60 protein-coding genes and 1 riboswitch (2 of these 61 cut by a window edge) are annotated in these 54,332 nt (G+C 64.6%); of the genes, 28 read left to right on the top strand and 32 right to left on the bottom strand.

The window, feature by feature from the left end:
- Positions 1-138: the final stretch of a polyhydroxyalkanoate synthesis repressor PhaR gene (gene phaR, locus MB818_RS08420; RefSeq protein WP_234138099.1), read on the top strand. It extends 420 nt beyond the left edge of the window; only the last 138 of its 558 coding nucleotides appear in the window; the start codon falls outside the window, past its left edge; its stop codon occupies positions 136-138.
- A gap of 12 nt (positions 139-150) precedes the next feature.
- Here phaR and MB818_RS08415 read toward each other — a convergent pair whose 3' ends face one another.
- The 12 genes from MB818_RS08415 to MB818_RS08360 form a co-directional block, all read right to left on the bottom strand.
- Complete coding sequence (locus tag MB818_RS08415; RefSeq protein ID WP_238904779.1) at positions 151-1,365, bottom strand: DegT/DnrJ/EryC1/StrS family aminotransferase; 1,215 nt, start codon at positions 1,363-1,365, stop codon at positions 151-153.
- A 151-nt stretch (positions 1,366-1,516) separates the two neighbouring features.
- Positions 1,517-2,875: a glutamine synthetase family protein gene (locus tag MB818_RS08410; protein ID WP_234162983.1), complete on the bottom strand. Its 1,359-nt coding sequence runs from the start codon at positions 2,873-2,875 to the stop codon at positions 1,517-1,519.
- Between the two features lies 1 nt (position 2,876).
- Positions 2,877-3,557 (bottom strand): type 1 glutamine amidotransferase, encoded by a 681-nt coding sequence (locus MB818_RS08405; RefSeq protein ID WP_234219068.1) that lies wholly within the window; start codon positions 3,555-3,557, stop codon positions 2,877-2,879.
- Between the two features lie 61 nt (positions 3,558-3,618).
- Positions 3,619-4,959: a glutamine synthetase family protein gene (locus MB818_RS08400; RefSeq protein WP_234137781.1), complete on the bottom strand. Its 1,341-nt coding sequence runs from the start codon at positions 4,957-4,959 to the stop codon at positions 3,619-3,621.
- A gap of 201 nt (positions 4,960-5,160) precedes the next feature.
- On the bottom strand, positions 5,161-5,970 hold the full coding sequence (locus tag MB818_RS08395) for an ABC transporter permease (protein WP_234137782.1): 810 nt from the start codon (positions 5,968-5,970) through the stop codon (positions 5,161-5,163).
- Positions 5,967-6,854: an ABC transporter permease gene (locus MB818_RS08390; RefSeq protein ID WP_234216265.1), complete on the bottom strand. Its 888-nt coding sequence runs from the start codon at positions 6,852-6,854 to the stop codon at positions 5,967-5,969. The genes MB818_RS08395 and MB818_RS08390 overlap by 4 nt, the downstream gene beginning before the upstream one ends.
- 84 nt (positions 6,855-6,938) lie before the next feature.
- A complete protein-coding gene (locus MB818_RS08385) occupies positions 6,939-7,661 on the bottom strand; it encodes a transporter substrate-binding domain-containing protein (protein WP_234184122.1) in 723 nt (240 codons plus the stop codon).
- Between the two features lie 31 nt (positions 7,662-7,692).
- Positions 7,693-8,469, bottom strand: a complete 777-nt coding sequence (locus MB818_RS08380; protein ID WP_234137785.1) for an ABC transporter ATP-binding protein — start codon at positions 8,467-8,469, stop codon at positions 7,693-7,695.
- A gap of 109 nt (positions 8,470-8,578) precedes the next feature.
- Positions 8,579-9,331 (bottom strand): phosphate/phosphite/phosphonate ABC transporter substrate-binding protein, encoded by a 753-nt coding sequence (locus MB818_RS08375; RefSeq protein WP_234137786.1) that lies wholly within the window; start codon positions 9,329-9,331, stop codon positions 8,579-8,581.
- Positions 9,328-9,765 (bottom strand): tellurite resistance TerB family protein, encoded by a 438-nt coding sequence (locus tag MB818_RS08370; protein ID WP_234137787.1) that lies wholly within the window; start codon positions 9,763-9,765, stop codon positions 9,328-9,330. The genes MB818_RS08375 and MB818_RS08370 overlap by 4 nt, the downstream gene beginning before the upstream one ends.
- A gap of 39 nt (positions 9,766-9,804) precedes the next feature.
- A complete protein-coding gene (locus MB818_RS08365) occupies positions 9,805-10,248 on the bottom strand; it encodes a tellurite resistance TerB family protein (RefSeq protein ID WP_234162981.1) in 444 nt (147 codons plus the stop codon).
- Positions 10,249-10,290: 42 nt separating this feature from the next.
- Positions 10,291-10,584: a DUF1330 domain-containing protein gene (locus MB818_RS08360; protein WP_234137789.1), complete on the bottom strand. Its 294-nt coding sequence runs from the start codon at positions 10,582-10,584 to the stop codon at positions 10,291-10,293.
- 96 nt (positions 10,585-10,680) lie between these two features.
- On the opposite strand from MB818_RS08360, the gene MB818_RS08355 reads away from it, so the two are divergent.
- Positions 10,681-11,721, top strand: coding sequence for a dipeptidase (locus tag MB818_RS08355; protein WP_234216263.1), 1,041 nt, complete (start codon positions 10,681-10,683; stop codon positions 11,719-11,721).
- Between the two features lie 192 nt (positions 11,722-11,913).
- Here the strand turns inward: MB818_RS08355 and pyrG are convergent, their stop codons facing one another.
- Together pyrG and secG are read right to left on the bottom strand one after the other, a co-directional pair.
- Entirely contained in the window at positions 11,914-13,557 is a 1,644-nt protein-coding gene (pyrG, locus tag MB818_RS08350; protein ID WP_238904778.1) for a CTP synthase, read from the bottom strand.
- A gap of 162 nt (positions 13,558-13,719) precedes the next feature.
- On the bottom strand, positions 13,720-14,085 hold the full coding sequence (secG, locus tag MB818_RS08345; RefSeq protein ID WP_238904777.1) for a preprotein translocase subunit SecG: 366 nt from the start codon (positions 14,083-14,085) through the stop codon (positions 13,720-13,722).
- Positions 14,086-14,235: 150 nt separating this feature from the next.
- Here secG and nthA point away from each other — a divergent pair, with 150 nt between their 5' ends.
- The 3 genes from nthA to MB818_RS08330 are packed head-to-tail and all read left to right on the top strand — an operon-like array spanning position 14,236 to position 15,850.
- On the top strand, positions 14,236-14,850 hold the full coding sequence (gene nthA / locus MB818_RS08340) for a nitrile hydratase subunit alpha (protein WP_238904775.1): 615 nt from the start codon (positions 14,236-14,238) through the stop codon (positions 14,848-14,850).
- Positions 14,847-15,521, top strand: coding sequence for a nitrile hydratase subunit beta (nthB, locus tag MB818_RS08335; RefSeq protein WP_238904774.1), 675 nt, complete (start codon positions 14,847-14,849; stop codon positions 15,519-15,521). The genes nthA and nthB overlap by 4 nt, the downstream gene beginning before the upstream one ends.
- The gene (locus MB818_RS08330; RefSeq protein WP_238904773.1) at positions 15,518-15,850 is read left to right on the top strand and encodes a nitrile hydratase accessory protein; all 333 of its coding nucleotides are present in this window, start codon (positions 15,518-15,520) and stop codon (positions 15,848-15,850) included. Before nthB ends, MB818_RS08330 begins: the two co-directional genes overlap by 4 nt.
- Here MB818_RS08330 and MB818_RS08325 read toward each other — a convergent pair whose 3' ends face one another.
- Both MB818_RS08325 and MB818_RS08320 read right to left on the bottom strand, forming a co-directional pair.
- Entirely contained in the window at positions 15,851-16,084 is a 234-nt protein-coding gene (locus MB818_RS08325; protein ID WP_234137796.1) for a DUF2842 domain-containing protein, read from the bottom strand.
- Positions 16,084-17,379 carry an adenylosuccinate synthase gene (locus MB818_RS08320; RefSeq protein WP_234137797.1) on the bottom strand — a complete coding sequence of 432 codons (1,296 nt, stop codon included), beginning with the start codon at positions 17,377-17,379 and terminating at the stop codon, positions 16,084-16,086. The genes MB818_RS08325 and MB818_RS08320 overlap by 1 nt, the downstream gene beginning before the upstream one ends.
- Positions 17,380-17,535: 156 nt before the next feature.
- On the opposite strand from MB818_RS08320, the gene MB818_RS08315 reads away from it, so the two are divergent.
- A complete protein-coding gene (locus MB818_RS08315) occupies positions 17,536-17,931 on the top strand; it encodes a DUF6524 family protein (protein ID WP_234137798.1) in 396 nt (131 codons plus the stop codon).
- Between the two features lie 74 nt (positions 17,932-18,005).
- Here MB818_RS08315 and MB818_RS08310 read toward each other — a convergent pair whose 3' ends face one another.
- Positions 18,006-19,934 carry a hypothetical protein gene (locus tag MB818_RS08310; protein ID WP_439653280.1) on the bottom strand — a complete coding sequence of 643 codons (1,929 nt, stop codon included), beginning with the start codon at positions 19,932-19,934 and terminating at the stop codon, positions 18,006-18,008.
- Positions 19,935-20,073: 139 nt separating this feature from the next.
- On the opposite strand from MB818_RS08310, the gene MB818_RS08305 reads away from it, so the two are divergent.
- Positions 20,074-20,766, top strand: coding sequence for a thiamine diphosphokinase (locus MB818_RS08305; RefSeq protein WP_234137800.1), 693 nt, complete (start codon positions 20,074-20,076; stop codon positions 20,764-20,766).
- On the opposite strand, the gene MB818_RS08300 is transcribed toward MB818_RS08305, so the two are convergent.
- The 5 genes from MB818_RS08300 to MB818_RS08280 all read right to left on the bottom strand — a co-directional run bounded on the left by MB818_RS08300 (position 20,711) and on the right by MB818_RS08280 (position 25,222).
- Complete coding sequence (locus MB818_RS08300) at positions 20,711-21,625, bottom strand: DMT family transporter (RefSeq protein ID WP_234166940.1); 915 nt, start codon at positions 21,623-21,625, stop codon at positions 20,711-20,713. The genes MB818_RS08305 and MB818_RS08300 overlap by 56 nt on opposite strands.
- 135 nt (positions 21,626-21,760) lie before the next feature.
- Positions 21,761-23,134, bottom strand: a complete 1,374-nt coding sequence (locus MB818_RS08295; RefSeq protein ID WP_234166939.1) for an L-serine ammonia-lyase — start codon at positions 23,132-23,134, stop codon at positions 21,761-21,763.
- A 1-nt stretch (position 23,135) separates the two neighbouring features.
- The gene (locus MB818_RS08290; RefSeq protein WP_238904768.1) at positions 23,136-23,837 is read right to left on the bottom strand and encodes a glutathione S-transferase family protein; all 702 of its coding nucleotides are present in this window, start codon (positions 23,835-23,837) and stop codon (positions 23,136-23,138) included.
- 82 nt (positions 23,838-23,919) lie between these two features.
- The gene (locus tag MB818_RS08285) at positions 23,920-24,696 is read right to left on the bottom strand and encodes a methyltransferase domain-containing protein (RefSeq protein ID WP_238904765.1); all 777 of its coding nucleotides are present in this window, start codon (positions 24,694-24,696) and stop codon (positions 23,920-23,922) included.
- An 88-nt stretch (positions 24,697-24,784) separates the two neighbouring features.
- A complete protein-coding gene (locus MB818_RS08280) occupies positions 24,785-25,222 on the bottom strand; it encodes a hypothetical protein (RefSeq protein WP_234184103.1) in 438 nt (145 codons plus the stop codon).
- Between the two features lie 75 nt (positions 25,223-25,297).
- Here MB818_RS08280 and MB818_RS08275 point away from each other — a divergent pair, with 75 nt between their 5' ends.
- From MB818_RS08275 to MB818_RS08240, 8 genes are all read left to right on the top strand, one after another.
- Entirely contained in the window at positions 25,298-25,729 is a 432-nt protein-coding gene (locus tag MB818_RS08275; RefSeq protein ID WP_238904762.1) for a MarR family winged helix-turn-helix transcriptional regulator, read from the top strand.
- Between the two features lie 92 nt (positions 25,730-25,821).
- Positions 25,822-26,610: a ribose-5-phosphate isomerase RpiA gene (gene rpiA, locus MB818_RS08270; RefSeq protein ID WP_234137807.1), complete on the top strand. Its 789-nt coding sequence runs from the start codon at positions 25,822-25,824 to the stop codon at positions 26,608-26,610.
- A gap of 141 nt (positions 26,611-26,751) precedes the next feature.
- The gene (gene gor, locus MB818_RS08265; RefSeq protein ID WP_238904759.1) at positions 26,752-28,110 is read left to right on the top strand and encodes a glutathione-disulfide reductase; all 1,359 of its coding nucleotides are present in this window, start codon (positions 26,752-26,754) and stop codon (positions 28,108-28,110) included.
- A 74-nt stretch (positions 28,111-28,184) separates the two neighbouring features.
- Positions 28,185-29,336 carry an FtsH protease activity modulator HflK gene (hflK, locus tag MB818_RS08260; RefSeq protein WP_234162976.1) on the top strand — a complete coding sequence of 384 codons (1,152 nt, stop codon included), beginning with the start codon at positions 28,185-28,187 and terminating at the stop codon, positions 29,334-29,336.
- Positions 29,336-30,211 carry a protease modulator HflC gene (gene hflC / locus MB818_RS08255; RefSeq protein WP_234137810.1) on the top strand — a complete coding sequence of 292 codons (876 nt, stop codon included), beginning with the start codon at positions 29,336-29,338 and terminating at the stop codon, positions 30,209-30,211. The genes hflK and hflC overlap by 1 nt, the downstream gene beginning before the upstream one ends.
- A 337-nt stretch (positions 30,212-30,548) precedes the next feature.
- The gene (locus MB818_RS08250) at positions 30,549-30,746 is read left to right on the top strand and encodes a DUF2065 family protein (RefSeq protein ID WP_255700005.1); all 198 of its coding nucleotides are present in this window, start codon (positions 30,549-30,551) and stop codon (positions 30,744-30,746) included.
- Positions 30,747-30,939: 193 nt separating this feature from the next.
- Positions 30,940-32,397, top strand: coding sequence for a Do family serine endopeptidase (locus tag MB818_RS08245; RefSeq protein WP_238904758.1), 1,458 nt, complete (start codon positions 30,940-30,942; stop codon positions 32,395-32,397).
- Positions 32,398-32,464: 67 nt separating this feature from the next.
- Positions 32,465-32,833, top strand: coding sequence for a nuclear transport factor 2 family protein (locus MB818_RS08240; RefSeq protein ID WP_234144836.1), 369 nt, complete (start codon positions 32,465-32,467; stop codon positions 32,831-32,833).
- 210 nt (positions 32,834-33,043) lie between these two features.
- On the opposite strand, the gene MB818_RS08235 is transcribed toward MB818_RS08240, so the two are convergent.
- The 5 genes from MB818_RS08235 to MB818_RS08215 form a co-directional block, all read right to left on the bottom strand.
- Positions 33,044-33,712, bottom strand: coding sequence for a Crp/Fnr family transcriptional regulator (locus MB818_RS08235; RefSeq protein ID WP_234137813.1), 669 nt, complete (start codon positions 33,710-33,712; stop codon positions 33,044-33,046).
- A gap of 76 nt (positions 33,713-33,788) precedes the next feature.
- Complete coding sequence (locus tag MB818_RS08230) at positions 33,789-34,400, bottom strand: inner membrane-spanning protein YciB (protein ID WP_234167784.1); 612 nt, start codon at positions 34,398-34,400, stop codon at positions 33,789-33,791.
- 19 nt (positions 34,401-34,419) lie between these two features.
- The gene (locus MB818_RS08225) at positions 34,420-35,322 is read right to left on the bottom strand and encodes an EamA family transporter (protein ID WP_234166931.1); all 903 of its coding nucleotides are present in this window, start codon (positions 35,320-35,322) and stop codon (positions 34,420-34,422) included.
- A 94-nt stretch (positions 35,323-35,416) separates the two neighbouring features.
- Positions 35,417-36,592, bottom strand: a complete 1,176-nt coding sequence (ftsY, locus tag MB818_RS08220) for a signal recognition particle-docking protein FtsY (RefSeq protein WP_238904756.1) — start codon at positions 36,590-36,592, stop codon at positions 35,417-35,419.
- 61 nt (positions 36,593-36,653) lie between these two features.
- On the bottom strand, positions 36,654-37,292 hold the full coding sequence (locus MB818_RS08215; protein WP_238904753.1) for a lysoplasmalogenase family protein: 639 nt from the start codon (positions 37,290-37,292) through the stop codon (positions 36,654-36,656).
- A 112-nt stretch (positions 37,293-37,404) separates the two neighbouring features.
- Here MB818_RS08215 and MB818_RS08210 point away from each other — a divergent pair, with 112 nt between their 5' ends.
- Positions 37,405-38,403 (top strand): alkane 1-monooxygenase, encoded by a 999-nt coding sequence (locus tag MB818_RS08210; RefSeq protein WP_238904751.1) that lies wholly within the window; start codon positions 37,405-37,407, stop codon positions 38,401-38,403.
- 36 nt (positions 38,404-38,439) lie between these two features.
- Entirely contained in the window at positions 38,440-38,829 is a 390-nt protein-coding gene (locus tag MB818_RS08205; RefSeq protein ID WP_439653282.1) for a hypothetical protein, read from the top strand.
- A gap of 72 nt (positions 38,830-38,901) precedes the next feature.
- On the opposite strand, the gene MB818_RS08200 is transcribed toward MB818_RS08205, so the two are convergent.
- Positions 38,902-39,543, bottom strand: coding sequence for a glutathione S-transferase family protein (locus tag MB818_RS08200; protein ID WP_238904748.1), 642 nt, complete (start codon positions 39,541-39,543; stop codon positions 38,902-38,904).
- The gene (gene xseA, locus MB818_RS08195; RefSeq protein ID WP_238904745.1) at positions 39,543-41,030 is read right to left on the bottom strand and encodes an exodeoxyribonuclease VII large subunit; all 1,488 of its coding nucleotides are present in this window, start codon (positions 41,028-41,030) and stop codon (positions 39,543-39,545) included. Before xseA ends, MB818_RS08200 begins: the two co-directional genes overlap by 1 nt.
- A gap of 87 nt (positions 41,031-41,117) precedes the next feature.
- Here xseA and purD point away from each other — a divergent pair, with 87 nt between their 5' ends.
- Entirely contained in the window at positions 41,118-42,380 is a 1,263-nt protein-coding gene (gene purD, locus MB818_RS08190) for a phosphoribosylamine--glycine ligase (protein ID WP_238904743.1), read from the top strand.
- A 156-nt stretch (positions 42,381-42,536) separates the two neighbouring features.
- Positions 42,537-43,151, top strand: coding sequence for a LuxR C-terminal-related transcriptional regulator (locus MB818_RS08185; protein ID WP_234137822.1), 615 nt, complete (start codon positions 42,537-42,539; stop codon positions 43,149-43,151).
- A 7-nt stretch (positions 43,152-43,158) separates the two neighbouring features.
- On the opposite strand, the gene MB818_RS08180 is transcribed toward MB818_RS08185, so the two are convergent.
- Together MB818_RS08180 and MB818_RS08175 are read right to left on the bottom strand one after the other, a co-directional pair.
- Positions 43,159-43,968, bottom strand: a complete 810-nt coding sequence (locus tag MB818_RS08180; protein ID WP_238904740.1) for an FG-GAP repeat domain-containing protein — start codon at positions 43,966-43,968, stop codon at positions 43,159-43,161.
- A 122-nt stretch (positions 43,969-44,090) separates the two neighbouring features.
- Positions 44,091-44,414, bottom strand: a complete 324-nt coding sequence (locus MB818_RS08175) for a 2Fe-2S iron-sulfur cluster-binding protein (protein ID WP_011047086.1) — start codon at positions 44,412-44,414, stop codon at positions 44,091-44,093.
- Between the two features lie 184 nt (positions 44,415-44,598).
- Between MB818_RS08175 and MB818_RS08170 the strand changes: the two genes are divergently transcribed.
- The 5 genes from MB818_RS08170 (at position 44,599) to MB818_RS08150 (ending at position 50,010) form a co-directional block, all read left to right on the top strand.
- Positions 44,599-45,126: a peptidoglycan-binding domain-containing protein gene (locus tag MB818_RS08170; RefSeq protein WP_234137824.1), complete on the top strand. Its 528-nt coding sequence runs from the start codon at positions 44,599-44,601 to the stop codon at positions 45,124-45,126.
- Between the two features lie 167 nt (positions 45,127-45,293).
- Positions 45,294-45,371: riboswitch (SAM riboswitch) on the top strand.
- 67 nt (positions 45,372-45,438) lie between these two features.
- Entirely contained in the window at positions 45,439-46,629 is a 1,191-nt protein-coding gene (gene metZ / locus MB818_RS08165; RefSeq protein ID WP_234137825.1) for an O-succinylhomoserine sulfhydrylase, read from the top strand.
- Positions 46,630-46,805: 176 nt separating this feature from the next.
- On the top strand, positions 46,806-47,909 hold the full coding sequence (gene folE2 / locus MB818_RS08160) for a GTP cyclohydrolase FolE2 (protein WP_234137826.1): 1,104 nt from the start codon (positions 46,806-46,808) through the stop codon (positions 47,907-47,909).
- 179 nt (positions 47,910-48,088) lie between these two features.
- Positions 48,089-48,511 carry a hypothetical protein gene (locus MB818_RS08155; protein ID WP_234216241.1) on the top strand — a complete coding sequence of 141 codons (423 nt, stop codon included), beginning with the start codon at positions 48,089-48,091 and terminating at the stop codon, positions 48,509-48,511.
- Positions 48,512-48,561: 50 nt separating this feature from the next.
- Positions 48,562-50,010, top strand: a complete 1,449-nt coding sequence (locus tag MB818_RS08150; RefSeq protein ID WP_238904738.1) for a TrkH family potassium uptake protein — start codon at positions 48,562-48,564, stop codon at positions 50,008-50,010.
- A 100-nt stretch (positions 50,011-50,110) separates the two neighbouring features.
- On the opposite strand, the gene MB818_RS08145 is transcribed toward MB818_RS08150, so the two are convergent.
- Complete coding sequence (locus MB818_RS08145) at positions 50,111-51,862, bottom strand: trypsin-like peptidase domain-containing protein (RefSeq protein ID WP_234137829.1); 1,752 nt, start codon at positions 51,860-51,862, stop codon at positions 50,111-50,113.
- A 211-nt stretch (positions 51,863-52,073) separates the two neighbouring features.
- On the opposite strand from MB818_RS08145, the gene MB818_RS08140 reads away from it, so the two are divergent.
- The 4 genes in view from MB818_RS08140 to gltS are tightly spaced (at most 32 nt apart) and all read left to right on the top strand, a layout consistent with a single transcriptional unit that may run on beyond the window.
- Positions 52,074-53,009 carry a glycine--tRNA ligase subunit alpha gene (locus MB818_RS08140; RefSeq protein WP_234137830.1) on the top strand — a complete coding sequence of 312 codons (936 nt, stop codon included), beginning with the start codon at positions 52,074-52,076 and terminating at the stop codon, positions 53,007-53,009.
- Positions 53,010-53,034: 25 nt separating this feature from the next.
- On the top strand, positions 53,035-53,721 hold the full coding sequence (locus MB818_RS08135; RefSeq protein WP_234137831.1) for an FkbM family methyltransferase: 687 nt from the start codon (positions 53,035-53,037) through the stop codon (positions 53,719-53,721).
- Between the two features lie 32 nt (positions 53,722-53,753).
- Entirely contained in the window at positions 53,754-54,278 is a 525-nt protein-coding gene (locus MB818_RS08130; protein ID WP_238904736.1) for a DUF6446 family protein, read from the top strand.
- A gap of 18 nt (positions 54,279-54,296) precedes the next feature.
- A protein-coding gene (gene gltS / locus MB818_RS08125) for a sodium/glutamate symporter (protein WP_234162968.1) crosses the window boundary here: on the top strand, positions 54,297-54,332 show its beginning. It continues 1,176 nt past the right edge of the window; the window shows 36 of its 1,212 coding nt (coding positions 1-36); it begins with the start codon at positions 54,297-54,299; its stop codon lies beyond the right edge, outside the window.

Below are 54,332 nucleotides of genomic sequence, written 5' to 3'. Positions count from 1 at the left end.
ATGACCGGCGGCCTGGGCAACACTTGGAGCGGACCCGGTAAGGAGGGAGAGGGCGACAAGAGTGAACAGGGCGAGGACCTGGACGACATTAAAAAACAGCTTGCCGAGTTGCAACGCAAACTGTCCAAGCTCAGCTAAGCGCGGCGCGCCTTAGGTTCCATAGGCGCGCGCAGGGCCGGTTACCTCTGCCATCGCGGCCAGCAGGATATCGGCCACCACATCCAGTTCGGCGCGGCTTAGCCGCACCGGCAGTCGTACGTCGCAGGCGCGCATCAGCATGGCGCGGGTCTGCGGCAGATCGGGCACCTCTCCCAGAAACTGCCAGTTCCAGAAGGCGCGGGCATTGTCCTCGCTTAGGCCAAAGACCTGCACCTTGACCCCGCGTCGCTCGGCGGCGGCGGCAAAGGCGCGGGTTTCGGCCTCGTCCAGCCCGATCAGGTTGAACTGGATCGAATCCGGGGCGCGCCGTTCCGGAGCAAGCGGGGCGGGGACGTCGATGAAGGGCGAGGTGTTGAGGCGGTCCGCTACATAGTCGTGGTTGGTCAACCCGTCGCGCACCCGGCGGGCCAGTTCGGGGATTTGCGGGCGGATCACCGCGGCACTCAGGTTCGACATGCGCAGATTGTAAAGCGGCAGCATGTTCTGCCAGTGGGCAAAGGCCTCGGCCAGTTCGGGCGAGTTCTGCCCCTCGGGCCCTTTGTGCTTCTTCCAGTTATGCTCATACGCGCCCGACATGATCACCGCGCGCGCCACCAGATCGGCGTCGTCGGTCACCAGGATGCCGCCTTCGCCCGCGTTGATCATCTTGTAGGACTGGAACGAGAAACAGCCGACCCGGCCGATGGTGCCGATATTGCGCCCGTGCCAGGTGGTGCCCAGCGAATGCGCCGCGTCCTCGACCACCGGTATTCCACGCGCATCGCAGAGCGCCATGATCGCGTCCATGTCCGAAGTATGACCGCGCATATGGCTGATGATCACCGCCTGCACGCCGTCCAGCTTGGCTTCGAAATCTGCCATGTCGATCCGGTAATTGGCGCCGACCTCGCACAGGACCGGCACGCAATCGGCATGTACGACCGACGAGGGCACGGCGGCAAAGGTGAAGCCCGGGATCAGCACCCGCGCATCGCGCGGCAGGCCCAAGGCCTTGAGCGACAGGAACAGCGCCGCCGAGCAGGACGACACTGCCAGCGCGTATTTCGACCCAAGCAGCGCGGCGAACTCCGCCTCGAGCAGGGCCACCGGCGCATCCTGCGGTGCGGTATAGCGGAACAGGTCACCCGATTGCATCAGCGCGTCGATGGCCTCGCGCGCGGCGGCGGGGATGGGTTCGGCGTCGTGAACGTTGGGCGGCAGTGTCATATTTGAGATTCCCGAATTCAATCTTTGAGAATTGTAAAACAGTTGCGTAACAGAACCAAGACCAACTTGAACGGCCATTCAGGATTGCAGACAGGAAAAAGGCGGGAAAGGGTGACCTTTCCCGCCAGTCAAGGAGAACGGTTTTGACCGCTCAGACGTTCATCAGCAGGTGTTCGCGTTCCCAGGGTGAAATCACCTGCAGGAACTCGTTGTATTCGGCGCGTTTGACGATGCTGTAGACGCGGGCGAATTCGGGGCCCAACACCTGGTGCAGGGCCTTGGCCTCGTCGAACATGTCCAGCGCGTCGCCCATCACCTGCGGGATATCGCCCTCGCCGTCATAGGCATCGCCCCGGAACTGCTTGCGCGGGCGCGCCTCTTCCATCAGGCCCAGATAGCCGCAGGCCAGCGAGACCGCGATGCCCAGATAGGGGTTGCAATCCATGCCCGCGAGCCGGTTCTCGATCCGCCGCGACGAGGGGCCGGAGAGCGGCACGCGAATGCCAGTGGTGCGGTTGTCGCGGCCCCATTCCAGGTTGATGGGCGCGGCATGGTCCTTCACGTAGCGGCGATAGGAATTCACATAGGGTGCCATCACCGCCAGACCCGAGGGCAGGTGGTTCTGCAAACCCGCGATGAAGTGATAGAAGGCGTCGGTTTCGCCCCCCTGCGGGCCCGAGAAGATGTTCTCGCCGGTTTCCATATCGACGATCGAATGGTGGATATGCATGGCGCTGCCCGGCTCGTTCTCGATCGGCTTGGCCATGAAAGTGGCGAAACAATTGTGGCGCAGCGCCGCCTCGCGGATCAGCCGCTTGAAATAGAACACCTCGTCGGCCAGCCGCACCGGGCTGCCGTGACGCAGGTTGATTTCCAGCTGGCCGGCGCCGCCTTCCTGGGTGATGCCGTCGATCTCGAAGCCCTGAGCCTCGGCAAAGTCATAGATGTCGTCGATCACCGGGCCGAATTCGTCGACCGCGGTCATCGAATAGGCCTGCCGCGCGGCGGCGGGACGGCCCGAGCGGCCCATCATCGGCTCGATCTCCTTGGCCGGGTCCAGGTTGCGGGCCACCAGATAGAATTCCATCTCGGGGGCTACGACCGGTTTCCAGCCCTGCGCATGATAGAGCGAGACCACATGTCTCAGCACGTTGCGCGGGCTGAACGGGATCGGGTCGCCGTCGCGGTCATAGGCGTCGTGGATCACCTGAAGCGTCCAGTCGCCGGTCCAGGGCGCGGCGGTCGCGGTCGAGTAATCGGGGCGCAGGATCATGTCCCGCTCGATAAAGCCCTCGTCTCCGGCGGCATCGCCCCAGTCACCTGTGATGGTCTGGTAAAAGATGCTGTCGGGCAGGTGGAAATAGTCCTGCCGCGCAAATTTGCTTGCCGGAACCGCCTTGCCGCGGGCAATGCCGGGCAGGTCCGAGATGATGCATTCCACCTCGTCCAGACGGCGGTTTTCCAGATAGGCCTGCGCGGCCTCGGGGAGATTTTCTGTCCAGTCGGCCATGTCAGGCCCTCGCTTTCTTGTAGAATTCCGCCATGCGCTTGCCGATGGCGGGGCTGTCGAGCGGGCTGTCGAGCCGCCCGGTCGCGTCGTCGAGTACAGGGTCGGGCACCACGCCGCGACCACGGGTCCGGATCAGCCCGCCGATGAACTCGTTGTCGTATTCCGGATGTGCCTGAATGGTCCAGATGGTGTCGCCATAGGCCACCATCGCATTTCGGCAAAAGTCGTTCGAGGCCAGAACCTCGGCCCCGTCTGGCAGGGCCACGACCTGATCCTGGTGCCAGGCATTCACCGTCACCTGCTCGCCGCCCATGTCGTATTCTGTGGGTCCGACGGCCCAGCCGCCTTTGAATTTCTCGACCTTGCCTCCCAGGGCCTGGGCGATGATCTGGTGGCCGAAGCACACGCCGATCAGAGGTTGACCCTTGTCGCGGATCTCGCGGATCAGGGCCTCGAGCGGCGGGATCCAGGGGTGGTCCTCGTACACGCCGTGGCGCGAGCCGGTTATCAGCCAGCCGTCGGCGGCCTCGGCGCCGCTGGGGAACTGACCGTCCACCACCGCAAAGGTTTCAAACTCAAAACTCTGTGGCCCCAGCAGGCGGACAAAGAACGCGTCATAGTCGCCGGTCGCGTCGATGAGCGTATCCGGGGCGTGGCCCGTGAGGAGAATACCGATCTTCATGTGTCACCAGTCATCAAACTTGCCGGATCGGGGCTCCGGCAGTGCCCATGTCGTGATCAGGTCAGACCGTGTCCAGATAGACTTCGGTTTTTTCCTTCTCGGTCATCTCCTGAAAATAGCGGAACTCCTGCCGCTTGGTCATGACATAGTTGCGGATCAGCTCGGGCGCGAAAATCCGCGCGACAGCCGGGTCGGATTCAAAGGCGTCAATCGCCGCGTCCCAACGATCGGGGATCTGGGGCAGATCCGCCTTGTACGCATTGCCCGAGATTGGTTCGGGTGGCATCTTGCCATCCTCGATCCCGTTGAGTGCCGCGCCCAGAACCGCCGCGATCATCAGGTAGGGATTGACGTCGCCGCCAGCGACCCGGTGTTCGATCCGGCGCGCGACCGGACTGCCCGAGGGGATGCGGATGGCCGCGGTGCGGTTCTCATAGGCCCAAGCGACGCCGGTCGGCGCGTGGGCATTGGGGACCAGCCGGGCATAGCTGTTGTCGTGGGGGGCAAAGATCAGCGTGCTGCCCGACATGGCGTCCAGACAGCCGCGCACCGCGTGCAGCAACGCATCGCTGCCACGCTCGGTGCCGTCGTCAAAGATGTTGTTGCCCTCATCATCCAGCACCGAGAAATGCATATGCATGCCCGACCCGGCGTAATCCTCGTAAGGTTTGGCCATGAAACTGGCGGCAAAGCCGTGTTTGCGGGCCAGGCCCTTGACCAGCATCTTGAACAGCCAGGCATCGTCAGCGGCGCGCAGGGCGTCGTCCTGATGCATCAGGTTGATCTCGAACTGGCCGACACCGGCCTCGGAGATGGCGGTATCGGCGGGGATATCCATGACTTCGCAAGCGTCGTAAAGCTCGGTGAAGAAATGATCAAACTGGTCCAGTGCGCGCAGCGACAGGATCTCGCCCGCCTTGCGCCGCTTGCCCGAGCGCGGTGATTGCGGCACCTGCAAATGGCGGCCGCTGTCGTCGATCAGAAAGAATTCCAGCTCCACCGCGACGACCGGTTTCAGGCCGCGCGCCCTGTAGCGTTTGACCACGGTGTTCAATGCGTGGCGCGGGTCGCCCTCATAAGGGCGGCCATCTTCGTGGAACATCCAGATCGGCAGCAGGCCGGTGGGCGTGTCGAGCCATGGCATCGGCATGAAACCGCGCTCGGTCGGTTGCAGAACACCGTCGCGATCACCCGAGGCCAGCACCAGCGGGCTGTCCTCGATATCCTCGCCCCAGATGTCGAGATTCATCACCGACAATGGAAAGCGGGTGCCGCCCTCGATCGCCTTGTCAGCAAAACGTCCGGGCACGCGCTTGCCGCGCGGCTGGCCGTTCAGGTCGGCAGCGGCCACACGAATTGTTCTTACCTGCGGGTTCTTCCGCAGCCAGTTTTTGGCTTGCATGGGCCCTTCTCACGCGATGTCTGTTAGATTTGATCAAATTTCTACTACTAGCCATGGGGGGCTGGCAAGCGATATTTCCATGGTCTTGTCCGACCGCGTGTCATGGGAGACCGGTCCCGGATCAAACCATGTCCAGACAGCCAAGGCGGCAGGTTGGGAGTAGCAGCCAGACCAGCACCCCGTGACCCCCACGGGAAAGGGTCACCGCATCAGGTTGGGGCGCAGGCGCATCTTGGGCCGGCGTTCGGCGGGCAGGTGCCGGTTCAGCCGCGTGTTTATCACACCGAACACGCCCACCACCGCCAGGGTCAGCAGGATGAAATAAAAGGCGAGAATCGGGTAGGGGACGAACGGGTTGAACGTCTTGTCCGCGAAATAGCTGGCGTAATACAGCGCATCGCCACGCTGTTGCCAGGCCGGGAAGGCCGAAAAGAACACCAGCGTGGTGGCGTGAAACAGAAAGATCGCCTCGTTCGTATAGGCGGGCCATGCCAGCCGCATCATGGTAGGCCAGACGATGCGGCGGAACCGGGGCCAGCCGCTCATGCCATAGGCGTCAGCGGCTTCGACATCGCCCTTGGGGATCGTGCGCAGCGCGCCATAGAAGATCTCGGCAGAATAGGCGGCGGTGTTCATGAACAGCACGATCAGCGCACCCGCCCAGGCCGAGGTCAGCATGTCGAACATCGGATAGCTCTTCTTCAGCGACAGGAAGAAGAAATAGGCAAAGAAGAACTGGATGAAGAGGGGCGAGCCGCGGAAGATGAAGATGAACCATTCCGCCGGTTTCCGCGCCCAGGGGTTGGACGCGCTTTTGCCCAGTGCCAGGGTGACGGCCAGGAAATAGCCGGTGACCAGCGCCATCAGGCCGAAATAGATGTTCCAGATCATGCCAGAGCCGATCAGAGTGAACTGCTCGCACAGGGTAAAGTCGGACCGGGGCAACAGTCGCTCGCCGATACCGATCGCGCGCAGGCCATAGTCCTGGATGGTGTCGATGCAGGATTTCATGCCGCGGCCTCCTTGCGCAGGGCCTCACCGCCGGTGGTGGCCTGGCCGTGGCTGAGGCGGACGGTCAGCCTCTCAAGCAATATCTCCGAGATACGGGTGAAGCTCAGGTAGAAGACCAGCAGGAACAGGAAATACCACATGCGCCAGTCGCCATGGGGATAGTCGGTGAACTTGGAGGTCTTGGTGCCGCCGATCTCGCGCGCCCAATAGACGATATCCTCGATCCCCAGCAGGAACAGCAGCGGGGTTGCCTTGATCAGGATCAGCCACAGGTTCGACAGGCCGGGCAGGGCATAGATCCACATCTGCGGCACCAGGATGCGCCAGAAGGTCTGGCGCCGGGACATGCCATAGGCGGCGGCGGTTTCAAGCTGGGCATGGGGCACGGCGCGCATGCCACCGCGCAACACGTTGGCCGCGAAGGCGCCGAAAACGATGGCAAAGGTCACCACCGCCAGGAAAAAGGAATAGGTCTGATGCACCCATTCCGCCGCCCGGCCCAGCGGCAGCTTGGCATCGGGGCAGACCAGAAAATCGTTGCCCTGCCGGATCGGATCGGTCCAGTCGGGGCACAGGATCTGATGCCGGGTCCATTCGAACGCCTGATCCAGCGCGATCACGAAGAACAGGAAGAAGGCAATGTCGGGCACGCCGCGCATGATCGCGATATAGCCCTCGCCCAGCCAGCGCAGCGGCGGCAGCGTGGCCCGCGTGGCCATGGCCCCGGCAAAGCCCACCGCCAGCGCCACCGGGGCGGTGACCAGCAGCAGAACCAGAACCTTGAGGAAGGACAAGTAGAAGGACAGGTGCACGCCGTTGGTCAGAAAGCAGGAGAACCAGCGGACCGTGTCCAGCGTGTCGGGATCGGTGCAGTAGGAGAACATCGGCGGGCCTTTGCGGGGCAGGGCGCGGCAATGGTGGCCGCATGGGATCGGGCCTGCCGCGATCGGCAGGCCCGCCCGCAGGGTTTATTCGTAAACGGCGGCGTCTTCGCCGAACCATTTCTTGATCATGGTGTTCAGCGTGCCGTCCTCTTTCATCGAGGTGATGGCCGCGTCGAACTTGCCGCGAAGCTCGCCGTCGCTTTCGCGCAGACCCATGCCGACGCCACCGCCCAGCGGTACGTCATCGCCCACGAACATCAGCTCGCCGCCCGATTCTTCGACGATCGGAACCAGATAGTCCCGGTCGGCAAAGACCGCATCGGCTTCGCCGTTACGGACGGCGGCGATGGTTTCCTCGGGCGTGGCGAATTCCACCAGCGTCGCACCGCTTTCGGCGATGTATCCGGCCTGGATGGTGGCGGTCTGGGCCGCGACGATGCCCGACAGGTCGGCGCCATCAGAGGCGGCGACATAGGACGAGGCGGTCGGCGGGATGTAGTTCTGGGTGAAGTCGATCACCTCGTCCCGCTCGTCGGTGATCGACATGCCGGCGATGATGGTGTCGTAGTTGCCCGACACCAGGTTGGGGATGATCGAATCCCAGTCGTTCTTGACCCACTCGCAGGTCAGGCCGGCGCGCTTGCACAGCTCGTCGCCCAGTTCGCGCTCGAACCCGTCGACTTCACCCGCGTCGTTGATGAAGTTGTACGGAGGATACGCGCCCTCGGTGCCCATGCGCACGGTGTCGGCCATGGCCATGCCGGCGGTCAGCGCCAGCGCGGCGGTGGTCAGAATCAGTTTCTTCATTGAGAGACTCCCATTGTCGTTGGTATTTTGATTATGCGGCCTTGGTGACGGAAAGAAAGCCCTGCAAACGCTCGGATTTCGGCGCTGCAAAGATATCTTCGGCGGTCCCCTCTTCCTCGACCAGCCCCTGGTGGAGGAAGATGACATGGGACGAGATATCGGCGGCCATCTTCATGTCATGGGTGACGATGATCATGGTGCGGCCCTCGGCGGCCAGGTCCCGGATCACCTTGATGACTTCCTGCTCCAGTTCGGGGTCGAGCGCCGAAGTCGGCTCGTCGAACAACAGCGCCTGCGGCTCCATGCACAGGCCGCGCGCGATGGCAGCGCGCTGCTGCTGGCCACCCGACAGCTGGGCCGGGTAATTGTCGCATTTGTCGCCGATCCCCACTTTGTCGAGATAGCGCCGCGCGCTCTCCTCGACCTCGGCCCGGTCGCGGCCCAGCACGTGGATCGGCGCCTCCATCACGTTTTGCAGGATGGTCATATGGGCCCACAGGTTGAACTGCTGGAACACCATGCTCAGGTTCGTGCGAATGCGCAGCACCTGTTTGGGGTCGGCCGGGCGGCGGGAACTGCCGCTGCCGGTCCAGCGGACCGGTTCGCCGTTGAACAGGATCTCGCCCTGCTGGCTGTCCTCGAGCAGGTTGCAGCAACGAAGCAGCGTGGATTTGCCCGATCCCGATGAGCCGATCAACGACACCACGTCGCCGCGATGGGCGGTGATATCGACACCTTTGAGGACTTCGAGCTGGCCAAAGCTCTTGTGCAGGTTCTTGATCTGGATAACGGGGGCGGTTTCTGTCACGTGGTGTCCCGATGTCTTGTTTTGCGTGTTAGGGCGGTACTAGGTCGGAAAAACCGACACATTGCAATGTTCAAATCGACGGTTTGTACCGGTTAACCCGACGAAATGATCAGTCTGCGGAACAAATAGCAGACGGTGCCGGCGGATTGGGGATGCTCAGATAAGCCGAGGCAGGAATGTCAACCAGCCCCTTGAGATGCAGTGCCGCACGATCGGCCGGGTCCAGATTCGCAATCGCCGTCCGGACGGCGGCGGCAATAGCGGCGGCATCCCGTCCCGGCGCAGTGATATAGGGCAGCACCGGGGTGGGCGTGGTATGGGCCACCTCGCGCAGCCGCGCACCCAGATCGGTGTGTTCGCAGAGCAACGTCCAGGTCAGCGCATCCAGCGCCGCCAGATCGGCCCGCCCCTCGGCCACGGCCGCGGCCGAGGCCGCATGCGCGCCGCTTTCCAGCAGCGCGGCAGGGGCCAGCCCGGCCCCTTGCAGATGGGTTACAGGCGCCGCCCAACCCGACTGCGACAGCGCCTCGTTATAGGCAAAGGTGCCAGTCGCCAGCTCGGGCAGGTCGCGCGTATCGTCGACCCGCGCCACAAAGACGGATCGGTAATGCCCCGGCGCGCAGCCCGGCAGCCCGTAATCGGGAGTGCCCACCAGCTGCACATGGCCATGCAAACGGGTGCGATAGGGCATGCCGCAGGTCTGCGCCAGCACCAGTTCGGGATCGCGCCAGATCGCCCAGACATCGCGTGTCCGGTCGAGCGTTTCGGGGCCATATCCCAGTTCGGCGCGGACCAAGGCCCAGAACCGGTCATTGGCGGCGCGCAGGGGCGGCATGTCATACATGCCCAGCATGGCGGTCATCGGCTTGCCGCTTTTTGCCGTGCCAGGGCCGAGTCACGGTCGTTGACGCCCAGCAGGTTTGCCACCAGCCGCAACAGCGCGTCCTCTTCCTGGGCGCGTTCCCCATCGGCCAGTACCACCGACCACAACGCCTCGACCACGGCGCGGCGCTCCTCATAGGCGACGGCCTCCTTGATCGCGCGGGTAAAGCGGACGGTATCGGGTGCCTCGGCCTCCAGCTCTTCGGCGCGGGCGCGCAGCTGCGCCGTCTCGAACGGGCTCAGCCCATAGCGGGCGGCTGCGATCCGGTCGATCCGGTCCCGCTCGGCCTGGGCATAGTCATTGTCCGCGCGGGCGATCCGCACCAAGAGCGCGGTCAGCGCCAGACGCGCATCGCCATCGTCAAGCGGCGCGGGCTGCGGCTGTGTCAGCCGGGTCAGAAACTCTCGGAACATGGCGACTCCATCCGGGTCTGGTCGTTGGTGGCGACGGACCTAGCCCGCGCGCGCCAGTATGCGGTCGCGGGCGCCGTCGCTGTCCTTGCGGCTGAGACCCATGGCAATCCGCGCCTCTTCGACGATCTTCAGCTCACCCTCGCGTTGCAGACCATCGGCCAGCACCACTTCCCAAAGCGCATCCAGCGCGGCAAGCCGCTCTTCGAGGCCCGTGGTCTCGCGGATCAGCTTGCCGAAGGTATCGGTGTCGGGCGCGGCGGCGTGCAGCTTTTCGCAGGTTGCGCGCACCTTGGCCGCCTCTATGGCGTTGTGACCATAGAGCCGGGCCAGGATCCGGTCGATCAGGCTGATCTCCTCGACCTGGTATTCGCGGTCCGCCTTGGCCACGCGCACCAGAAGCGCACCCAGCGCAAGCTCGGCATCGGGGTCGGGCAGCGGCGTCGGAGAAGGCGGGCGAAAGGCCTGAAGGAACTTTTTCAGCATGGGCGCAATCTATCCCATATGTTGCGTCTGGCCAAGCGTGTTCTACCCGTCATAGCCTTGGATGATAACCAGATCGCCGGTCGAGACCGGGTCACGCAGGGCCTTGGCCGCCTGATAGCCGGGACTGTCGTAACAGGCCAGCGCCGCCTCATAGCTGGGAAACTCGATCACCACGGTGCGCGCGCGGGCCTGGCCCTCGCGCGTCTCGCTCCCGCCACCACGGACCAGGAACCGGGCGCCATATTCGGCAAAAGGCGCCGCGTTGGCCGCGATATAACTCTTGTAAGTGTCCATGTCGTCCACATCCACATGGGCGACCCAGTATCCTTTGGGCATGATTGTCTCCTCGTCGTTCGGGGCGCAGGGTGGCGCGCAACGCCCGGCGATGCAATCCCGCTTGTGTAGGCGCGGAAATCGGGCAAACTTGCTGGCATGATTGTCTTCGATGGCCATAACGATGTCTTGACCGAGCTCGCCCGCGCCGGTGGCCGGGCTGCCGCGGGTGGGTTCCTGACCGGGCTGCCGGGGCAACTCGACCTGCCGCGCGCGCGGGCTGGGGGGTTTGGTGGCGGTTTCTTCGCGCTTTGGGCGCGTTCTGACGGTGCCACGGATTTCAGCGCGCTGGGCCCGGAATACGATCTGCCTCTGCCCGAACCGGTGCCCGAACCGCAGGCCTGGGAGATGATCCGGGCCCAGGCCGACACGCTGGTGGCGCTGGAAGAGGCAGGAGCGCTGCGGATCTGTACCAGCACTGGCCAGATCGCGCGGGCTCGGGACGAAGGGCTGTTGGCCGCAATCCTGCATCTGGAAGGGGCCGAGGGAATCGGCTCCGATTTCTATGAACTCGAGGAGCTATACGCGCTGGGTCTGCGCTCGCTCGGGCCGGTCTGGAGCCGGCCCAACGCCTTTGGTCACGGTGTACCGTTCTGCTATCCTTCCGGCCCCGATATCGGGCCGGGCCTGACCGAGCGCGGCCGCGCCCTGATCGCGCGCTGCGCCGAGATGCGGATCCTGGTCGATCTCAGCCACCTGAACCTGGCCGGCTTCCGTGACGTGGCGGCGATATCGACGCGCCCGCTGGTGGCGACCCATTCCAACGCCCATGCACGGGTACCGCATGCGCGCAACCTGACCGATGAACAGCTGCGGATCATGGCCGAGAGCGGAGGCCTGGCGGGGGTGAATTTCGAATCCACCTTCCTGCGCCCCGACGGGCGCCCGGACGATGACATTCCCGCAGCGTGGCTGATGTCGCAATTCGACCACTTGCTGGACAGGCTGGGCGAGGAGGGCGTGGCAATCGGCTCGGATTACGATGGCTGCACGCCGCCTGGCTGGCTCAATTCGGTCGACAAGTTGCCGGCCCTGATCGAGGCAATGGAGCGGCACGGCTATCCTGCGGCCCGGATCGAGCGCATCTGCTGGGGCAACTGGATGCGGGTGCTGGCCGAGACCTGGGGCGAGTCCGCCTGATCGCTGTCAAATTGAGCGCCTGCGGCGCATTCGTCTGGTGCCGCACCTTTGGTGCGGAATGCGAGGCGCTGCCTCGCGCTCCGGAGTATTGCGGACCAGAAAGAAGCCTAAATCCCGTCCTGCTTCTTTCTGGTTCCAAATATCTCTGGGGGAGTCACCGCAGGGGACGGTGGCAGAGCCCCCAACCGCCGTTCAGACCAGGCGCGAGCTTTCCTTGGCCGCGCGCACGAAATCGGCAAATAGCGGGTGCGGGTCGAAGGGTTTCGATTTCAGCTCGGGGTGGTACTGAACGCCGATGAACCACGGGTGATCCGTCCATTCGACGATCTCGGGCAGGCGTCCATCGGGCGACATGCCCGAGAAGCAGAGGCCCGCCTTTTCCAGCTGTTCGCGGTATTTGATATCCACCTCGTAGCGGTGGCGGTGGCGTTCTTCGATCGCGGTGCCGCCATAGACCTCGGCCACTCTGGAGCCTTCCTTGAGAACCGCGTCATAGGCGCCCAGCCTCATGGTACCGCCCTTGTCGTCATCGACTTTGCGGCTGACCTTGTAATTGCCCTGCACCCATTCCTTGAGGTGATAGACTACCGGTTCGAACCGTTTCTTGCCGGCCTCGTGGTCGAATTCCTCGGAGCCAGCTCCGGCGATGCCGGCCACATTGCGCGCCGCCTCGATCACCGCCATCTGCATGCCCAGGCAGATGCCCAGATAGGGGACCTGGTGTTCGCGGGCATATTGCGCCGCCTTGATCTTGCCCTCGGTGCCGCGTTCGCCAAAGCCGCCGGGCACAAGAATGGCGTGGAAACCTTCGAGATGGGGGGCGGGGTCTTCCTTTTCAAAGATCTCTGCATCGACCCATTCGATGCGCACCTTGACCCGGTTGGCCATTCCGCCATGTGTCAGCGCCTCGGCGATAGACTTATAGGCGTCTTCGAGCTGTACGTATTTGCCGACGATCGCGATCTTGACGTCGCCTTCGGGGTTGTGGACGCGGTCGCTTACATCCTCCCATTTCGACAGGTCCGGTTTGGGCGCGGGGCTGATCTGGAACGCGTCGAGCACCGCCTGATCCAGCCCCTCGCGGTGATAGGCCAGCGGCGCGTCATAGATCGAACTCAGATCCTGTGCAGCGATCACGCTGTCGGGACGCACATTGCAGAACAACGCCAGCTTCTCGCGCTCCTTCTGCGGGATCGGGCCTTCGGAGCGGCAGACCAGGATATCGGGGGCCAGACCGATCGAACGCAGCTCCTTGACCGAGTGCTGGGTGGGCTTGGTCTTCAGCTCGCCGGACGCCTTGATATAGGGCAGCAGGGTGAGGTGCATGAAGATGCACTGGCCGCGCGGCTTGTCCTGGGAAAACTGGCGGATCGCCTCGAAGAAGGGCAGGCCCTCGATATCGCCGACGGTGCCGCCGATCTCGCAGAGCATGAAATCGACCTCGTCCTCGCCGATCGAGATGAAATCCTTGATCTCGTTGGTGACGTGGGGAATGACCTGGATGGTCTTGCCGAGGTAGTCGCCGCGCCGCTCTTTCTCCAGCACGTTGGAATAGATCCGGCCCGAGCTGACCGAGTCCGTCTTGCGCGCCGCCACCCCGGTGAAGCGTTCGTAATGGCCGAGGTCCAGGTCGGTCTCCGCACCGTCATCGGTGACGAAGACCTCGCCATGTTCAAAAGGCGACATGGTGCCCGGATCGACGTTCAGATAGGGGTCGAGCTTGCGCAGGCGGACTGAGAAGCCGCGCGCTTGCAGCAACGCGCCCAATGCGGCCGAGGCCAGACCTTTGCCAAGCGAAGAAACGACACCGCCGGTGATGAAGATAAAACGTGCCATGAGTGTTCGGCTGCCCCCGTGAGAAGTCATAAATCAGCTGCCCGGCGGTTTCGGAAAAACCGCAGCATCACGGGACTTCACGTATAAAGGATTCGCGCCAATTGCGCAAGAGAACCGCAAGATGCTGTTGCGGCCCTCACCAGGAGTGCAAACTGTTGTAGATCAGTCGGCCTTGGGCACCAGGGGTGCATTGTCGCCCGCACTGGGCGGCAACAGGTCGCTACCTGCTGGAACGCTGGGTGTCGCCGGTTCGGATGCCGCAGGCGCGGGAACGCCCAGACGGTCGATGACCGAGGTGCCCGATGCCTTTTGCGCCGCGATCACGGTCAGGGTGATCGAGGTCACGATGAACGCGATGGCCAGAACCCAGGTCACCTTGCTGAGCGCGGTTGCGGCCGCCCGGCCGGTCATCACGCCGCCGCCGCCGCCACCCATGCCCAGGCCGCCACCTTCGGACCGCTGCATCAGGACGACGGCGATCAGGCCCAGAGCCAGGAGAAGGTGAATGATGAGGACGACGTTTTCCATGGTATTCCTGCGGCCGGTGGCGTGTACCGCGTGGTATCTATGCAAGTTTGCCCGCAGGGGCAAGTCGCGAGTTTGGATCACCTGCGGTTAAGCGGCCGATCACATCAAAGAGGCTGGACAGGGATGGGGCGTCGCGGCAGTCTTTGCGCCATGCCACATGACCATCACGACCACCCGCATTCCCTTCTTCCCCCGGACCCGGCGCTGCGCGTCAAGGCGTTGGAGACGATCCTGACCCGCAAGGGGCTGATCGATCCGGCCGCGCTGGACGAGATCATCGACACCTATCAGAATCGCATCGGCCCGCAGAACGGGGCGCGTGTGGTGGCGCGGGCCTGGGCCGATCCGGCGTTCAAGACGGCGCTGTTGGCCGATGCCATGCCGCTGTTGACCGAGCTGGGATATTACGGGAGGCAGGGTGAACACATGGTCGTGGTCGAGAACACGCCCGAGACCCATAACATGGTCGTCTGCACCCTGTGCAGTTGCTATCCTTGGCCGCTGTTGGGCATTCCGCCGGGCTGGTACAAATCCGACGCCTATCGCGCGCGCGCCGTGCGCGAGCCACGCAAGGTGCTGGCCGAGTTCGGGGTGAGCCTGCCCGAGGGGACCGCGGTACGCGTGTGGGATTCGACGGCCGAGATCCGCTATCTGGTGCTGCCGATGCGGCCCGAGGGGAGCGAGGGACTGGACGAGGAGGCGCTGGCCGAACTGGTGACGCGCGACAGCATGATCGGCACCGGGCTGGCGCGGGTGCCCGCATGACGCGGGTGCATGACATGGGCGGGCGGTTCGGCGATGGGGCTATCACGCCCGAGGGTGACGGCATCCCGCGCTTGGGCGACTGGCAGGCGCGGGCCTTGGCGCTGACCTTGGCGGCGGGGGCGCTGGGACAGTGGAACATAGACGTCTCGCGCCATGCGCGCGAGCGGCTGTCACCGGCGGATTATGGCCGTTTCAGCTATTTCGAGAAGTGGATCGCGGCGCTGGCCGATCTGCTGGTCGAGACCGGAGTGCTGACCGAGGAAGACCTGCGTGGAGACGGCGCGGCGGGGGCTCACCCGCTGGCCGAACGCGCGATGAAGGCCGAGGCGGTCGCGGGCGTGCTGGCGCGCGGCGGTCCGGCGGACCGCCCGTCGAACGTGGCGGCGCGGTTCGAGGTGGGGCAGGCAGTGCGCACCCTGCGCCCGGCGGCGAACCGGCTGGTCGATGGCGGCCATACCCGGCTTCCCACCTATGCGGCGGGTGCGCGCGGGCGGATCGTGCTGAAACACGGCAGCCATGTATTGCCCGACAGCAATGCGCACCGGCTGGGCGAGGCCCCCGAGCCGCTTTATGCGGTGGCCTTTCCGGCCTCGGAGCTGTGGGCCGACCCCGAGGCGCCGGGGGATGAGGTGGTGCTGGACCTCTGGCAGAGCTATCTGGAGCCGGCATGAGCGAGTGCCCCGATATCGCGGCCCCCGAGCCGGTCTTTGCCGAGCCCTGGCATGCGCAGGTCTTTGCCCTGACGGTGCATCTGAACGAGGCGGGGCGGTTCACCTGGGCCGAGTGGGTGGACCGGTTTTCCGCCACGTTGAAACGGCACGGGCTGTCGCGCGACCTGGGCGGGGGCGAGGATTACTTCAACGCGTGGCTGGAGACGTTGGAGAGGCTTCTGAGTGAGGCAGGCGAGGCCGCCCCCGAGGAACGCGCCGAAATGCGCGCGGCCTGGGAGCGTGCCTATCTGACAACGCCACATGGCCAGCCGGTGCGGCTGGCCGAGTGATCAGCCCCTGTCGTCGGGGTCGGCCTGACCGACCCCGCGAAACACGGCCTTGAACGGCAGGATCCAGAGGATCCCGAGGCCGACGAAAATCACCAGTTCGACCAGCACAGGCAACCCGTCGAACCGGGCGCGTAGCCAATCCGTCAGGGTGACCGCCACCACGATGTAAAGCGGCAGCGCCACCAGCAGGACGACCAGCGACCAGCGGCGGCGGGCCTTGTGCGACAGCGCCATCAGTCGGCGAACGGGTCGGTCACCAGGATGGTGTCCTCCCGCTCCGGGCTGGTCGAGAGCATGGCGACCGGGCAGTCGATCAGTTCCTCGACACGGCGGACATATTTGATCGCATTGGCGGGCAGGTCGGCCCAGCTGCGCGCGCCCTCGGTCGATTCCGACCAGCCGGGCATTTCCTCGTAGATGGGCGTGCAGCGCGCCTGTTGGTCGGCGGCGGTGGGCAGGTAATCGAGCCGGGTACCGTCCAGATCGTAGCCGACGCAGATTTTCAACGTCTCGAACCCGTCCAGCACGTCAAGCTTGGTCAGCGCGATGCCGTTGATACCGCTGGTGGCGCAGGTCTGGCGCAACAGCGCCGCGTCGAACCAGCCGCAGCGCCGCTTGCGCCCGGTCGTGGTGCCAAACTCATGGCCGCGCGTGCCAAGCCGTTCGCCATCGGCGTCGTGCAGTTCGGTGGGGAAGGGGCCTTCGCCGACGCGGGTGGTATAGGCCTTGACGATGCCCAGAACGAAGTCGATCGAGTTCGGGCCGATGCCCACCCCGGTGGCCGATTGCCCGGCAATCACGTTCGACGAGGTGACAAAGGGGTAAGTGCCAAAATCGATATCCAGAAGCGCGCCCTGGGCGCCTTCGAACAGGATGCGCTTGCCCGCCTTGCGCTTCTCGTTGAGCACTTTCCAGACCGGTGCGGCAAAGGGCAGGATGCGCGGCGCGATCTCTTTCAGCTGCGCGATCAGCGCGTCGCGATCGACCGGCTCGACACCCAGCCCCTTGCGCAGGGGATTGTGGTGCTGCAATGCGCGGTCGACACGGGCGACCAGTGTGGCCTCGTCTGCCAGATCGGCAACGCGGATGGCGCGGCGGCCCACCTTGTCCTCGTAAGCCGGGCCGATGCCGCGGCCCGTGGTACCGATCTTGGTTCCCTTGCTGGCCGCCTCTTCACGGGCCCTGTCAAGTTCGCCGTGAAAGGGCAGGATCAGCGGCGTGTTCTCGGCGATCATCAGCGTCTCGGGGGTGATCTCGACACCCTGCGCCCGCACGGTCTCGATCTCGCCCATCAGGTGCCAGGGGTCCAGCACCACGCCATTGCCGATCACGCTCAGCTTGCCGCCGCGCACCACGCCCGAGGGCAGCGCGTGCAGCTTGTAGACCTTGCTGTCGATCACCAGCGTATGGCCGGCATTGTGGCCGCCCTGAAAGCGCGCGATCACATCGGCACGCTCGCTGAGCCAATCCACGATCTTGCCCTTACCCTCGTCGCCCCATTGGGCGCCGACAACGACGACGTTGGCCATATCTGGTCCTTTGCTGGTGTTACAAACCCGCGCCCATATACCGGTGCGCGCGCGGCAGGGAAACCGCATTTTCGCCGCATGTGATCTGAATCACTGGACAGATTCGTCTATATGGGCGATTCCTAGCGGCAAAAAAAAGAACAGGCGGTTCGGGACATGGGCGTTTTCCTGCGATGGATGTTTGCCTTCGGGTTGTTGGCGCTGACCTACAACCCGACGGAGATTAACTATGTCAGATGGGCATACTGGAACTACCAGACCCATCTGTCTGTGGCCGTATTCATGGGGCTACTTCTGACGATTGGCTATATCATCTACTTGCGTGCGACCCTGCGCTCGATCGGCCCGTTCGGTATGGCACTGGTGTTGTCGGTCATCGCCTCGTTGCTCTGGGTCCTTTTCGATTTCGGCCTGCTGCATCTCGATAATACAACTGTGAATGTATGGCTTGGTATCTTTGCTTTGTCGGTTGTGTTGGGGGTTGGCCTGAGCTGGAGCCATGTACGGCGACACTTGGCCGGGCAATCCGATGTCGATGACGTGGATGAGTGAGGCAAGGCCCTTGAAGTGCAAAACGGCACCGCGATATCGGGGTGCCGTTTTGCGCTTTTGAGCTATTTAGCGGGTCAGCCCGCAGCTCGGTTATCGGGGCGGAACCCGATCTGACCCGAGGCAGTGAATTGACCGCTGGCGGTCTTTTTCAGCTTGCCCTCGCGCAGAAGTTGCCCGAATGAGCGCAGCCCGTCCTCGCGATTGAATTCCTGATCGTCAAGCTGTCGTACTTTGTTCATCAGTTGCGGGCGAGAGAACTGGTCGTGACCCTCGACAAAAGACAGGTACGAGGCCGCCGCCTCCAGCAACTCGTGCAGGCCGCTGGCGCCGGTCTCCGCGACATACTTGGCAAAGCCGCCTTCGATGGCTTCGGCAGCGCGTTCGCCCGGCACAAGGTTAGCCACCCGGCGCGGGCGGACTGGGCCACTTGTTGCGGCGCGCTTGGTATCGATGCGCTGCTCGGCCACCAGTTTCAGCGGAGCGGGTCGGTCTGCGACCTGAGCGCGCGGTGTGTTCCCGCTGGTAACCGGACGACGCGGGCGCACCACCTCGGACAGATCGGAACGGTACTCGTCGTCATTGGAATGGGTGCCCATCGTGCCGCCCGCTGACCGCTCGGCCCGGGTCGCGGCAACTGCTGCCCGCATCCGCGAATAGGTTTCGCGGGTGTGGGACAGATCCGGGTCGTCCAGTTTCTCGTCTGCTGCAGCCAACAGTCGGGAAATATCGTCGTTGCCACCGGAGATGGCAGCCTCGTTCGGAAAGGCGGTGTCCTCTTCGGTGTCGTTGTCATCAACCTCATCGAATTCGCTAAAGAGCGAACCGTCGACGTCCGAGGTGTCTTCGTCTTCTTCGTCGAGGTTGAGCAGGTCGATCTCATCGTCCTCTTCGTCGTCGTAAGCCTGATCCGAGTTGCGCTCGGCAAGGTATTCCGCCTCGACCGCGGCCAGCTCGCGCAGCAGATCGTCCTCGTCTTCCGGAGAAAGCGAGCCGGTCATCGGGAGGTCGGCCTCTTCTTCCGCTATCTCGATTTCGCTGCGCTTGATCTTGGTGACGCGGACAGCAACACGCGGATGGATGTCTTCGACCGTCTGTGACGTCTCGTCGGCAATCGCCTCTTCGGCCGCTTCTTCGTCGGGCTCATCCATGTCCGAGACGAAACGCGCGGCAAGTCCGCTGTCGACCTGTTCGAGTGGTGCGACCTCTGCCTCGAGCGTATCGAGTTCGGCTAGGTTGCTGGCATGTTCGTCCTCGGTATAGGGCGTCTGTGCAGGGCTGCCCTGTTCATTCCGAGACACTACGGCCCGGATGCGTTGCAGCTTGGCAGCGATGGAGTCGGGGGCTGCCGGCGTTTCAGGGGCGCTGTCAACCGGTTCAGCCTCGGCCAAGGTATTAATTTCGGCGTCGTCCCAACTGTCCTCTTCATCCTTGGCCAGGTCTTCGAACTGTGCGGAGATGTTGGCGAGCATTGCTTCGCTGTCATCTTCGTCCGTGTCCTCCACCATTCCCTCGTCGATTTCGGCTTCGGCGGTTTGGTCTACCAACGGCGCCTCAGCCGAGGTCTCTTCGGTTGCCTCTTCGACCTGCGCTTCGCCGAACGGTTCGGGCTGCATTTCTGCTACTTTCGGCGCTGTGACCTCAGGTTGGGCCGGGGCGACCTCGGCCGCGGGGGCCTCCGTCAAGGAGGTGGCCGGAGCAGGGTCTGCGGGAACCGGCTCTGAAACCGAAGCGGACACCAGTGCAGCGGGGGCTCCGGCGCGCAGCACGATCCCCTTTTCATCCCGCCGCGCTTCGACCTGACGGGCGATCTCGCGCTCGGCGATCCGGGCAAGCATATCGGCATCCGGCTGCGGCGGTTCAGCGCCGAAATAGCGGTCGTCGGCAGCGAGATCCCGGAAGTACTCGGCAATGGCTTTCATCGTGTCGAAAGAATCGTCGAACCCTTCGAGCGTACAGGAGAATGTCCCATACGAGACGGTCAAGACCTTGTTGTTCTGTACCATGGGATGCTCGTCCTCTACATAGTTGTGCCTAAGCGTTTACCATCCCTTGGGCGTCAATTTCGGCCCGATTCTGTGCAAATGAGCGTATCATTTTGTGACTACAATATGTCCTGTTTCCTGAGGGGGCGACAATCCAGCCATGAATACCGCGATTGTTGAGAAATCGGAACCGGTTACCCTTGTTGGGGGCGGGGATATTGGTCCGGAGGACCTGGAGTTGGCGCTAGAGCGCGCCAGAACACTGGTCGCCGCCGATAGTGGCGCGCTGGTGGCGCTGGCGCAAGGGCGGATGCCCGATGCTGTCATCGGGGATATGGATAGCCTGCCGGCATTGCACCGCGTCCGCATCCCTGACGAGCGGCTTCATTCGATTTCCGAGCAGGACAGCACCGATTTCGACAAGGCTCTGCGCCATATCTCGGCGCCACTTGTGCTGGGGGTCGGATTTCTGGGTGCACGGGTGGATCATCAGCTGGCCACATTCAATGCGATGGTGCGACATGCGGATCGTCCTTGCGTGCTGCTCGGCGCGTCCGAGGCGGTCTTTCACCTGCCGCCCCGGCTGGAGCTGGATCTGGTGCCGGGCGATGTCGTGTCATTGTTCCCGCTGGTGCCGGTGACGGCGCGGTCCGAGGGGCTGTTCTGGCCGCTCGACGGGTTCGTGATGGCACCCGACGGTCAGATCGGCACCTCGAACCGGGCGACCGGGCCGGTGCAGATCGAGTCAGACGGGCCGGGCTTGCTGGCGATCGTGCCGCGCGGGGCGCTGGACGGGGTTATCCGCTGGTTCCTGTCGCCGCGCTGCGGGCGGTGGCCTGCTCGCGGAGGATGACGTAGAGGCCAGCCGCCATTGTGATCAGAATGCCCAATGCCGCCAGCCCGTTGGGCAGGTCGCGGAAGATCAGCCAGCCGATGGCGGTGGCGACGGGGATCTCCAGATATTGCATCGGCGCCAACGTCGCCGAAGGCGCATAGCGCAGCGACCAGGTCATCAACAGATGCGCTGCGGTGCCGAGCAGGCCGATGGAGAGGAGCAGCCAGATCGTTTCTCCTGAGGGTGCGACAAAGGTAAGCGCCTCGACTCCTGAGAGGTGGCCGAGCAGCAGGACCGGAGCCAGCACCAGGCTCGCCATGACGCCCGAGACCGCCTGAAGCGCGATCGGGTCGGTATCCTTGGCCAGTTGCCTTGTAACCAGCATGAAGAGGGCAAAGACCACCGCCACCAGCAGCGGCAGAAGGGCGGGCAGGCCGACCTCGGCAAAGCTGGGCTGGATCACAAGAAGCGTGCCGACAAAGCCAACGATACAGGCGCCAAGGCGGCGGGGGCCAACCTCTTCGCCCAGAACGTACTTGCCCAGCAGCAGCATGATGAAGGGCATGACAAAGGCGATGGCGATGGCATCGGCCAGCGGCAGATAGCGCAAGGCGGTGAACATCGCCCAGATGCCGGTGATGTGCAGCGCGGTGCGCAGGGCGGTCAGGCGCAACAGCCGCCCGCGTAATTGCCAGGGACGCCCGGTGGCCTGGACCAGCGGGATCAGGACCACGGCCTGAATGGCAAAGCGCACCAGCAAGAGCTGCATGGTGGGCATGGTACCGCCCAGCAGCTTGGCCAGCGCGTCGCCCATCGGGGCGAGCACACAGAAACCGAGCATCAGGACGATGCCCAGAAGGGGGCGGTCGGCGGTCATTGTGCGACGCTAGTTTCCCGTTCAGGGTGATACAAGCGTAACGTCGCTCACAAGAAGCGGAATTTTTGCAAAATTCCGGGACAGAAAATCGCGGATTTTCTGGGCCATTTTCTGTGTCAGAAAATGGCGCCCGCCTCAGCAGTTCGGAACATTGACTGCGAGCCCGCCCAGCGAGGTCTCCTTGTATTTCTCGTGCATGTCGGCACCGGTCTGGCGCATGGTCTCGATCACCGCATCCAGCGGCACGAAATGCTTGCCGTCGCCGCGCAAGGCCAGCGAAGCTGCCGAGACCGCCTTGATCGCGGCCAGACCGTTGCGTTCGATACAGGGCACCTGAACCAGACCCTTGACCGGATCGCAGGTCATGCCGAGGTGATGTTCCAGCGCGATTTCGGCGGCGTTTTCCACCTGTTCGGGCGTGCCGCCCATCACCGCGCAGAGGCCTGCCGCCGCCATGGCGGCGGCGCTGCCGACCTCGGCCTGACATCCCGCTTCGGCGCCCGAGATCGAGGCATTGTACTTGACCAGCCCGCCGATGGCGGCGGCGGTCAGCAGGAAATCCTCGACATGGCTGGGCGCCGCGCCCGGCACGTGGTCGAGGTAGTAGCGCAGCACCGCGGGCAGGGTGCCCGCCGCGCCGTTGGTGGGGGCGGTCACAACCTGGCCGCCAGCGGCGTTTTCCTCGTTCACCGCCATGGCATAGACGCTCATCCAGTCGTTGATCGTGTGCGGCGCGTTCAGGTTCATGCCGCGCTCGGCCACCAGCGCGTCATGGATCCCCTTGGCGCGGCGGCGCACATTGAGGCCACCGGGCAGGATGCCATCGGTGGCCAGTCCGCGTTCGATACAGTTGTTCATCACTTCCCAGAGCCGCGCCGTGCCCCTGGCAAAAGAGACCTCGCAGCCACGCGCGATCTCGTTGGCGCGTTTCATCTGGGCGATGGACTTGCCCGATGCGGCGGCCATCTCCAGCATCTCGGCGGCGGATTTGAACGGGTAGGGGACCGGCGGGCCGTCATTGCTGTCCTTGCCCTGGGCCAGTTCCTCTTCGGTCAGGACAAAGCCGCCGCCGACGGAATAGAACACCTGCCGCAGGATCACGTCGCCCTGCGCGTCGGTGGCCATCAGGATCATGCCGTTGGCATGGCCGGGCAGGGTGTGGTCATAGTCGAAGACCAGGTCGCGCTTGGGGTCGAAGGCCAGCTCCGGCAGCCCCTCGGGCGTCACTGTATGTGTCGCGTGGATCGCGGCCAGCGCTTCCTCTGCCTTGTCGTTGTCATAGCTGTCGGGGACAAAGCCCGCGAGGCCAAGGATGGTGGCGCGGTCGGTGGCATGGCCAACGCCGGTAAAGGCCAGCGAGCCATGCAGCGAGCCCTTGACCCCATGAAACTCGAAGGGTGAGGCGCGCATCATGTCGAGGAAACGCGCGGCGGCCACCATCGGCCCCATTGTGTGCGACGAGGACGGGCCGATGCCCACTTTGAACATGTCGAAGACGGAGAGGAACATATCAGGTAGCCGAACCTTCTGGCGGGTTTGCGTGATGAGGGGCGGTGAACGGGGTGTCGCCCAGCCCCTCGGCCACTTGAGTGGCACGGGTGGCGGGGCGGGTTTCCAGCGCTGCGAGGATGCGGTGCAGATGCGGCGTGTCGGTGGCGGCGAACCAGGAGCGGTCGCTGTCCTGCGGATAGAGCGCCAGCCAGCGCATCAGGCAGGCGAGATACCAGCTCAGGATGGACGGGGTGGCGGGCGACAGCCAGTCCGGCGCCCCTGCCGCCACGGCATCGAGCAGGGCCAGATGGGCGCGCAGGCGCGGGCGCAGGCCCGTGCGCAGCGTCTCGACCTGAGCCTCGGCGATGTATTTGTCGGGATAGAACAACATCCGCATATCCGCATGCAGCGTGTTCGAGGCGAAGAACAGCCATTTCAGGAAGGCGCCGCGCGCCGGATCGGCGGGGGCCGGGGCAAGTTGGCCATGCGTATCGGCAAGCCAGAGCAGGATGGCGGCGGTTTCAAAGATCGGACCCTGCGGGGTTTCCAGCACCGGGATCAGCCCGGCGGGGTTGAGCGCGCGATAGGCGGCGCTGTCCTGCGCCCGGCTGGTGCGGTCCACCAGCATGGTTTCATAGGGCAGACCCATATCCTCCAGCGCCAGCCGGATCACCAGCGAGGCGTTGTCGGGGGCGTAATGCAGGCGATAGGGTGCGGTCATGCCCCCGATATAAGATGCACGGGCGATTCTGCATTCACCGATTGCGACGTTTCCCATCGGAAACGCGTAAGCTCGCCGCGAGTCACGGTTTCCGCGCGTGACAGACGAAATGGGTCAGGGAAAAGAAGAACCGACCTGCGCGCGCCAGCTCCTGCTGCTCCTGTGCCCAGGATCGCGCCTCGGGTTCGGGCATTGCGTCTGTCTGGATGGCATAGGCGGTCATCAGGCGGATCATCGTCGCGGCCAGCCCATCGGGTCGCAGCTGCGTGTCGCAAAAGGCAAGCGGTGTCGTGCTGACCGCGCGAAACCCGCCCTCGGCCAGCAGCGCAGGCAGCCGCGCGGGCACATCGCGGCAAGCGAGGTGGCGGTCCCAGATGCGGCACATCTCGGCCATGCGCTCGGGCTGGTCGCTGTGCCAGGTGAGCGTGTCGAAATGCATGTCGCCGATCACCAGCCGGCCACCGGGCTTCAGGGCGCGAAAGAGTTCGGCCAGCGGTGGGCGCATGTCGTGGAAGTATTCGAACACTTGCAGCGAGACCGCGCCGTCGAGGCTGTTTTCATCGCAGGGCAGCGCCTCGGCGTGGCCCTCCAGGAAGGTGACATTGCCGCGATCCGTGCAGCGGGCGCGCGCGAGATCGAGCATGTCGGGGCTGGGATCAAGACCCAGCACATGACCGGTGTCGCCCACCGCGCGGGACAGGTCGAGTGTCAAGAGGCCGTTGCCACAGCCCAGATCCAGCAATCGATCTCCCGGCGATGGTGACAGCGCATCGAAACTGGCGCAGCGGCGGCGGGTGACATCGGCGCCCTGATAAGCATCCTCCAGAACGCGGGCGGTGTCTTCGTCGAATTGCAGCATGCGATTGCTCCTCCTGCCGCGACCATAGCACATTCAGCGAAGCGCCCAAAAATCGGCCGGGCCCGGCAGGGCCTTGCCCTGTTCGGAGTCACCCTGCGCGGCGGCGGCGCAAGGCCAGACCTGCGCGCAGGTTCAGCGTCAGCAGGGTGATGTTGGTGGCCCCCGCCAGCAGCTCCAGCGCCTGCACGAAATAGAAGAGCGTGTCGAACTGGCCCGCATTGGCGCGGAGGGCGAGGAACACGGCGCTGGGCAGCAGGACCAGCAACCCGTTGGCGGCGATCAGCTTCATCCGCCGCGATTTGGCAGCAACCTCGGGCAGGCGCCAGCCCTTGCCCAAGGCCGCGCCGGTGGCGCCAGCTGTGGCCATGGCCGGGATCAGCAGCGCCATGCCGTAAAGGATCGCCGTCTTGACCTGCGCGATCTGGGCATGGGTTCCGAATAGCTCGACCAGCGCGGTCGAGCTCCAGAAACACGCGATGGTGAGCAGGGCGATGGCACCGCTGAGCGCGTGCAGTTTGAGTTTCATCCTGGGTCTCCAATTAAATAGCGTGCTATGTAAATAATGTTGCATAGCACGCTATGCAAGAGGTAGGTCGCAGGGATGGATCAGTTTCAACACAATTCGGCCGGGTATCTGGCCAATCACATGGCGCGGCTCTTTGCGGCGGGGCTGGCGCGGCGCATCCAGCCGCTGGGGCTCGCCCCGGCACAGTTCATGGTGCTGTTGGAACTGTGGCACAGCGACGGGCGTACCCAGGCCGACCTGACGGCGGCGCTGGATGTGGAGCAGGCGACCATGGCCAATACGCTCAAGCGGATGGAGCGGGACGGGCTGATCCGGCGCTTGCCGTCCGAGGAGGACCGCCGCGCCCGGCTGATCCATCTGACCGACCGCGCCCGCGCGCTTGAGGCAGAGGCCAAAACGGCGGCAGGGGCGCAGAATGCGCAGGCGCTGTCGGGTCTGGACGCGGCAGAGCGCGCGACATTCATCGCACTGATGCGCCGGGTGATCGGCAATATGCAACGGGGCTGAGGGGCGGGTCTGGGGCTGACGGCCGGATTTGGTCTCGCAGTTGGGCGGGGCGTTGCGTATAACGCTGGCAATCATCGACAGGGGATACTGCCATGACCGGAGAACTCTCGCCCATCGACAAGGCGAAATTCGTTGCCGCCAAGCGGGCGGCGGATCTGGTCGAGGATGGTATGAGGGTCGGCCTCGGGACAGGGTCCACAGCCGCCTGGCTGGTGCGCTGCCTGGGCGAGATGGTGCGCAAGGAAGGGTTGAAGATGCGCGGCGTTCCGACCTCGACCCGCACCGCGCAGCTGGCGCGCGAGGTGGGGATCGAGATCATCACGCTGGACGAGGCGCGCTGGCTTGATATCACCATCGACGGAGCCGACGAATTCGATGGCGATCTGAACCTGATCAAGGGCGGCGGCGGCGCGCTGCTCCACGAAAAGATCGTGGCGACAGCCTCGGACCAGATGGTGGTGATTGCCGATGTCGGCAAGGAAGTGGGCCGTCTGGGCGCCTTTCCCCTGCCGGTCGAGGTGATCCCCTTTGGCTGGCAGACCACCCAGGCGCTTTTGGAGGAGACGCTGATCTCGATGGACGTGCTGGGGCGGACGGCGACCTTGCGGATGAACGGCGACACACCGTTCATCACCGACGAGGGCAACCATATCCTGGACCTGCACCTGCAACGGATCGGCAATGCCCGTCAGGTGGCGCTGGTGCTGAACCAGATCCCCGGCGTGGTGGAAAATGGCCTGTTCATCGACATTTGTGACACGGTCGTGGTGGGCCATGGTGACGGGCGGGTGGAAATCCGCGACATCAACCAGGGCACGGTGGAACATGACCGGCTGGATTTTGTCGAAAGCGACAACCTTTTTACCGATCTGGCGGATTGAGCGGGCGCTCACGCGGGCGTGATCGGCGTTGTTTTCGGCAGGGCCGGCCATATGTGAACAGCTCACGCAGGGCCGACCGGCCGGCACAGGATCAAAAGGCCGCCGCCCGGCTGGGCAGCGGCGGGACTACGAGGCGAACAGATGAGTTTTGACTACGACCTTTTTGTCATCGGCGGCGGTTCGGGCGGCGTGCGCGCGGCGCGCGTTGCGGCGGGCGAGACCGGGGCCAAGGTGGCACTGGCCGAAGAGGACCGCTATGGCGGCACCTGCGTGATCCGGGGCTGCGTGCCGAAAAAGCTGATGGTGTTCGCCAGCGAATATGCCGGCATGGTCGAGGACGCGCAGGCCTATGGCTGGGACATCCAGCCGGGCGCGTTCGACTGGGACGTGTTTCGCACCAAGCTGTACAAAGAGCTGGACCGGCTGGAAGGCGTCTATCGCAACATCCTCAAGAACAACGGGGTCGAGACCTTCGACACCCGCGCGCGGCTGGTCGATGCCCATACGGTCGAACTGTCCGACGGCACCCGCAAGAGCGCGAAACATATCCTGATCGCTACCGGCGGCCGTCCGGTCAAGCCCGAGATCAAGGGCGCCGAGCTGGGCATCACCTCGAACGAGATTTTCCATCTGGAGAAGCTGCCCGAGCGGATGCTGATCGTGGGCGGTGGTTACATCGCCTGCGAATTTGCGGGCATCATGAATGGTATGGGCGTCGAGGTGACCCAGTATTATCGCGGCGCCCAGATCCTGCGTGGTTTCGATGACGAGGCGCGCGGGCTGGTCAGCGAGGAGATGTGCCAGAACGGCATCAGGCTGCACCTGGGCACCAATGTGCTGGAGATGGAACGCGAGGGCGACCGGATCCGGGTCAAGGCCACCAATGGCGACGAGGAACTCTTTGACCAGGTGATGTTCGCCACCGGCCGGGTGCCCAATGCCGACGATCTGGGGCTTGAGGGGTTGGGAGTCGAGCTGGGCCGCAAGGGTCAGATCGTGGTGGACGACTACAGCCAGACGGCGGTGCCTTCGATCTTTGCCATTGGCGATGTGACCGACCGGGTCAACCTGACGCCGGTTGCGATCCGCGAGGGCATGGCCTTTGTCGACACCGTGTTCCGGGGCAAGCCGACCCCGGTCGATCACGAGTTGATCCCGACCGCGATCTTTACCCAGCCCGAGATGGGCACCGTGGGGCTGAGCGAGGAAGACGCCGCGGCGCAGGAGCCGGTCGAGATCTATGCGACCTCGTTCAAGCCGATGCAGACAGCCTTTGCCGGGCGCAGCCAGCGGGTGCTGATGAAACTGATCGTATCCAAGGCCACGCGCAAGGTATTGGGCTGTCATATCGTGGCACCCGGCGCGGGCGAGATGATCCAGCTGGCTGGCATCGCGGTCAAGATGGGCGCCACCAAAGAGGACTTCGACCGGACGGTTGCGGTTCACCCGGTAATGGCCGAAGAACTGGTCACCCTGCGGCAACCGGTCCGCAGCGCTTGATTTACGGAGCGAAATGCTCAGGTTAAGGAACAGGCCGGTCACGGCCGTGTGAACAACAAGGAGACGGAAACCAGATGGCGGGCAACTCAGGTGGCCCCTGGGGGGGCGGAGGCTCTTCCGGTGGCGGCGGAAACAGGGGAAACAATGGCGGTCAGCGGCCGCCCGAAGGTGATGGCCCGCAGATCCCCGAGATCGACGAATTGGTCAAGAAGGGCCAGGAACAGCTGCGCGTCCTGATGGGCGGGCGCGGCGGAACCGGCAATCGGGGCGGCGGCAACGGTCGCGGCACCGGCGGTGGCGGTGGCCCGGCCTTTACCCGCGGCACGCTGGGTCTGGGCCTTGTGGTTGCGATCGGTCTCTGGGGTATGGCAAGTTTCTATACCGTCAAACCCGAAGAACAGTCGGTGGAACTGTTTCTGGGCGAGTTTTCCGGCATCGGCACCGAGGGTCTGAACTTTGCGCCCTGGCCGCTGGTCACCGCTGAGGTGATCCCGGTCAAGGTCGAACAGACCGAGACCATCGGCTCGGGCGGGCGCGGCAGCGATGCCGGGCTGATGCTGACTGGCGACGAGAACATCGTTGATATCGACTTCCAGGTGGTGTGGAACATCACTGATCCGGCCAATTTCCTGTTCAACCTGCGCGACCCGCGCCAGACCATTCAGGCGGTGTCGGAATCGGCCATGCGCGAGATCATCGCGCAGTCGGAACTGGCGCCGATCCTCAACCGGGACCGTGCGGTCATCGCCGAGCGGCTCGAAGAGCTGATCCAGATGACGCTGGACAGCTATAACTCGGGCATCAACATCGTCCGGGTCAACTTTGACGGGGCCGACCCGCCAGAGCCGGTCAAGGATGCCTTCCGCGAGGTGCAGTCGGCGGGTCAGGAACGCGACCGGCTGGAAAAGCAGGCCGATGCCTATGCCAACACGGTTCTGGCCGGTGCGCGCGGTGAAGCGGCGCAGGTGCTGGAAGAGGCCGAAGGCTATCGCGCCCGCGTGGTCAACGAGGCCCAGGGTGAGGCCAGCCGCTTCTCGGCGGTGCTCGAAGAATATTCCAAGGCGCCCGACGTGACCCGCAAGCGTCTCTATCTGGAGCGGATGGAGCAGGTGCTGGGCGATATCGACAAAGTGATCCTGGACAGTGACGGGGCGGGCAGCCAGGGCGTGGTGCCCTATCTGCCGCTCAACGAACTGCGCAAATCCGGCGACAAGGAGAACAACTGATGCGGAAATCGACCTTTCTCCTGCCCATCGTCGTGGTGCTGGTCGCGCTGGGCCTGTCGTCGCTGTTCATCGTGGATGAACGCGAAAAGGCGCTGGTGCTGCAATTCGGTCGTGTGATCGACGTCAAGGAAGAGCCGGGACTGGCCTTCAAGATCCCGCTGATCCAGGAAGTGGTGCGCTATGACGACCGCATCCTGAGCCGCGAGGTCGGCCCGCTGGAAGTCACCCCGCTGGATGACCGCCGACTGGTGGTCGACGCCTTTGCCCGCTATCGCATCACCGATGTGCGGCAGTTCCGTCAGGCGGTGGGTGCCGGTGGTATCGCAACCGCCGAGACGCGTCTGGACTCGATCCTGCGCGCCAAGACCCGCGAGATCCTCGGCTCGGTCAGCTCGAACGACATCCTCAGTTCCGACCGTGCCGCGCTGATGCTGCGCATCCGCAACGGCGCCATCGCCGAGGCACGCGATCTGGGGCTCGAGGTGATCGACGTGCGCCTGAAACGCACCGACCTGCCCGAAGCCAACCTGAACGCCACCTTTGCCCGGATGCGGGCCGAGCGCGAACGCGAAGCCGCCGACGAGGTGGCACGCGGTAACGAGGCGGCGCAGCGGATCCGGGCGCAGGCCGACCGGACCGTGGTCGAGCTGGTCTCCGAGGCGCGCCGCGAGGCCGAGATCGTCCGAGGCGAGGCCGATGCGCAAAGAAACGCCATCTTTGCTCAAGCCTTTGGCAAGGACCCGGAGTTCTTCGAATTCTACCGTTCGCTCTCGGCCTATGAAAAGGCGCTGCAAGGGGGCAACAGCTCGATGGTGATGAGCCCGGATTCGGAGTTCTTCAACTATCTGAAATCGCCCTCGGGCGCCGCGAAATAACCCAAGCGGCATCGACGGATACCGAAAGGGCCGGCCTCTGTGCCGGCCCTTTTCGCGTTCTTCTGACAGTCACCTTGATCCGTGGCTATGAATGCCCTCAAATACGGCAAAACCGGATGTAGGAACCTGATATGCGCTTGATCGACAGCTGTAACGCCGCTTTGGCACAGCGCGCCCGAAGGACGGTAGTCGCTGGGACATCGCTGAGGTGCGGCCAATCCAGCGCTGATGCGTGGGCGCTTCGATGCATCGAAATGCTTGCGGTATTTGTGCCCGATCCGGCTGGCGGGGGAAGCTATTCCAGCTTGTGTGTTCGGACACGTTCTGGCGTAAACATATGATCGGGTTGGTTTTGCTTGCCCTCGGGCTGGTGCTGATCGCCGAGGGGGCGGTCTATGCGCTGGCGCCCGGCATGGTGGAAAGGCTGCTCGAGATGCTGCGCAGCCTGCCATTGGCGGCGCGGCGGCAGACCGGCCTGCTGAGCATGGTGTTTGGCCTGATTTTGGTCTGGGGTGCCTATCAGATCGGGTTTTGACCTTTTTTCCTTGGCTCGGTGCCTGCCTCCTTTCATTTCCCCGCGATCCCGAGTTGCGGGCGGGGGCAAACTGACTACATTGTTGTCGAGACAGTGACCGGACAAGGCGGCGCCCCCGGTCGGCAGGTAGGTGACAAGGAGACCCCCAGTGCAGCCACAGGCACGCAGTATCGCCCGGACGCAGGATAGCAGGATGATCACCAACGCCCGGTTGATGGGGCTGGCGGGACTGAGCGTGCTGTTCCTGCTGCTCCAGACCCTCATCGCCCAGGCCCGGCCGGAAAGCCTGGCGCCGCTGGCGGACAAGGTCAGCCCGGCGGTGGTCAACATCACCACCTCGACCCTGGTCGAGGGCCCGACCGGCCCGCAGGGAATCGTGCCCGAAGGCTCGCCCTTCGAGGATTTCTTTCGCGAGTTCCAGGACCGCAACGGCGGTGGCGACCGGCCCCGGCGCAGCTCGGCGCTGGGCTCGGGCTTCGTGATCTCCGAGGATGGCTATATCGTCACCAACAACCATGTGATCGCCAAGGCCGACGAGATCCTGATCGAGTTCTTTCCCGGCGACGGCCAGCCGGCGCGCGAATTGCCGGCCAAGGTGGTGGGCACCGACGAGAACACCGATATCGCGCTGTTGAAGGTCGAGGCGGACGGACCGCTGAAATATGTCAAGTTCGGCAATTCCGACACCGCGCGCGTGGGCGATTGGGTGATGGCGATGGGCAATCCGCTGGGGCAGGGCTTCTCGGTTTCGGCCGGAATCGTGTCGGCCCGCAACCGGGCGCTCAGCGGCAGCTATGACGATTACATCCAGACCGACGCGGCGATCAACCGGGGCAATTCCGGCGGTCCGCTGTTCAACATGGATGGCGAGGTGATCGGGGTGAACACCGCGATCCTGTCGCCCAATGGCGGCTCGATCGGCATCGGTTTCTCGATGGCCTCGAACGTGGTCACCAAGGTGGTGGGCCAACTGCGCGAATATGGCGAGACCCGCCGCGGCTGGCTGGGCGTACGTATCCAGGATGTGACCGAGGACATGGCCGAGGCGATGGGGCTGGAAAAGACCGGCGGTGCGCTGATCAGCGATGTGCCGGACGGCCCCGCCAAGGAGGCCGGGCTCAAGGCCGGTGACGTCATCCTGAGCTTTGATGGGGCCGAGGTGCGTGACACCCGCGACCTGGTGCGCCGGGTGGGCGAAAGCGAGGTCGGCAAATCGGTGCGTGTGGTGGTGTTCCGCGACGGTGGCACCCAGACCGTGCTGGTGACCCTTGGCCGTCGCGAGGATGCCGAGCGCGCCGGTTCGGGAACCGAGGACGAGAACGATGGCGGCCAGTCCGAGCCGGAAGCCAGCAAGAAAGAGTTCCTGGGCCTGACGGTCAGCGTGCTGACGTCGGATATGCGAACCGAGCTGGGCCTTGCCGACGATGCGACCGGGCTTGCAATCATCGCGGTCGACGAAGCGTCGGAAGCCTTTGAAAAGGGATTGCGCACGGGCGATGTGATCACCGAGGCGGGGCAGCAGAAAGTGGCCACGCTGGCCGATCTGGAAACCCGTATCGACGAGGCGCGCGAGGCGGGCCGCAAGTCGCTGCTACTGCTGGTGCGGCGCGGTGGTGAGCCGAGATTCGTGGCCTTGAGCCTCGATCAGTGACACGCGCGAACAACGACAAAAAGGCGGCCGGTTATCCCGGCCGCTTTTCATTTGGCGAGAGGACGTGATGGGAGATTTGCTCGAAACGCTTCTGGAATGTGAAACCCGGGTCTGGCAAGCGCTCGTCGCGGGTGATGCCGCGGCCGATATCGCGGCGCTCGATCCGGGTTTTCTGGGGGTTTATCCGGACGGCTTTGCCGGGCGCGACGCACATGCGGGGCAACTTGCCAATGGTCCGACGGTTGCACGGTTCACCCTGTCGCGGGCACGGGTGCTGGAACTGGCTCCGGGCTGTGCGGTGCTGAGCTATAGCGCACGGTACCGCCGGGTCGGGCGGAAGGCGGACGAAGAGATGTATGTCAGCTCGATCTGGCGGCGGCATGGCGAGGGCGGCTGGCGCAACCTGTTCAGTCAGGACACGCCCGCGGTCGGTTGAGGCGCCAGAGAAAAAGAGCCATGTGCGGGGGCACATGGCTCAAGTGAGGTAATGGAGGTCAGTACGGGACGGAACACTGGGGATGCTCCCCGACCTCAGGACGGTAACCACGGACAGGTATGATGGCAGGGACGATTCGGATCTGTGACCCATGTCACAAGCGATGAATATCCTGTGCCGGGGCCACGGTTCCCAGGCCGCAGGTGCGGGTCAGATCTGATCGGGGTCGGCCAGCGCCCGCAGAGCATTCGGGTCGCGGATCGCAAGTGTCCCGCGCCCCACATCGATCACGCCCAACCGCTTCCAGGTGGCCAGGGTCTTGGAAATCGCCTCGCGCGTCGCGCCGACATATTCTGCCAGTTCCGCCTGCGACAGTCGCACCGTTGCCCCGCCCGCGTCGTGTTGCGGTGCCAGGTGCAGCAGCTTGCGCGCCAGCCGGGTCGGAACAGGCAGAAACACCTGTTCGTTGAGTTGTCCGCCCATCCAGCGCATGCGCTGTCCGGCCAGCCGCACCATGTCGATGGCCAGTTCCGGATGCCGGTGAAGCTCGGCCATCACGTCGGCGCTGAGCACCCTGAGCACCCGCGACGGTTCTACCGCCGTCACCGTCGCGGTGCGCGGGCCGGGATCGAACAGCGCGATCTCGCCGAACACAGCGCCGGGGCCGACAAGATCGAGCGATAGCTTGCGCCCGTCTAGCGAGAGGATCGATATTTCCATCGAACCCGCCAGCACGGCATAAAGCGCGTCCCCCGGATCACCCTGCTTGAAGAGCCCCGCGCCGCGCTCAAGCCCGATCTCGGTGGCCTGGGCCGCCAGCATCTGTTTCAGCCTTGGCGAGGCGTCGGCCAGAAAGCCGGTATCGGGCAGGGATATCATGGCGTCGCGGACCTTTCACGGGCTTCAGGTCAATACCCTAAGCCGGGGATGAGCGACACTCAAGCGGCGCGGCGGATCAGCCCTGGTCCTGGTCGGGGTCGATCATATGGGCCTGCAGCAGGCCGAATTGCAGCATGATGAAGCCCATCAGCAGGATCGGAAAGCCGAAGGTCTCGATCTTGACCCAGAGATCGGTGGACATGTTGCGCCAGACAAGCTCGTTGGCCACCGCCAGTCCGGTGAACGCGCCGCACAGCCGACGGGTCAGGATCATCCAGCCTTCGTCGCGCATGGGCAGCACGTCACCCAATACATAGGCCAGATAGGAACGTCCCCGCATCAGCCCGATGCCCAACAGGACTGCGAAGACGCCATAAACCAGCGTCGTCTTCATCTTGAAGAAGCGCTCGTCGTTGAACCAGGCCGTAAGCCCGCCGAAGAAGATCACCATGAAGGCGGTGAAGATCTGCATCCGGCTGAGCTTGCCCGTCAGGGCCCAGAGCACCCCCATCGCCGCCAGCAGGATGGGGATGAAGACCAGTGTTGCCACGATGAACCCCGAGTATTCGGCGCCGGCGATCTGAAAGGTCTTTTCCTTGAGCCTGAGGTAGATCAGGAAAAAGGCCACCGTCGGGCCCAGTTCCAGCACCTGCTTGATGATCGGGTTGATGTCCTTTTCCGCCGCCATGCCGTTCCTGTCCATTCCTTCAGCCTCCGAACTCAACTATCACCGCACCCGCTGCGATCAACCCCATCAGAGCGATCCGGCGCGGTCCGACCGTCTCTTTCAGCACCAGCCAGCCGATGAGCGCGGCAAACACGGTCGAGGTTTCGCGCAGCACCGCGGCCTCGCCCACCTTGTCGAGCCGCGTGGCCAGCATGATGGCGCCGAAGGAGAGAAAGGCGGTAATGCCCCCGGCAAAGCCGCGCAGGATCAGGGGACCGGGGGCGGGGCGGTGGATCATCGATCGCCAGCGCAGCCCGGCGATGACCGGAAACACCAGCCCGTCGATGAAGAAGAACCAGGCCAGAAAGGTGAACGGATCGGCGGTGGCCCGGATGCCATAGGCGTCATAGGTGGTGTAGAGCGCCACGAAGAGGCCGGTGATCGCCGCCAGACCCAGCGCGGGCATCAGCGTCTCGCGCGCGGTGTCGAGAAAGATCATGTTATAGACGGCAAGCCCGAAGATACCCGCCAGCAGGACACCGACGCCCAGCCATTGCAGGCCGGTGAAGGTCTCGCCAAAGAGCAGATAGGCGCCGATCACGGTAAAGAGTGGCCCGGTGCCGCGCACCACCGGATAGACCACCGTATAGGCGCCCTTGGTATAGGCCATGGCCTGAAACAGCTTGTAGAAGACATGGATCAGCCAGGCGGTGGCGAAGATGGGCCACATATGCGGCTCGGGCCACGGGACCACGAAGAAAGCAAAGGGCGCGGCCATCAGCGCATAGGCGCCGTCGATGGCGCCCCGGCTGAGCCAGGGATCGTGTCGGCCCTTTTGCAACGCGCCAAAGACCGCGTGCAGGAAGGCCGCCATGAGTGCGAGACCCAGCGCAAGGTCGTGACCGGCGGCGGTACCTTCGAGCGAGACGAGCCAGGTGCTCATGATCGCGGGGGAGTTTTCCGGGGCCAGCGCCGGGGGGCTGTCTGCCCCCCGGACCCCCCGAGAGTATTTCTGGCGAAATGAAGCGGGATGGGCGTCATGCCTGTGTGTCGAGCCCGGTCAGCGCAGCGGCGAACTCCTCAGGGTCGAAAGGGGCCAGATCGTCGATCTGTTCGCCCACCCCGATGGCGTGGATCGGCAGGCCGAAGCGGTCGGCAAGCGAGACAAGGATGCCGCCCTTGGCGGTGCCGTCGAGCTTGGTCATCACCAGGCCCGAGACATCGGCGAGTTTCTGGAAGGTCTCGACCTGGCTGATCGCGTTCTGGCCGGTCGTGGCGTCGAGCACCAGAAGCGTGTTGTGGGGGGCGGTGTCGTCCTTCTTGCGGATGACGCGGACGATCTTGGCCAGCTCCTCCATCAGGTCGGCGCGGTTTTGCAGGCGGCCCGCCGTGTCGATCAGCAGGAGGTCGGCGCCGTCGGCTTGGGCGCGGGTCATGGCGTCAAAGGCGAGCGAGGCGGGGTCGGAGCCTTCGGGCGCGGTCAGCACCGGCACGCCGGCGCGGTCGCCCCAGACCTGGAGCTGTTCGACGGCGGCAGCGCGGAAGGTATCGCCGGCGGCGATCACCACCTTCTTGCCAGCCGCCTTGAACTGGCTGGCAAGCTTGCCGATGGTGGTGGTCTTGCCAGAGCCGTTGACGCCCACCACCAGCACCACTTGCGGGCGCCTGGGGTAGAGCGGCATCGGGCGTGCGACCGGTTCCATGATGCGGGTGATTTCCTGCGCCAGCAGTTCCTTGATCTCTTGCGTCGAGAGTTTGCGCCCGATCCGCCCCTCGGCCATGTTGGCAGTGACGCGCAGGGCGGTGTCGACGCCCATGTCGGCGGCGATCAGCAGCTCTTCGAGCTGTTCCAGCATGTCGTCGTCCAGCGTGCGGCGGATCACGGTTGCGCCGCCGGGGCGAGCGAAGAGGCGGCCCAGCAGGCCGCGGCCCGTGCCGGTTTCAGCGGGCGGGGTCGGGTCGATGGGCTGCGGCGCCTCGGGCGGCATCGGCGCCGGGGCGGGGTCAACCGGCTGCGGCTCCGGCATCTCGGGCGTGTCGGGCAGTTCCGGCACCGGTTGCGGTTCCGGGTCGGGCTCGGGGATCACCGGGTCGGGTTGAGCGGCGGTAACCGTCTCCTCGACCCCGCCATCCTCGACAATCGCGTCGAGCCCCTGTTCGATCTTCGAGGACGATTTGAACAGACGGTCCTTGAGTTTCGAGAAAAACGCCATGTCCGGCCCTCCGCTTGCGATCCTGTCTCACCTAATGCGGATTGGCGCCGGTTGCAAAGGGTCAGGTGAGCGCAAGGGCAAAGCCCATCTGCGCGCCCCAATAGAGCGGCCAGACCAGATAGGGGGTCAGGCGCAGGGCCGGGTGGCCGGGCGGCAGCAGGAATTTCTCGGTCGCGAGGATCATGTCAGAGGCGATGAAGGCGGCTGCCGCAGGCAGCACCCAGGCCAGCATGCCCGCCTGCGGCAGGGTCAGTGCGGCCAGCCCCATGCCGAGAATGATCGGGATATAGGCCAGCACCGGCGCCCGCAGGTCGCCCGCGCGGGGGCCGAGCAGGCTGGCCATGACCAGCCCCAGCACCGCGAGGCCCGCCACCAGTGGCCACTCTTCGGCAAGCCGCCCGGTCTCGCTGGTGGCATGGGTCAGGAACAGGGCAACATAGACCAGGTGACCCGCGGCAAAGGCGCCGACACCGGCCATGAAGGTGGCCTCGGTCTCGCGCGACAGGAGCCAGTCGCCCAGCGCGCAGAGGGCTAGCGCCAGCACCAGCAGCATGGGGCCGCCCGCGACCAGCACCATCAGCGCCAGCAGCGCCACCGAGGCGGTCTTGACCGCGCTGCGCATCAGGCTGGCGGGGCGGGCGGTCAGCGCCAGATAGGTCAGGGCACAGGCGGCGGCGATCCAGAACAGGGTGTGGCTCACAGGGTCCTCCGGTCTTTGGGCCCAGTTGACGTGGGCGGCACCGGGCGAGCAAGGGGATTTTCGCGCGGGTGACGCGATGTTAAGCAGACGCACCGATACCGAGGGAGCCCGCATGTATCGTTATATCCTTGCCAGCCTGTCGCCCTATGCGGTGCTTGGCACCGCCTGCCTGCTTGGGGGGGGCTGGGCCTGGGGGGCGCTGATCTGGATGACCGTCTATGTGGCGGTGATGGACAAGCTGCCGGTGCGACCGCTGGCAGCGACTGACTGGGCGGGCGCGCAAGCCCTGCCGGTGGTGCTGGCGGGGGCGCATTTCGCGCTTTTGGCGCTGGCGATCCCGGCGCTGGCGCAGGGGGCGCTGAGCGGCTTGAAGGCGGTGGCTCTGGGTGTGGCGGTAGCGCTGTGTTTCGGGCAGGTGTCGAATTCGAACGCGCATGAACTGATCCACCGGGGGGACCGCTGGCAGCACTGGCTGGGAGCGGCGATCTATGTCAGCCTGCTGTTCGGTCACCACACCTCGGCCCATATGCGGGTGCATCACCTTTGGGTGGCGACCCCGCGCGACCCCAACTCGGCGCGGTTTGGGCAGGGGTTCTGGGCCTTTTTGCCGCGCGCCTGGATCGGTTCGTTCCGCGCCGGGCTGGCGGCCGAGCGGGCGCTGAGGAAGGGCCGGGGCGCGACCCCCTACCGGGCCTATCTGGCAGGGGCGGCGGCGATGCTGGCGGCTGCCTGGCTGTTGGCGGGCGGACGCGGCGTGCTGGTGCTGCTGCTGTTGGCGGGCTATGCGCAGATACAGCTACTGCTGGCCGATTACATCCAGCACTACGGGCTTCGACGCGAAACGCTGGCCAATGGCAAATACGAACCCGCCCGCGCGCACCATTCCTGGAATGCGCCGCATTGGTACAGTTCGGCGATGATGCTGAACGCGCCCCGCCATTCCGATCACCACCAGTACCCGGCCCGCGATTTCGCGGCGCTGCGGCTGGACCCCGGGATGCCGCAATGGCCCTATGCGATGCCCATCATGGCGGTTCTGGCAACGGTGCCGCCGTTTTGGCGGCGGGTGATGGACCCGCGGGTTCACGAGGTCACAGAGAACTGTGAGTAGCCCCCGGCGGCGGCTTCTGCCAAACTTGAGCGCATGATGCGATTGGCCCTGATTCTCGCGATGCTGGCACCACCGGTGCTGGCGCAGCCTGTCATGTCGGCGGAGGAGTTCGACCGCTATACGCAGGGCAAGACGCTGTTCTATGGCTTTGACGGCACTGCCTATGGTGTGGAGCGCTATCTTTCCGGGCGCAGGGTGATCTGGTCGTTTCTCGACGGCGATTGCAAGGAAGGCATCTGGTACGAGGCGGCGGGACAGATCTGTTTCGTTTACGAGGACAGGTCCGATCCGCAATGCTGGGTGTTTCGTGATACCGGCGGTGGGCTGGTGGCGCAGTTCGAGGGGGATCCGACCCAGACCGAACTCTACGAGGCCGACGAGATCGGCGAAGAGATGCTCTGTTACGGGCCGGATGTCGGGGTCTGAGGCCGGGCTGGGGGCGCTGCCCCCATCGCCTGCGGCGATTCTCCCGGAGTATTTCGGGCGAAATGAAGCGGCTCAGGTCACGCGAAGCTCTTCGTAAGAGATCATCACATGCTGGCGGAAGGCCGGACGCGCGCCGAGGCGTTGATAGTAGAGTTGCAGATGTGGCAGCGGCGCGCGGTCGATGTCGATGTCGTAGTAGCGATAGAGGATATGTCCGAGCTGGATATCGGCCAGGGTGAAAGCGTCTCCGGCAATATGCGTGTGGCGCGAAAGCTGGGTGTCGGCGAGGGCGAGCTTTACCTCGAGGTCACGCACGGCCCGTTTGATCGCGTCGGGATCGCGCTCTTCGGGAGCGGTGCGGACCACGCGCCAGAAGACCGGCGTGGTGAAAGCCTGGGCCACGTTCAGCTTGGCCCATTCGGCCCATTGATCCACCCGCGCCCTCCGAAGCGGCTCGGCGGGCCAGAAGCTGTCCTTGCCATAGCGGGCGGCGAGATAGCGCAGGATCGCACCGGTTTCCCAGATTGGTGGGTTGCTGCCGTCCTGAAGTACCGGGATGGTGCGATTGGGATTGAGGCGGCCGAATTCCGGCGTGTCGAGCCCGCCATAGCGATGCCCGGCGTCGTGGCGGATATGGGGCAGGTTGAGTTCACCCACGCACCACATCAGCGCCTGCACATTCGAGGAGGTCTTGCGGCCCCAGATCGTCAGCATCAGAACAGCGAGCCCTGTTCGGGCGGGGTCTGTTTCGGTCTGCTGGCGGCTCTTGCGGGGGCGGCGCCGGCGTCGAGCGTGCCATCGGCGAATTCGATCTGGAGGGCTGCGGCCTTGGCCGCCTCTGCGCGGGTGGTCAGCAGCGCGCCCTGATCGTCGCGTATGACGGCGTAGCCGCGCGCGAGCGTGGCCTTGTAGCCGAGCTGGATGCGTAGCCGGTCGGTGGCCTGCAGCTGCTGGCGCAGGCGGTCGACGCGGCTCGTGTGGGCGTTGTGCAGGCGGTCCGACAGACGGGTCAGCCGGTCGCCCTGTGCCACGATCTCGCGGTCCAGCGCGTGCGGCGACAGGCGCGAGCCCAAATGGGCGAGCCGGTCGCGGCGGGCGGCGACCAGTGCGCGCAGGCTGGCGGGGCGCAGCGGTGCTGAAAGTTCGGTCAGGCGCAGGCGGCGACGCTGGACCCCCTGTGTGAGGGCGGCGGGTAGGCGTTCGGCGGCGCGGTCGAGCCGTTGGCGCGGCGTGTCCAGCAGGCTGTCGGGCCGGGGCAGCGCGCGCGACAGGTCGCGCAGGCGCTGGGCGCGCCTCTGCACCGCGTCAGAGGCCGCGCGCGACAGGCGGGCGCCCTGTTCGCCGGTCCAGGCCAGCAGTTCGAGGCGAACGGGGACGGCCATCTCGGCGGCGGCGGTCGGAGTGGGCGCGCGCCGGTCCGAGACGAAGTCGATCAGTGTGGTGTCGGTCTCGTGCCCCACCGCCGAGATCAGCGGGATCTGGCTGGCCGCTGCCGCGCGGGCGACGATTTCCTCGTTGAAACCCCACAGATCCTCGATCGAGCCACCGCCGCGCGCCACGATCAAGAGGTCGGGCCGGGGCAGCGCGCCGCCCGGGGTGAGCTGGTTGAACCCGTCGATCGCGCGGGCCACCTCGGGGGCGCAATTGGCGCCCTGCACGGCCACCGGCCAGATCAGCACCTTGCGCGGAAACCGGTCGCGCAGCCGGTGCAGGATGTCGCGGATCACCGCCCCCTGCGGCGAGGTGATCACCCCGATGATCTGCGGCAGATAGGGCAGCGGCCGCTTGCGTTCGGGCGCGAACAGCCCCTCGGCCTCAAGCTGTTTCTTGCGTTTTTCCAGCAGCGCCATCAGCGCGCCCTGACCGGCGACCGCCACCTCGTCGACGTTCAGGTTGTATTTCGACTGGGCGCCAAAGGCGGTCAGACGGCCGGTCACGACAACTTCGAGCCCTTCTTCGGGCACCACCGAAAGGCTCGCGACCTGACCCTTCCAGGTGGTGCAGGCCAGCACATTCCGGTCGTCCTTGATGTCGTAATAGAGGTGTCCCGACCGGGCCTTGAAAACGCGCCCGACCTCGCCGCGCACCCGGATGCGGCCAAAGCTGCCCTCAAGCGTGCGCTTCACCTCGCCCGAGATCTCGGTGACGGTGAATTCGGGCATGTTCTGGCCCGGTTGGGGGTCGTCGAGGAGGTCGGACAATTGGGCGCTCCGCTGGTGGCTTGAGAAAGGAGTCGCCGCAGCTTAGAACGCCGGACAACCAAGGCCAAGCAGATCGGAGCGCGTCACATGAACATCCTCATTCTCGGCAGCGGCGGGCGCGAACATGCGCTGGCCTGGGCGGTGATGCAGAACCCCAAATGCGACAAGCTGATCGTGGCGCCGGGCAATGCGGGGATCGCGCAGATCGCGGAATGCGCGGTTCTCGACATCATGAATGGTGGGCTGGTGGCGACATTTGCCGAAGAGAACGCCATCGACTTTGTCATCGTGGGCCCCGAGGCGCCCTTGGCCGCGGGCGTGGCCGACCGGCTGCGCGAGGCCGGTTTCCTGGTCTTTGGCCCGTCCGAGGCGGCGGCGCGGCTGGAGGCCTCGAAGAGCTTTACCAAGGAGATCTGCGATGCGGCGGGAGCGCCCACGGCAGGCTATGCGCGGTTTACCGAGGCAGGGCCTGCCAAGGATTACATCCGGGCGCAGGGCGCGCCCATCGTGATCAAGGCAGACGGGCTGGCCGCTGGCAAGGGTGTGATCGTGGCAATGGACGAGGCGACCGCGCTGGCGGCCATCGACGACATGCTGGGCGGCGCCTTTGGCGGCGCCGGGGCAGAGGTGGTGATCGAGGAATTCATGGAGGGCGAGGAGGCCTCGCTTTTCGTGCTGGTGGACGGCGAACAGGTGCTGTCCATTGGTACTGCGCAGGACCACAAGCGGGTGGGCGAGGGCGATACCGGCCCCAATACCGGCGGCATGGGCGCCTATTCCCCGGCGCCGGTGCTGAGCGCCGAGGTCGAGGCGCGCGCGATGGACGAGATCGTGCGCCCCACCATGGCCGAGATGGCGCGGCGCGGCATGCCGTTTCAGGGCGTGCTCTATGCCGGGCTGATGATCAAGGACGGCGCGCCGCGTCTGGTGGAATACAATGTCCGCTTCGGCGACCCGGAATGCCAGGTGCTGATGTTGCGGCTGGGCGCGCAGGCGATGGACCTGATGCATGCCGCCGCCGAGGGCCGTCTGGGCGAAGCGCGGGTGAACTGGGCCGACGATCACGCGATCACCGTTGTAATGGCGGCCAACGGTTATCCTGGTTCCTATGAGAAAGGCAGCGAGATCAGGGGCCTGGATGCGCTTCCCGAAGATAGTCGCAACATGGTCTTCCATGCGGGTACCGCCGAACGCGAGGGCGCGATCGTCGCGACCGGCGGCCGGGTGTTGAATGTCACGGCGCGGGGCGACAGCCTGCAAGAGGCGCGCGAGCGGGCCTATGCCATGGTCGAGGCGATCGACTGGCCGGGTGGGTTCTATCGCCGCGATATCGGCTGGCGCGCACTCTGACCGGGCAAGGGGGCGCTGCCCCCGCCGACAAAATTCGCCGAATTTTGTCGGCCCCCCGGGAGTATTGGAGGCGAAATGAAGAGGGAGCGGTGCGGCCCGGAGAGAGGTTTTCATTCGCCTTGGTCGCGCGATATGATCGGGTCAGGGAGGAACGGCATGCCGGGACCGGTCGACAAGGATCTGTTGGACAACGCCTATGCCACGCGCGAATTGCGCGGGCTGGCCTTTGACTGGGTGCCGGTCGGGATCGTGGTGACCGAAGCGCGGGTGATCCGCGAGGTCAATCACCGCTTCTGTTCCATGTTCGGCTATGCGCGCGAGGAGTTGCTGGACCGGCTCTTCGTGTTCCTCTACCCCTCGGACGAGGAGTTTCAGAACATCCTGCATCGCGGCGACAAGGATCTGGGCGAGGGCAATCTCTATTGGGACGAGCGGGTGATGCGGCGGCGCGACGGTGAGTTGTTCTGGTGTCGGGTGCGCGGCCAGACCTTTACCCCCGAAGAACCGCTGGCCCGCGCGGTCTGGACCTTTGCCGACCTCTCCGAGATCCGCCGCTATCAGCCGCTGAGCCGGCGCGAACGCGAGGTCTATTCGCTGTTGGGCGAGGGAAAGACCAGCAAGGAGATCGCGCGCGAGCTGGACCTGAGTTATCGCACGGTCGAGGTGCACCGGGCGCGGCTCTTGAAGAAGTTCGGGGTCAGCAATACCGCCGCCCTGTTCCAGTCGCTGGGCGATATTGGCGGCGAACATGTGGTGCCATCTGCCGGGTGAGGGGTGGCTAGAGGGGCTTACAGGCGAGCTCGGCAGCAATCGCGTTAGTTGAAAAGCGGCCAAGCGCCCGGCTTTGCCAGTCCTCGTCATGGCGCAGGGCGATGATCTGGCGCCAGTCGGCGCTGGCCAGCACGATTTCGGGGCCACTGCCGCAGTCGCGCAGGCCACCGGAAATGTATTCCTCGCCGATGCGGTGATTGGTCAGGCCGGGCAGGGCGGCGATCTCGGTCAGGGTACCGTCGCGGTAGCGCCAGATGCGAAGGATCTTGGCCAGGTGCGGGCGGTCGACATAGGCGATTTCCATGAAGCCGTCGCCGTCCAGATCGGCGGCGCCCAGCACAGCCAGCCAGCGGTTTCGGGTGCCGATGGGGGGTGTCGCGGCCAAGAGGCGGGCGCGGCGGTCATAGACCTCGAGCCTTGCGCCATCGGTGACGGTGCTGCGCACCGCGATCACCTCGGGCAGGCCGTCTCCGTCGAGATCGGCCAGATGCGGCGCGATATCCTCAAACACCGCGCCGTCGGGCAGGGTGGTTTCAGCGGGGCAGGTGATCCGGGGGTCGCCCGGACGAAAGACATGGATGGTCAGCGCCTTGGCATCCCTGAGCCGACCCAATACGCCATGGCCGTATTCGTCGGTTTCTACGGCATAGGCGGCATGCAACCGAAGCTGCGCGTCGCGCGCCGCCCAGTCCTCGTGCCGACCCGAAGCGGTACGGTTGTCAAAGGCCGTCTCGGCCCCGCGCCCCGGCAGACCCCGTTCGGGATAGCGCGCCTCGCAGGTCCAGGCGCTGGCTGGGGCCAACCACAGGCACGCCATCAGAGCCGCGCCGCGGGACACAGAGTGCAAGAGGCGCAACGGTCGACGCGGCGCCTTGTCCGGGGTGCGTGCGACGCCAGCGGAAAAAATGGTCTCCGCAAGCGCTGGCAGCACCCCCGGCATCAGATCTGCTTTTCGGGCATCTGCACGACAAGGCCATCCAGCGCATCGGTGACCTTCAACTGGCAGGTCAGGCGCGAGCGGGCCGGATCGGGCTCGTAGGCGAAATCGAGCATATCTTCCTCCATGTCGTCCTTGGCGGGGAGCTTCTCGACCCAGTCGGGATGGATATAGACATGGCAGGTGGAACAGGCGCAGGCGCCGCCGCAATCGGCCTCGATGCCCGGGATGTTGTTGTCGCGGGCGCCTTCCATCACGGTCAGGCCGTTGGCGACCTCGACCGTGTGCTGGGTGCCGTTATGCTCGATATAGGTGATCTTTGCCATGGCTCGGATGTTCCTTTGTAACGTTGCGCTGACTCCAATATCCAAGCCATTTAGGTCTGGCCAGCCCGTTTTGCCAGCCGGTGTGCTGTCAGCCGCTTTTGCGGCGTCCCAACCCCCGGTCCTCGAGGCTTTGCGCGGGGGGCAAGATGGGGTAAGGTGCGGCAAAAGCCCCAGAGGCCCGAGCATGACGTCACGAACCGCCCTTTTCTGTGCGCTGGCCTTTCTTGGCCTGAGCGCATGCAACGCCGGCCTGCCGGACGTGGATACGCTCCGCGAACCGGAAGTGTCGCGCTTTACAGCCGAAGCGCCACCGGGGGCTGCGCCCGGCACCTGCTGGGGCAAACAGGTGACACCCGCGATCATCGAAACGGTGACCCATCAGGTGATGTTGCAACCGGCGGAAGTACAGAGCGATGGCAGCGTGCTGCGGCCCGCGGTGTACAAGACCGAGACCCGGCAAGAGATCGTGCGAGAGCGCAAGGAAACCTGGTTCGAAACACTTTGCGCCGAGGAAATGACACCGGAATTCATAGCCTCGGTGCAAAGGGCGCTGGCGGTGCGCGGCCTCTATCGTGGCGCACCAAGTGGTGAGATGGATGCCCGGACCCGCGCCGCGGTGCGCCGCTATCAGAAACCGCAGGGGTTGGACAGCGGTATCCTCTCGCGCGCGGCAGCGCGCGAACTGGGATTGGTGGCGGTCGAGCGTGCCTAGGCGGAGCCGGTTTTCGCAAGAAAACCGGCTCGGAAAACGGCCCGTTTTCCGTCTCGGAATTCTTGCAGAATTCCGCCCGCCGTTTCGAGGCGCGAGATCGATGACTGCTTCGCGATCCGATGCGCGCGGGCTTGACGCAACTGCTTCACGGGTCTAAAGCCCCTTGTCAGGAACCACGTGGCGATTTGTTACCGGATTGCGGGCCACGCTAAACATCACCGCTAAAAGGTCAGGATGAAAGACCCCCTTTCGCTTGACCCGCGATTGGGGTTTTTCTTTGCCCTTCTGGTTCCGGGGCCGAAAGGAACGGATATGAGCACGGATTGGAGCAAGCGCACACAGGCGGTCCATGGCGGCACCCGCCGCAGCCAATGGGGCGAGGTGAGCGAAGCGGTCTTTCTGACGCAGGGCTTTGTTTACGAGACCGCCGAACAGGCCGAGGCGCGGTTCATCGAATGCGGCCCAGACGAGTTCATTTATGCCCGCTATGGCAACCCGACGGTGGCGATGTTCGAAGAGCGCATCGCGGCGCTCGAAGGGGGCGAGGATGCCTTTGCCACCGCCTCCGGCATGGCGGCGGTCAATGGCGCGCTGGTGTCGATGCTGAAGGCAGGCGACCATGTGGTGTCGGCCAAGGCGCTGTTTGGCTCGTGCCTTTATATCCTTGAGAACATCCTGACCCGCTACGGGGTCGAGGTGGCATTCGTCGACGGCACCGATCTGGAGCAATGGCGCGCGGCGGTACGGCCCGGCACCAAGGCGGTGTTCTTCGAGAGCATGTCGAACCCGACGCTGGAAGTGATCGACATTGCCGCGGTGTCCGAAATCGCCCATGCGGTGGGCGCCAAGGTGGTGGTGGACAACGTCTTCTCCACGCCGGTCTTTTCGCGGGCCATCGAACAGGGCGCCGATGTGGTGGTCTATTCGGCGACCAAGCATATCGACGGTCAGGGCCGCGTGCTGGGCGGAGTGATCATCGGCAGCCGCGAGTTCATCCGGGGCACGGTGGAACCCTATCTGAAACATACCGGCGGCGCGCTGAGCCCGTTCAACGCCTGGATCATGCTCAAGGGGATCGAGACCATGGCGCTGCGCGTCAATGCGCAGGCCGAAACCGCGCAGAAGCTGGCCGAGGCACTGGAGGGGCATCCGGCGCTGGCGCGCACGCTTTATCCCGGGCTGAAGAGCCATGCGCAGAACGCGCTGGTGCAGACGCAACTGGGCGGCAAGGGCGGCACGGTTCTGTCGCTCGATCTCAAGGGCGGCAAAGAGGCTGCCTTCCGCTTCCTGAACGCGCTGACGATCCCGGTGATCTCGAACAACCTGGGTGATGCGAAATCCATCGCCACGCATCCGGCGACCACGACGCATCAACGGCTGAGCGAGGAGCAGCGCGCGGCGCTGGGCATCACGCCGGGGCTGATCCGGTTCTCGGTCGGGCTGGAGGATGCGGGCGATCTGCTGGCTGACCTTCGGGCTGCTCTCGACTCTGCCGCCGGCTAGGACGGATCGCTGGGGGTGCCGCCACTTCCGGTATCCGCCCAGGCTGCCATATTGGCGCACAGGCGTCGTTTTCCATCGGTTTTTTTGAACCGCTTGGCAATATCCCGCGTAATCAGGTGGATTGAAGTGACGGACCGGTCCATATTGTGGGACGGACAAGACCGAGGATGTGTGCGATGAACCTACACCCCCGCGATATCGACGAGACACCAGATCGAGATGCAGCCTCCGCCGCGCTTGCGGTGTTGCGCCGCTGGGCCTCGGGTGCCACCGCCACCGAGATCAGCGAACTTGACCCCTCGGTCGCGCGGCTGATGCCGAACGCGGCCCTGTCGAACTATCCCGATCTCAGCCGGCAATACCCAGAGGATTTCACCGTCGATGCGGACTATCGCGCCGGGCTGCCCGACCTGCAGAATGGCCCGTCCAGCCTGATCCGTGGGGCAAAGCAGCAGATCCAGCATGTGGGCATCTCGAATTTCCGCCTGCCGATCCGCTTTCACCGCAAGGAAGGGGACGACCTGACGCTGGAAACCTCGGTCACCGGCACCGTCAGTCTGGAGGCGGGCAAGAAGGGCATCAACATGTCCCGCATCATGCGTTCCTTCTATAAACATGCCGAGCGCACGTTTAGCTTCGAGGTGATCGAGGCCGCGTTGGACGATTACATGACCGATCTGGACACGTTCGACGCGCGTATCCAGATGCGGTTTTCCTATCCTGAGCGGATCGAAAGCCTGCGTTCGGGGCTGAGCGGGTATCAGTACTACGACATCGCGTTGGAACTGGTCGAACAGGGCGGCGAGCGGCTCAAGATCATGCATCTGGACTATGTCTATTCCTCGACCTGCCCTTGTTCGCTGGAACTCAGCGAACATGCGCGCTCCAGCCGGGGGCAGCTGGCCACGCCGCATTCGCAGCGCTCGGTGGCGCGGCTGTCGGTGGTGGTCGATGGCGATGCCAGCTGTCTGTGGTTCGAGGACCTGATCGCGCTGTGCCGCCGGGCGGTGCCGACCGAAACTCAGGTGATGGTCAAGCGCGAGGACGAGCAGGCATTCGCCGAGCTGAACGCCGCCAACCCGATCTTTGTCGAGGACGCGGCGCGGCTGTTCTGCGCCGAGCTGCTGGCCGATCACCGGATCGGCGATTTCCGGGTGGTCGCCAGCCATCAGGAGAGCCTGCACAGCCATGATGCGGTCTCGGTCCTCACCGAAGGCCCCACCTTTGCAACGCCCAGTCTCGACCCGCGTCTGTTTGCAACTCTGTTCCACGTCGGATAGCCACACTTTCTACAAAGGGCAGTGGTTTGGCGGATTTTTGCCGCGTTGCGGCATTTTTGCTGCGCAAGCACAGCTCGTGTGCCGTAGACTGGCCTTGATGCAGATTCGCGTATCGGGCCTACCCGTGTTCCCGACCGGATGCTGCATTCGCCCGATCTGTCTGATGGAGTGAGATGGCGATGCTACTGATGACCTCTTCGCTGCATGCCCAGGCCGCCGCGTATCGGCTGGCTGGCTATGCAATCAGCAACCAGCTGCGCGCTATGCAGATCCTGTCGCGCGCGGCGCTGAATGCACCGCTTGCACAGGTTCAGGCGTTGCAGGCGGCTGCGGCCGCGCCGGCACCGCAAAGGACGGTTTTCGCAAGCGCGAAGACCACGGCACCCAAACCGACCAAACCAGCCGCTGAAACACATTTCGCTGCGGATACCGCAAGGCAGGGTGCTATAGCGCCCGCACTGGCCACCAGTGCACAGGAGCAAAAGTCCGCGCCCGCAAGCGTCAAGGCGACTGTTGCGGCGACGCATCCGGCCCCGCGTCGGCGGCGCAAGCCCTCGGCCCCGGCCCCGTTGCCGGCCAAAGCCCACCCCTCGGGCAAGTGATGCGCGCGGCCGCTTGACTCCAGCGGCGCGGGGCGCCAACCCTGCGCCTCATGTTGGATATGCGCCCTGTTGGATATGTGATCGGCCTGCTGGTTGCCATTCTTGGCGCCACCATGGCGTTTCCGCTTGCCACCGACCTGATTGAGGGGCGGGGGGCGTGGCCGGTTTTCCTGCAAAGCGGTGTCATCACCGTGATGACGGGGGCCGTATTGGCGATCAGCTGCGCCAATGGGGTGCGTGAGGGGCTGACTATCCAGCAGACCTTCTTGCTGACCACGCTGGTTTGGGTGGCTTTGCCCCTGTTCGGCGCTTTGCCATTCATCTTTGGCGCCACCGAGCTGCGCTTTGTAGATGCGTTTTTCGAGGCGATGTCGGGCTTGACCACCACCGGCTCCACCGTGATTGCCGGGCTGGACGGTTTGCCGCGTGGGCTGCTTTTGTGGCGAGGTATTCTGCAATGGTTGGGTGGGATCGGCATCATCGTTGTTGCGATGGTGTTCCTGCCGGAATTGCGAGTGGGCGGCATGCAGATCTTCCGCTCGGAAGGGTTCGACACGATGGGCAAGATCCTGCCCCGCGCGCAGGAGATCGCGGGCCAGATCACCGTGATCTACGTGGCGCTGACCTTTGCCTGTGCTCTGGTCTATGGCGCGCTGGGGATGAGTTTCTTCGACGCGCTGGTACATTCGCTGACCACGGTCTCGACCGGTGGATTTTCGAATTACGACGCCTCGTTCGGGACTTTCCAGGGCCTGCCGGAATATGCCGCCTCGGTCTTCATGATCCTCGCGGCACTGCCGTTCGTGCGCTATGTGCAGATGGTGAACGGGCATTCGGCGCCGCTGTTTCGCGACAGCCAGGTGCATGTGTTCCTTATCGTGATCGCGATCCTGGTCGGAATGACCACCGTGGTTTTGACAACGGTGTTTCCACATCATGTTGAACAGGCCTTTCGCGAGGCGCTGTTCAACATCACCTCGATCATCTCGGGCACCGGCTATGCCAGCGTCGATTACATGGGCTGGGGCGGGTTCCTGGTCACCATGTTCTTTGTCATCGGGCTGATCGGCGGCTGCGCCGGATCGACCGCCTGTTCGGTGAAGATCTTCCGCTATCAGCTGCTTTTCGCCTCGATCAAGGTTCAGTTGCAACGGATCCGGACCCCCCACGGGGTGTTCCTGCCCCGCTTCCAGGGCCGTCCGATCGGGCCTGATGTGCTGGGCTCGGTGATGAGTTTCTTTGTCTTTTTCATCGTGACCATGGGCGTTCTGGCCTGGGGGCTGGCGCTGACCGGGCTCGATTTCATCACCGCGCTGTCGGGAGCCGCGACGGCGATTGCCAATGTGGGACCCGGCTTGGGAGACGAGATCGGGCCAGCAGGCAATTTCGCCGGGCTGAACGATGCCGCGAAGTGGATGCTGAGCGTGGGCATGCTGATCGGGCGGCTCGAGGTCATGTCGGTCTATGTTCTCTTCACCGTGCAGTTCTGGCGCGCCTGACAGGGGTTAACCGTTTTTCGTCATGAAAAACGGCCTGGAAAACGGATGTTTTCCAGGCCGGAATTTTTGCAAAATTCCGGCTTTGCCGGAACGCCGGGTCTCAATCCCAGCAGCTGACAAGAACCGTCATGCCGCTGGCGCGTCGGTTCAGTTCGTCCGGAGTGATCCGGCCTGTCGGCGCCGCCTCACGTGGGGTCATTCCCGAAGCGGCGAGCACGTCGCGCAGGGCCTGCGCCTTGGCGGCAAAGCTTACTCCGCGCGGCAATTGCTGGCCGGTTGCCGGTTGCGGCAGCAGCATGCCCACCACCGCGCCCTGGTCGTCGATCACTGGCCCGCCTGCATCGCCCGTTTGAACCAGCAGACCCATCCGCGCCAGTTCGGTTTCACCGCGCAGGCCCTTGACGTCATCGAGCGTTCCAAAGGTCAGCGTCGGGGCGCCCAGGATACCTTCGTAGGCATAGCCCGCCACCGTGATCTCGGCGCCCAAGCGCGGCATCTCGCGGCCCAATCCGGCCACCACCATGGGTGCCAGCGCCTGATCTGGCCGCAGCACCGCCACGCCCAGACCGGCATCGGTGTCGATCACTCGCGCGTCATAGCTTCCATCCAGCGTTACGCGGGTGCAGCCCTGCACCGCCTCGGCCACGGTCATCACGGTGCCCTTGCCATCGATATAGAAGCCCGAGCGTGACAGGCGCGGCTTGCGGATTTCCAGCCCCGAGACCAGATCGACGTTTTGTACCGCGTCGCCACCCGCCGCCGGATCCAGCACCCCGTCGGTGCGGCTAAAGCTTGCCCGCATCGCATCCAGAACCCTGGTGCGGCGATCCTCGTCGCCGGTAGGCCAGATCAGGGTAAAACCCTTGATCTCACCGCCACTCAGCGCAGCCTCGGTATAGGATACGATGCCATTGCCGTGCCCTTCGAGTGTGAAGCTGTCGCTGCGCCGTTCGCGCGGACCGTCCAGCGGCACGATCTCCAGCGTCTGCATGATGTCATAGAGGCCATAGAGCGTCGCCTTGTCGCCGGGCTGACTGATCAGCAGCACCCGTGCGCCCAGCGTGTCAGAGGCATCGAAATGGGCAAAGGGCGCCTCGTAGCGGCTGAACCGGACCACGCCCAGCGGCAGGTCCATTTCGATCCCGGTAGCGGTGTCGCGGTGACGCGCCATGCCGGTCGAGATCAGCGGCGCGTTGTACTGATCCATCAGCACCTTGCGCTGGCGGGTGGTCAGCACGCCGGTGACCTCGAACCCGTTGAAGCCCTGCCAGTCGGCCATCGACCGGCGGGTGCCAGCGCCAAAGGCGCCGTCAATCGCGGCATTGTAAAAACCAGCGGCCTGTAGGGCGGTCTGCAGCCCCTGACGCTCCTCTCGGGTCAATGCCTGCTCGCTGCGGCGTGCCTCGGCCGGGGTTTCGTCCGCCGGTTCCGGCTGCGCCTGCGGCGTTGCTTCGGCCACCGGCTCGGGCGCGGTTTGTTCGACTGGTGCCACCACCGCACCCCGGTTCAGCAAATCCGAACCCATTGGCCAGAACTGTTGCGCCAGCGCGCCCGAAAAGGTGATGAAGCTGTCTCCGGGAATGCGCCGCTCGGTGCGATAGACCCGCAAAACCTGCTCGGCATCATCGCGCAGATAAGGGCCCAGCACGATACCGTACCAGCCCCCACCCAGCGAGAACCCGGCCACGTCGGACAGATTGGAGGCATAGGTCTGAGCGCGGTCCTGCGCGGTGCGAAGATTGGGGTGCGCCTCGATCTGGACCCAGGCCACCTCGTCTGTGGATTGCTGGGCCAGTGCGGCAGATGAAATCAGATAAAAAATCGAAAGGACGGCGATCAGCGGTCTTATCATTGTTGGGTCTCGTACCTTCAAATACGTATCGTCCGCGCAGGTTATGCAGGAAATCGCGGCAATTGCCATGGGGCAGGCGCGCGGTGCTGTGGGGTGTGGCGATATCAGCGCAGCAGCCTGTGCCGAGGCAGGGCAGATGCGCCGTTGACGCTGGGGGGGCGGTTGCATAGGAAAGGCTCGATCCTATCGCCATCCAGCGCCCGAGGCCGCCATGACCCATCCGACCCCCATCACTCCGCGTTCGTTCCAGGAGATTATCCTGCGGCTGCAGACATATTGGGCGTCAAAGGGGTGTGCCATCCTGCAACCCTATGACATGGAGGTGGGCGCGGGCACGTTCCACCCCGCCACCACCCTGCGCGCGCTGGGCAGTGCGCCCTGGGCCGCGGCCTATGTGCAGCCCTCGCGCCGCCCGACCGACGGGCGTTATGGCGAGAATCCGAACCGGCTTCAGCATTACTATCAGTACCAGGTGCTGATCAAACCCAGCCCGCCCGATCTGCAAGAGCTGTATCTCGGTTCGCTGGAGGCGATCGGCATCGACATGGCGCTCCATGATATCCGTTTTGTCGAGGATGACTGGGAAAGCCCGACGCTGGGTGCATGGGGCTTGGGTTGGGAAGTCTGGTGCGACGGTATGGAGGTGAGCCAGTTCACCTATTTCCAGCAGGTGGGCGGGCATGACTGCCAGCCCGTCTCGGGCGAGCTGACCTATGGTCTGGAGCGTCTGGCGATGTATGTGCTGGGTATCGACCATGTGATGGACATGCCCTTCAACGACCCGCAATCTCCGATTCCGCTGACTTATGGCGACGTGTTCAAGCAGACCGAAGAGGAATACGCGCGCTGGAATTTCGATGTGGCCAATACCGAGGTGCTGCTGCGGCATTTCGAAGAGGCCGAGGCGGAATGCGCCGCGATCCTGGCGCAAAGCCATGACGACCCCAAGACTGGCAAGCGCATCGTGATGGCGCATCCGGCTTACGACCAGTGCATCAAGGCCAGCCATATCTTCAACCTGCTGGATGCGCGGGGCGTGATCTCGGTGACCGAACGGCAGGCCTATATCGGACGGGTGAGGGCGCTGGCCAAGCAATGCGCGGATGCGTTTGTGCAGACCGCTGCCGGGGGCTATGCTACGGCCTGAGGACAACAGGGCAGGGGCAACCGCCATGGATCAGGCAACACGCGACGCCTATGAGGAGAAGCTGCGCAAGGCGCGGCGCCGGTTGAAACGCCATGTCCGCACGGCGCAAAGCGAAGGTTTCATGACCGGGGCCGCGGCCATGCTGCGGCCCGGTGACGTGGCGATCGACTGCGGCGCGAATGTCGGTGATGTCACCGAGGTGCTGTCCGCGACCGGCGCAACCGTTCATTGTTTCGAGCCTGACCCCTATGCTTTTTCCCTGCTCGAAGGTCGGTTTGGCGATGCCGCGAATGTGCATCTGCACAATCAGGCCGCCGGGGTGACGGCGGGCAGTATCGGCCTAATGCGCGCCGAAAGCTTTGGCGAGGATCCCAAGAAGAATACGGTGATGAGCACCACACTGCCCGGGGGGCGGGGCATCAGCACCCAGGCTGAGAATGTGATCGAGGTCGAGATGATCGACTTTCCCGCCTTCCTGTCCGGGCTGGTCGCCGCCCACGGCGATATCGCCATGCTTAAGATGGATATCGAAGGGGCCGAACTGGACATACTCGAAGCGATGGAAGAGCGCGACCTGTTCGCGCCGGTCCGCGTCACCCTTGTCGAAACCCATGAACGCAAGTTTCCCGACCTGCGCCCGCGCTTTCGGGCGCTGAAAGAGCGGATTGGGGAGAAATACGCCACCAGCAAGGTCAATCTCGACTGGATCTGAAGCCGGGTCCAGGCGGTCAATCGGAGATACCCATGACAGGCAAGGTCTCGGTCATTGTGCTGCTGCTCTGCGGTGCGGCCGCCGGCGCGGCGATGTACTACCTTCAGGTCTATGGCTTCTACTACGAGGTCACGGCCAGACCGGGGCAGGACGTGGCGTTGATGCCGTTGGGCGGTGGCGCACCGCAACCCATAGCCTATGACGGGTTTCAGGCCATCGACGCCGACAGCTCGCCCATTCGCTACCGCGCCTGTTTCACCACCGATCTGACCCTCGATGCGCTGAGCGCAGGCTATGAACCCGCCGACGCGCCCGAACCCTTGACCGCACCCGCCTGGTTCGATTGCTACGACGCGACGGCGATTGCCGCGGCGCTGAAAGCCGGGACAGCGCGCGCCTATCTGGCGGCCAAGAACATCCACTATGGGGTGGACAGGATCGTCACCGTGGCCGAGGACGGGCGTGGCTATGTCTGGCATACGCTCAACAATTGCGGGCAAAAAGCCTATGACGGCACCGTGGTGGGCGAGGAATGTCCACCGCGCCCCGAAAACTGAAGCGACAGGCGGAAACCGGTGACAGAGACACTGCACATATCCGCCTTCATGACC

Source organism: Ruegeria alba, assembly GCF_022321465.1.
Taxonomy (GTDB): domain Bacteria; phylum Pseudomonadota; class Alphaproteobacteria; order Rhodobacterales; family Rhodobacteraceae; genus Ruegeria_B; species Ruegeria_B alba.
Note: the sequence above shows the minus strand (reverse complement) of the source record. Positions and strands in the feature narration are given on the sequence as shown.

Excerpts from the sequence above, each read along its gene's own strand:
- MB818_RS08415 (WP_238904779.1), bottom strand. The coding sequence starts at position 1,365 with ATGACACTGCCGCCCAACGTTCACGACGCCGAACCCATCCCCGCCGCC.
- MB818_RS08410 (WP_234162983.1), bottom strand. The coding sequence starts at position 2,875 with ATGGCCGACTGGACAGAAAATCTCCCCGAGGCCGCGCAGGCCTATCTG.
- MB818_RS08405 (WP_234219068.1), bottom strand. The coding sequence starts at position 3,557 with ATGAAGATCGGTATTCTCCTCACGGGCCACGCCCCGGATACGCTCATC.
- MB818_RS08400 (WP_234137781.1), bottom strand. The coding sequence starts at position 4,959 with ATGCAAGCCAAAAACTGGCTGCGGAAGAACCCGCAGGTAAGAACAATT.
- MB818_RS08395 (WP_234137782.1), bottom strand. The coding sequence starts at position 5,970 with ATGAAATCCTGCATCGACACCATCCAGGACTATGGCCTGCGCGCGATC.
- MB818_RS08390 (WP_234216265.1), bottom strand. The coding sequence starts at position 6,854 with ATGTTCTCCTACTGCACCGATCCCGACACGCTGGACACGGTCCGCTGG.
- MB818_RS08385 (WP_234184122.1), bottom strand. The coding sequence starts at position 7,661 with ATGAAGAAACTGATTCTGACCACCGCCGCGCTGGCGCTGACCGCCGGC.
- MB818_RS08375 (WP_234137786.1), bottom strand. The coding sequence starts at position 9,331 with ATGACCGCCATGCTGGGCATGTATGACATGCCGCCCCTGCGCGCCGCC.
- MB818_RS08370 (WP_234137787.1), bottom strand. The coding sequence starts at position 9,765 with ATGTTCCGAGAGTTTCTGACCCGGCTGACACAGCCGCAGCCCGCGCCG.
- MB818_RS08365 (WP_234162981.1), bottom strand. The coding sequence starts at position 10,248 with ATGCTGAAAAAGTTCCTTCAGGCCTTTCGCCCGCCTTCTCCGACGCCG.
- MB818_RS08360 (WP_234137789.1), bottom strand. The coding sequence starts at position 10,584 with ATGCCCAAAGGATACTGGGTCGCCCATGTGGATGTGGACGACATGGAC.
- MB818_RS08355 (WP_234216263.1), top strand. The coding sequence starts at position 10,681 with ATGATTGTCTTCGATGGCCATAACGATGTCTTGACCGAGCTCGCCCGC.
- pyrG (WP_238904778.1), bottom strand. The coding sequence starts at position 13,557 with ATGGCACGTTTTATCTTCATCACCGGCGGTGTCGTTTCTTCGCTTGGC.
- secG (WP_238904777.1), bottom strand. The coding sequence starts at position 14,085 with ATGGAAAACGTCGTCCTCATCATTCACCTTCTCCTGGCTCTGGGCCTG.
- nthA (WP_238904775.1), top strand. The coding sequence starts at position 14,236 with ATGCCACATGACCATCACGACCACCCGCATTCCCTTCTTCCCCCGGAC.
- nthB (WP_238904774.1), top strand. The coding sequence starts at position 14,847 with ATGACGCGGGTGCATGACATGGGCGGGCGGTTCGGCGATGGGGCTATC.
- MB818_RS08330 (WP_238904773.1), top strand. The coding sequence starts at position 15,518 with ATGAGCGAGTGCCCCGATATCGCGGCCCCCGAGCCGGTCTTTGCCGAG.
- MB818_RS08325 (WP_234137796.1), bottom strand. The coding sequence starts at position 16,084 with ATGGCGCTGTCGCACAAGGCCCGCCGCCGCTGGTCGCTGGTCGTCCTG.
- MB818_RS08320 (WP_234137797.1), bottom strand. The coding sequence starts at position 17,379 with ATGGCCAACGTCGTCGTTGTCGGCGCCCAATGGGGCGACGAGGGTAAG.
- MB818_RS08315 (WP_234137798.1), top strand. The coding sequence starts at position 17,536 with ATGGGCGTTTTCCTGCGATGGATGTTTGCCTTCGGGTTGTTGGCGCTG.
- MB818_RS08310 (WP_439653280.1), bottom strand. The coding sequence starts at position 19,934 with ATGGTACAGAACAACAAGGTCTTGACCGTCTCGTATGGGACATTCTCC.
- MB818_RS08305 (WP_234137800.1), top strand. The coding sequence starts at position 20,074 with ATGAATACCGCGATTGTTGAGAAATCGGAACCGGTTACCCTTGTTGGG.
- MB818_RS08300 (WP_234166940.1), bottom strand. The coding sequence starts at position 21,625 with ATGACCGCCGACCGCCCCCTTCTGGGCATCGTCCTGATGCTCGGTTTC.
- MB818_RS08295 (WP_234166939.1), bottom strand. The coding sequence starts at position 23,134 with ATGTTCCTCTCCGTCTTCGACATGTTCAAAGTGGGCATCGGCCCGTCC.
- MB818_RS08290 (WP_238904768.1), bottom strand. The coding sequence starts at position 23,837 with ATGACCGCACCCTATCGCCTGCATTACGCCCCCGACAACGCCTCGCTG.
- MB818_RS08285 (WP_238904765.1), bottom strand. The coding sequence starts at position 24,696 with ATGCTGCAATTCGACGAAGACACCGCCCGCGTTCTGGAGGATGCTTAT.
- MB818_RS08280 (WP_234184103.1), bottom strand. The coding sequence starts at position 25,222 with ATGAAACTCAAACTGCACGCGCTCAGCGGTGCCATCGCCCTGCTCACC.
- MB818_RS08275 (WP_238904762.1), top strand. The coding sequence starts at position 25,298 with ATGGATCAGTTTCAACACAATTCGGCCGGGTATCTGGCCAATCACATG.
- rpiA (WP_234137807.1), top strand. The coding sequence starts at position 25,822 with ATGACCGGAGAACTCTCGCCCATCGACAAGGCGAAATTCGTTGCCGCC.
- gor (WP_238904759.1), top strand. The coding sequence starts at position 26,752 with ATGAGTTTTGACTACGACCTTTTTGTCATCGGCGGCGGTTCGGGCGGC.
- hflK (WP_234162976.1), top strand. The coding sequence starts at position 28,185 with ATGGCGGGCAACTCAGGTGGCCCCTGGGGGGGCGGAGGCTCTTCCGGT.
- hflC (WP_234137810.1), top strand. The coding sequence starts at position 29,336 with ATGCGGAAATCGACCTTTCTCCTGCCCATCGTCGTGGTGCTGGTCGCG.
- MB818_RS08250 (WP_255700005.1), top strand. The coding sequence starts at position 30,549 with ATGATCGGGTTGGTTTTGCTTGCCCTCGGGCTGGTGCTGATCGCCGAG.
- MB818_RS08245 (WP_238904758.1), top strand. The coding sequence starts at position 30,940 with ATGATCACCAACGCCCGGTTGATGGGGCTGGCGGGACTGAGCGTGCTG.
- MB818_RS08240 (WP_234144836.1), top strand. The coding sequence starts at position 32,465 with ATGGGAGATTTGCTCGAAACGCTTCTGGAATGTGAAACCCGGGTCTGG.
- MB818_RS08235 (WP_234137813.1), bottom strand. The coding sequence starts at position 33,712 with ATGATATCCCTGCCCGATACCGGCTTTCTGGCCGACGCCTCGCCAAGG.
- MB818_RS08230 (WP_234167784.1), bottom strand. The coding sequence starts at position 34,400 with ATGGCGGCGGAAAAGGACATCAACCCGATCATCAAGCAGGTGCTGGAA.
- MB818_RS08225 (WP_234166931.1), bottom strand. The coding sequence starts at position 35,322 with ATGAGCACCTGGCTCGTCTCGCTCGAAGGTACCGCCGCCGGTCACGAC.
- ftsY (WP_238904756.1), bottom strand. The coding sequence starts at position 36,592 with ATGGCGTTTTTCTCGAAACTCAAGGACCGTCTGTTCAAATCGTCCTCG.
- MB818_RS08210 (WP_238904751.1), top strand. The coding sequence starts at position 37,405 with ATGTATCGTTATATCCTTGCCAGCCTGTCGCCCTATGCGGTGCTTGGC.
- MB818_RS08205 (WP_439653282.1), top strand. The coding sequence starts at position 38,440 with ATGCGATTGGCCCTGATTCTCGCGATGCTGGCACCACCGGTGCTGGCG.
- MB818_RS08200 (WP_238904748.1), bottom strand. The coding sequence starts at position 39,543 with ATGCTGACGATCTGGGGCCGCAAGACCTCCTCGAATGTGCAGGCGCTG.
- purD (WP_238904743.1), top strand. The coding sequence starts at position 41,118 with ATGAACATCCTCATTCTCGGCAGCGGCGGGCGCGAACATGCGCTGGCC.
- MB818_RS08185 (WP_234137822.1), top strand. The coding sequence starts at position 42,537 with ATGCCGGGACCGGTCGACAAGGATCTGTTGGACAACGCCTATGCCACG.
- MB818_RS08180 (WP_238904740.1), bottom strand. The coding sequence starts at position 43,968 with ATGGCGTGCCTGTGGTTGGCCCCAGCCAGCGCCTGGACCTGCGAGGCG.
- MB818_RS08175 (WP_011047086.1), bottom strand. The coding sequence starts at position 44,414 with ATGGCAAAGATCACCTATATCGAGCATAACGGCACCCAGCACACGGTC.
- MB818_RS08170 (WP_234137824.1), top strand. The coding sequence starts at position 44,599 with ATGACGTCACGAACCGCCCTTTTCTGTGCGCTGGCCTTTCTTGGCCTG.
- metZ (WP_234137825.1), top strand. The coding sequence starts at position 45,439 with ATGAGCACGGATTGGAGCAAGCGCACACAGGCGGTCCATGGCGGCACC.
- folE2 (WP_234137826.1), top strand. The coding sequence starts at position 46,806 with ATGAACCTACACCCCCGCGATATCGACGAGACACCAGATCGAGATGCA.
- MB818_RS08155 (WP_234216241.1), top strand. The coding sequence starts at position 48,089 with ATGCTACTGATGACCTCTTCGCTGCATGCCCAGGCCGCCGCGTATCGG.
- MB818_RS08150 (WP_238904738.1), top strand. The coding sequence starts at position 48,562 with ATGTTGGATATGCGCCCTGTTGGATATGTGATCGGCCTGCTGGTTGCC.
- MB818_RS08145 (WP_234137829.1), bottom strand. The coding sequence starts at position 51,862 with ATGATAAGACCGCTGATCGCCGTCCTTTCGATTTTTTATCTGATTTCA.
- MB818_RS08140 (WP_234137830.1), top strand. The coding sequence starts at position 52,074 with ATGACCCATCCGACCCCCATCACTCCGCGTTCGTTCCAGGAGATTATC.
- MB818_RS08135 (WP_234137831.1), top strand. The coding sequence starts at position 53,035 with ATGGATCAGGCAACACGCGACGCCTATGAGGAGAAGCTGCGCAAGGCG.
- MB818_RS08130 (WP_238904736.1), top strand. The coding sequence starts at position 53,754 with ATGACAGGCAAGGTCTCGGTCATTGTGCTGCTGCTCTGCGGTGCGGCC.